Here is a 56,508-nt window from a genome sequence, read left to right as displayed (position 1 = left end):
TTGGTGTTGTTGGAATGGCAAGCAAAAGTACACTAAAAGATAATTTTCAAGCTCTTTTGCGCAAAGAAAACTACGCAAAAGGTGTTGTTGTGAGATCAACAGAAGAAGGCATTTCTGTCGATGTGTACACTGTTATGAGTTATGGTGTTAAAATTAGTGAAGTGTCTAAAAACATTCAAGAGCGTGTTAAATTTAATCTTGAAAACCAATTGGGAATTTCAGTGGATATGGTCAATGTCTATGTCCAAAATATCAAGGTGGTAGGAGAAGACTAGTGTCAAATATTACAACAAGTTTATTCCAAGGGATGGTACAAGCAGCAAGTACTCGTCTTAACAAACAAGCAGAATACGTCAATTCATTAAATGTTTTTCCAGTGCCCGATGGTGACACAGGAACTAACATGGGTATGACCGTAGAAAATGGTGCTAAAGAAGTTGCCGGAAAAACTGCTAAAACAGTTGGAGAGGTTGGAGAAATTCTCTCTAAAGGACTTTTAATGGGTGCTAGAGGGAACTCTGGAGTAATCACTTCACAACTATTTCGTGGTTTTGGTCAAAGCATCAAAGGAAAAGAAGAACTTGATGGCAAGGATTTGGCTCAAGCTCTTCAATCTGGAGTTGAGGTTGCCTATAATGCTGTTATGAAACCTGTTGAAGGGACTATTTTAACAGTCTCTCGAGGAGCAGCAAGAGCTGCCATTAAAAAAGCTGAAGAAACAGATGATGCTGTTGAAGTGATGCGCGCTGCACTTGATGGTGCAAAAGCCGCTTTAGCTAAGACTCCCGATTTACTGCCAGTTCTTAAAGAAGTTGGTGTTGTTGATTCTGGCGGTCAAGGTCTTGTCTACATCTATGAGGGCTTTTTATCTGCATTGACAGGTGATTATATGGTGTCAGAAGAGTTTGAAGCCACTCCAGCGATTATGAGTGAGATGATAAACGCTGAACACCATAAAGCTGTTGTGGGACACGTGGCAACTGAGGACATTACATACGGTTATTGTACAGAAATTATGGTAGGTCTTAAACAAGGACCAACCTATGTCAAAGAATTTGATTACAATGATTTTCAAAATTATCTCAGCAATCTCGGTGATTCTCTTTTAGTGGTTAATGATGATGAGATTGTAAAAGTCCATGTCCATACAGAAGATCCAGGTCTTGTCATTCAAGAAGGTCTCAAATATGGTGCTTTAATGAAAGTTAAAGTGGACAATATGAGAAACCAACATGATACACAAGTCCAAAAAGTAAACGACAATGAACCAAAAGAGCGTAAAGAATATGGTATTATTGCCGTTGTTGCAGGTGAAGGACTAGCAAATATCTTTAAATCGCAAGGTGTTGATCATGTGATTTCTGGAGGGCAAACAATGAACCCCTCTACAGAAGATATTGTTAAAGCAATTGAAGCAGTTAATGCTGATAATATTATTATCTTACCAAACAACAAAAATATTTTTATGGCTGCTCAAACAGCGGCTGAGGTTGTTGATGTACCTACTAAAGTCGTTGAAACAAGAACTATTCCGCAAGGATTTACTAGTCTTTTAGCCTTTAATCCTTCAAATTCTCTTGAAGAAAATTTTGAAGCTATGACTGAGAGTCTATCAGATGTAACCAGTGGTGGTGTGACATTAGCAGTAAGGGATACTACCATTGATGGATTAGCGATTAAAAAAGATGATATTTTAGGAATGGTTAATGGTAAAATTGTTGTCTCAAACCCTGATATGGAGAGTGCTCTTAAAGAAACCTTCAATCAGATGATTGATGAAGATAGTGAGATTATTAGCATCTACGTCGGTGAAGACGGTTCAAAAGGAATATCAGACAAGATTGTTAGTTATCTTGAGGAAACTTATGATGATTTAGACATTGAAGTTCACCAAGGGGATCAACCTGTTTATCCATACTTGATGAGTGTTGAATAATTAGCAAATGATAAAAAAGTCGTTAGAATACTCTAACGACTTTTCTCTTAGTTGTAAATCTTTTTAATATCTTTTTTAAACCACTTATCGCGAAAAATGAACCACTTACCTTGATTCTTGTGTCAAGGTTTTTTCTTTTTGCTATGATAAGACTGTAAGGAGGGCTATCATGCTTATCAAAACAAAGAATCTTAGTAAATCCTATGGCAGTAAACTGGCTCTGAAAGATCTTACCATTGAATTGCTTGAAGGAGAATTGGTTGCCTACTTAGGAACAAATGGTGCTGGCAAATCAACAACAATGAAATTATTAACAGGTCTCTTGGAAGCTAGTTCGGGTCAAATCAGCAAAAAATTAGGTTTATCTGTGGGTGTTGTTTTTCAAGAGAGTGTCTTAGACAGTGATTTGACAGTAGCACAAAATTTAAAAAGTCGCATCGCCTTATATCACCACAAAAATCAAGAGTGGTATGAGAAGTTACTTGACCTGTTAGAAATAAAACCACTGTTGACGAAACGCTATGGTTTATTATCTGGAGGACAAAGACGTCGTGTTGATATTGCAAGGGCACTCGTTCACCAACCAGATATTTTATTCTTAGATGAGCCGACAACAGGATTAGATGTGCAAACGAGAACACTTTTGTGGCAATTTTTAAATCGCTTGAAAGAACAAGGGCTAACCATATTTTTAACGACTCATTACCTGGAAGAAGCTGAGCAGGCAGACAAGATTTATATCTTAGAAGAAGGAAGACTCCTTGCTCAAGGAAAAGTGTCAGAATTGATTGCCACTCATGCTAAAAATCGTCTTTTCATCACTTGTAACCCCGCATCGTCTCGTCATTTTGAAGGTGCTAGACGGATAGATAGTCAGACTCTTGTTTTTGAAGCCATCACTACAAAGGACAGTATTGCTATTTTAAGTCGCTACGCACCTGACATTCTTGATTTTAACTATCAAAAAGCGACCTTAAGTGATGCCTTTATGGCACTAACTGGAAAGGAAATCAAATGATATCTACATTAATCAAACGTCATATTCGTCTTTATTTTAGTAATAAAATGAGAGTGATCTTTTCGATGCTTGGCGCTCTTATTGGTTATGGTTTATATTTCTTGTTTTTGCGAGATAATTTATTAGAAGCTTTCGACTCACTACCTGATGCTAATCAGATTTTAGATTTGTGGATGATGGGCGGGGTTTTAGCCACAGCTGCTATTAGTACGACTTTATCTGCTGTATCGCGCTTTGTCTATGATAGAGAACGTCAAGTGATGGCTGATTTATTGCTAACAGAAGTAGGTTTATGGCGTTTACAACTCTCTTACTTTTTAAGTGCCACTCTAGTTGGTATCGTGATGCAAATAGTTGTTTCTTTTTTGAGTTTAACAACTCTTTATCTCCAGTATCAATTATTGTTGTCTTTACCACAACTGTTAGTTCTCTTTTTCGCCATTTGTTTGACATCTCTGGTTTGTTCGTTAATGGCGATGTTACTGCTCTACTTTATTAAAAAGAGTAGTACCTTAGAAGTCTTGGGCAATATTGTTGGCACTCTGGCTGGTTTTTTAACAGGTTCCTACATTAGTATAGGAGTCTTACCACTAGTGGCTCAAAAAGTTTTAACCTACACACCTGCCATTTACCTATCCTCTTTATATCGCCAGATTCTTCTGGATAATCGGTTTGATGGTCTCACACAATCGATGAGAGAATTCTTAGGTATCGGGGTGAATTGGCAGCACTTGACAACGATAAGAGAAGATGCCATAGTATTAGTGATTATTGTTATCCTTATAAGCATCATATTGATTCTCATAAACAAATTTGTAAAAAAAGGGGTGATGGCAGATGGATTGTCGCTTTGAAGAAGACCGTTCAAAAGAACAGTTAGAAATCATTATCAAAAAAGCTAGCTATGATAAAGAAGTGGCTGATTTGTTACATTATTTAGAGCTTTTTTCGGAAATCACACCAAATGTCATTCCGGTTAAAACAGAAGATCGCATTGTCCTCCTAAAAGTGGAAGACTTGATTTTGGTTGATGTCGATGGCACTCAACTCATTTTAGAAACAATGACAGGGACACTTCGCACAAATGACCGTCTTTATAAGTTTAAGGAACGTCTAAAAAATCCTAATTTTGTCCAAGTGTCAAAACAAAGTCTTATCAACATCAACCATTTAAATTATCTAGAAGCAAGCTTTTCAGGTAATATGACAGCTAGATTAGATAAGAATATTAGAACTATTGTTAGTCGCAGGTATTTGAAAGAGTTAGAAGCGCGTTTAGGTTTATAAGGAGAAGTATCATGAAAAAATATTGGAACCATTTTATTTTTGGCATAGGAATTGGGATGATTATCTACATTTTATTCCTTTTAGTGTTTAAAACACCCGTACAAACTGTTCAACAAATTATAATAACAGTTGTTTTAAGTGGCTTTATCGGCTTGGCATCACTATTTTATGAGATAGAACGCTGGTCCTTTTTACAAAAATCTCTTAGTCATTTGACGGTTGTTTTTCTTATCGTTTTTGCAATGAACTATTTTAATCATTGGGTTGATTTTGGTGCTAATTTGGGCGTTTACTTGGGCTTCATTATCCAGTTTTTCATCATTTATTTTGCCATTTCCTTTATCATGTTTTTAATTTCTAAAAAGCAGGTACAAGAAATCAATGACAAACTCAAAAAAAAGAAAGGCTAGCTTGACAAGTCCTCTCATTTATTATAGAATGGTTTAGTATGTTTAGTAACTGATCAAAGAAATAGCCGGCTAAACGAATACAAAAATCTAATGAGGAGGTATTCAAAGTGAAACGTACTTTTCAACCAAGTAAAATCCGTCGTCAACGTAAACATGGTTTCCGTCATCGTATGGCAACAAAAAACGGACGTCGCGTATTAGCAAGCCGTCGTCGTAAAGGACGCAAAGTATTGTCTGCATAATAACAGAAGATAATAAAACAAAAATCAGCGGGAACTCGAGCCTGTTGATTTTTTTGTTGAAAAATTCTTATTTAATAGGTGAGCTAAAGAAAATAGAAAGTATGATATAATAAATAAAACCTACCCTTAGATAAATGTTAAAGTAAACGTTAGAAAGGAAGAAAATAGGTGCTCTAGCATCACTAGAAAATCACTTATTTTATAATAATGATGAAGATTTTTGATACCCATACCCATTTAAATGTTTCTCATTTTTTTGATCGTGAAGAAGAAGAGATAGCCATTGCCAAAGAATTTGGTGTGGTTAAGATGAATATCGTTGGTTTTGATCAAGAAACGATTGAAAGAAGTCTTGAACTTTCTCAAAAATACCCCAATTTATACTCAACCATTGGGTGGCATCCCACAGAAGCAGGCACTTACACAGATGAGGTGGAAGCTTTTATCAAGTCTCATTTGTCAGATGAAAAAGTGGTCGCTGTTGGTGAAATCGGTCTTGATTATCACTGGATGACAGCACCAAAAGAAGTCCAAAAAACCGTTTTTAAGCGCCAAATTAAACTGGCGAAAGACCACGAGCTACCTTTTGTGATTCACACAAGAGATGCTCTAGAAGATACCTATCAAGTGTTAAAAGAAGAGGGTGTTGGTCCTTATGGTGGCATTATGCACTCTTATTCAGGTTCATTAGAGATGGCTGAAAAATTGATTGCCCTTGGGATGATGATTTCCTTTTCTGGTGTTGTTACCTTTAAAAAAGCCTTAGAGGTTCAAGAAACAGCTAAAAATATTCCCTTAGATAAATTATTGGTTGAGACAGATGCTCCTTATCTAGCACCTGTTCCAAAAAGAGGTCGTGAAAACAAGCCAGCCTATACGCGCTATATTGTTGAAAAAATTGCTGAATTAAGAGGTATACCAGTGGAAGAAGTGGCAGATGCCTCTTATCAAAATGCTAAAAGGATATTTAAACTTGACTAAGAAAATTAAGATACAAGAAGTTGTTGTGGTTGAAGGTAAGGATGATACGACCAATCTGAGACGTTTTTATGACGTGGATACCTATGAAACGAAAGGGTCTGCCCTAACAGAAGACGATATTGAAAGGATTGAACGCTTGCATCAGTTGCGAGGAGTGATTGTGTTTACCGATCCAGATTATAGCGGTGAGCGAATTAGAAAAAGGCTTATGACTGCTATACCAACTCTTAAGCATGCCTTTTTAAATCAAAATGAAGCAAGACCCAAATCTAAAACCAAAGGGCGTTCGCTTGGTGTGGAGCACGCTAGCTTTGAAGACCTTGAAAAAGCATTAAAAGGTGTGACACAGTCATTTGATGATGACAATCAGTTTGATATTAAAAGGTCAGACCTTGTTCGTCTTCGATTAATCTTATCTGAGGATAGTCGTAGACGTAGAGAATTTCTAGGGCAAGAGTTACGTATTGGCTATAGTAACGGCAAACAACTATTAAATCGATTAGAACTTTTCGGCATTTTATTAAAAGATGTGGAAGAGTCGATGACAAAGTATGAGAAGGAAGAACATGAGAATAGCAGATTATAGTGTGACAAGAGCCATTTTAGAGAGATATGGTTTTACTTTTAAGAAATCATTTGGTCAAAATTTTTTAACCGATACTAATATTCTTCAAAAAATTGTTGCAACAGCAGAGATTGATGAAGGGGTCAATGTCATTGAAATTGGTCCAGGAATTGGAGCGCTAACTGAGTTTTTAGCTGAAAGTGCGGCAGAAGTGATGGCTTTTGAGATTGATGAGCGTCTAGTTCCCATCCTATCAGATACGCTAAGAGATTTTGACAATGTGACTATTATTAATGAAGATATTTTAAAAACAGATTTAGCCACTCATATCAGACAATTTAAAAATCCCAATCTTCCCATTAAAGTTGTAGCTAATTTACCCTACTACATCACAACCCCAATTCTCATGCATTTGATTGCTAGTAAAATCCCTTTTAGCGAGTTTGTCGTCATGATGCAAAAAGAAGTGGCTGATCGGATTTCAGCTCAACCAAACACCAAGGCTTATGGGAGTTTATCTATAGCAGTCCAATATTATATGACAGCCAAAGTTGCTTTTATTGTCCCGAGAACAGTTTTTGTTCCTGCACCAAACGTTGACTCTGCCATTTTAAAAATGGTTAGACGTCCAGAACCGTTGGTGTCTGTTTTAGATGAGGACTTCTTTTTCAAGGTGACCAAAGCTAGCTTTGTGCATCGTAGGAAAACCCTTTGGAATAATTTAACTAACTATTTTGGTAAAAGTGAAGCTGTTAAAGACGCACTAGAAAAGGCACTGACTGATGCTGACATTTCTCCAAAGATTAGAGGAGAAGCATTGAGTATCAGTGAATTTGCTAGCTTAGCTGATCAGCTAAAACATCACGGACTTTAAATTCAAGACGATTACGAATAATAAGAAAAGTAAAGCATTTGTCTATTGGATGTTTATTTAATAGGCTATGCTTTTTGATTTTTTAAAGAGATATTCCTTATTGAGAATGGCTACAAATTGAGTTTTTTGATATAATGAAGGTATTACTTTTAAAGGAGTTCACTTGGAAGGAAAAATTATAAAAGCTCTTGCAGGTTTTTACTATGTTGAGTCAGATGGACAAGTGTATCAAACGAGAGCACGTGGTAATTTTCGCAAGAAAGGTCAAACGCCCTATGTTGGGGACAGAGTGGTTTTTTCAGCCGAAGAAAATTCTGAAGGCTATATCTTAGAGATTTTGGAACGAAAAAATGCTCTTGTTAGACCACCCATTGTTAACATTGATCAAGCAGTTGTTATCATGAGCGCCAAAGAACCAGATTTCAATCATAATCTCTTAGATCGTTTTTTGGTTTTACTAGAACACAAAAAAATCAAACCAATCATTTATATCACAAAACTTGATTTACTATCAGACATGTCTGAAATGGCTATTGTGCGTGCTGAGTATCAAAAAATCGGTTATCCTTTTTTATATACGTTAGAGGAATTGTTGCCTCTACTAAAAGATAAAATCACTGTTTTTATGGGACAAACAGGAGTGGGTAAATCAACACTTCTTAATAAAATGGCTCCCGACTTGGCACTTGAAACGGGTGAAATTTCTGACAGCTTAGGAAGAGGTAAACACACCACAAGATCGGTTAGTTTTTATGACCTTAATGGTGGTAAAATTGCTGACACACCAGGATTTAGCTCACTTGATTATGAAATTACAACCAGTGAAAACCTCAATAAAGCCTTCCCAGAAATCTATCAACTCAGTCAAACCTGTAAATTTAGAAGTTGCACCCATACTCACGAACCAAGTTGTTCAGTAAAAGATGCTTTAGCAAGCGGAGAGTTATGGCAAAAACGTTATGACACTTATCTGCAACTGCTAAGTGAAATTCAAAATCGTCGCGAAACATATAAAAAAACCATAAAAAGAAAGTAGGTCACCCATCGTGAAATATAAAATTGCCCCATCAATCTTATCTGCTGATTATGCAAATTTTGCTTCTGAATTAAGACGAATTGAAGAAACTGATGTAGAGTATGTCCATATTGATATCATGGATGGCCAATTCGTTCCTAATATCACCTTTGGAGCAGGTGTTGTCGCAAGCATGCGTCAACATAGCAAACTATTTTTTGATTGTCATTTGATGATTGTTAATCCTGAACGTTACGTTGAAGAGTTTGCCCAAGCAGGAGCAGACATGATGACGATTCATGTAGAAAGTACCCCACATATCCACGGTGCGCTACAAAAAATTAAAGCAGCTGGCATGAAAGCAGGTGTCGTGATAAACCCAGGAACACCTGTTGAGATGGTTGAATCAGTTTTAGAACTCGTTGATCAAGTACTTGTCATGACCGTTAATCCTGGTTTTGGTGGTCAAGCCTTTATTCCTGAAATGATGAGTAAGGTTGAAAAAGTGGCTGCACTAAGAGAAGCAAAAGGTTTGGCCTTTGATATTGAAGTGGATGGTGGTATTGACCATGAGACCATTAAGTTAGCAAAAAAAGCTGGTGCCAATGTTTTCGTTGCAGGTTCTTATCTTTTTAAAGATGATTTCAAGGCACGTGTTGCAGCTTTACGTGAGGCTTTAAATGATTAATATTGCTTTATTTACAGGAGGAGTTCTTGATACCTGGCAAGGGAACTTTGATTTCTATGTTGGTGTTGACCGTGGCAGTTTGTTTCTACTAGAACAAAACCTTCCTTTGACCATGGCAATCGGAGACTTTGATTCTGTCAGTGAGACAGAATTTGAGCGCATTAAAAAGCAAGCTCAAAAACTTTATCTTGCTAAACCAGAAAAAAACGATACCGATACAGAAATGGCTTTGAAAATCATTTTCAAAACCTATCCCAAGGCTCATGTGACCGTTTTTGGTGCTCTTGGTGGTCGGATTGACCATGAGATGAGTAATCTATTTTTACCAAGTGATCCTGATCTTTATCCTTTAATGACGCAAATCACTCTATGTGATGCCCAAAACAATATCCGTTTTTATCCCAAGGGTGAGCATCTTGTTGAAAAAAATCCTAATATGACTTATGTCTCATTTATGACAAATGACGATAGCGAGCTCACGATTACAGGGGCAAAATACGAATTAACCAAGCAAACTTTTTTTAAAAAACAAATTTACACCAGTAATGAATTTATTAATCAACCGATTACAATTGATGTCTCATCAGGCTATGCTATTGTGATTCAGTCTAAAGATAGGAGTTAGTATGCTAATCATTAGTATCGTTCTGATTTTTTTAAGTCTAATTGTTATTCTGTTAAGCTATCTCAAGATTAGCCGGTTGGAAAAACAGTTGACAAAAACAGTCAATCAGCAACTTGAACACTTTTCTGAGCAGTTGTCCTATCAGGTGGAGATGACCAATAAAAATCAATTGATTGACCATCAAGCACAACTCAATCACTTACAGACAAATTTGTACCAGCAATTAAATGAGATGCGAGATGTTCTTCACCAAAATCTAACAGCCAATCGAGATAGTTCAGATAAACGTTTAGAACAAATCACGTTGTCTCTTGGTCAATCTGTAAAAGACATGCAAATATCCAACGAAAAACGTTTGGAAGAGATGCGACAAACGGTTGAAGAAAAATTAGAAAAAACCCTACATAGTCGCCTTAAAACGTCATTTGAGTCTGTTTCTAGACAACTTGAAAGTGTTAATAAAGGTTTAGGAGAAATGAAGACGGTGGCGCGTGATGTCGGCACTCTCAATAAGGTCTTATCTAATACCAAAACAAGAGGTATTTTAGGAGAACTGCAACTCGGTCAAATCATTGAAGATATTATGACAGAAAATCAATATGAAAGAGAATTTTCGACCGTTAAAGGCTCTAATGACCGCGTTGAGTATGCTATCAAACTGCCGGGTAATCAGCAAGGAGAATATGTCTATCTGCCTGTTGACTCAAAGTTCCCTCTAGAAGATTATTATCGTCTTGAAGATGCCTACGAATCAGGAGACAAAGAGCTCATTGAACGTTATAGAAAATCACTCTTGGTGAGTATCAAACGTTTTGCCAAGGATATCAAACAAAAATACCTTAATCCACCACAAACAACTAATTTTGCTATCATGTTTTTACCAACTGAAGGCCTCTACTCAGAAGTGGTGCGTCATGCCAGCTTTTTTGATAGCTTAAGAAGAGACGAAAATATCGTTGTTGCTGGGCCATCAACCTTATCAGCCATTTTGAATTCACTGTCTGTTGGCTTTAAAACGCTCAACATTCAAAAAAATGCTGATGATATTAGTAAGGTCTTAGGCAACGTCAAATCTGAATTTGGTAAATTTGGTGGTCTCTTACAGACAGCCCAAAAACAATTGAACCAAGCGAGCAATAATATTGATAAATTATTAACCACAAGAAGTCATGCGATTGACCGTGCACTTAGAAATATTGAACTCTATGAAGATGATTACACACGATCACTTCTCCAAACGCCGTTCTTAGAAAATGAGGAAGACAATGAAAATTAATCAGATGAAAAAAGATGAGTTATTTGAAGGCTTTTACTTGATTAAATCAGCAGAACTTCGAAAAACCCGTGCAGGTAAAGACTTTATTGCTATGACTTTTCAAGATGATACTGGTGAAATTAATGGTAATCTTTGGGACGCTCAACCCTATAATGTTGATGAGTTTGTTGCAGGAAAGGTTATCCACATGACTGGACGCCGTGAAGTTTATAACGGTTCACCTCAAGTGAATCAAATTACCCTTAGAAATGTCCGTCACGGAGAACCAAATAACCCAAGTGACTTTAAACCAAAATCAGATATTGATCTAGAAGATGTTAAGGATTATTTAGAACAGATGATGTTCAAGATTGAAAATGCAACTTGGCAAAGGATTGTTCGTGCTCTTTATCGTAAATTTGATAAGGAATTTTTCACTTTTCCAGCAGCAAAAACGAATCATCATGCTTTTGAGTCTGGTCTTTCTTATCATACGGCAACGATGGTTCGTTTAGCAGATGCGATTGGTGATATTTACCCAGCACTTAATAAAAGTTTACTCTTTGCAGGTATTATGCTACACGACTTAGCAAAAGTCATCGAGTTAACCGGTTCAGAAAATACGCAATACACCATAAGAGGAAATCTTATCGGCCATATTGCTCTTATTGATGAGGAAATCACAAAAGTCATTAATGAATTAGGGATTGATGATAGTAAAGAAGAGGTTACCGTTTTAAGACATCTTATTTTAAGTCATCACGGACAACTAGAATACGGTAGCCCTGTTCGTCCAAAAATCATGGAAGCTGAAATCCTTCACTTTATTGATAATATCGATGCAGAAATGATGATGATGACAACCGCTCTAAAAAGTGTGGGACCTGGTGAGATGACCAATAAAATCTTCGCCATGGATAATCGTTCCTTCTATAAACCTCGTTTTGAATCATAAATCACGAAAAATGAACCTTTTTTTAGAGAAAAGGTTCGTTTTTTCTTAATCCTATGATATAATATAACAAATAAACACTTGAGGTTGAAAAGATGAAGTTACGTCGTAGTGAACGCATGGTAGTTATTTCTAACTACTTAATTAATAATCCTTATAAGATAACGAGTTTGAGTACTTTTTCTGAGAAATACGAATCTGCCAAGTCATCCATTTCTGAAGATATTGCTATCATTAAAAAAGCCTTTGAAGAAAGTGCTATTGGTAAGATCGATACCATTACGGGTGCTAACGGCGGTGTTATTTTCACACCAACTATTTCAGAAAAAGAAGCGCGTTTAATCACTGAAGAATTATCGACTAGTCTTTCAAATAGTGATCGTATCCTTCCGGGTGGTTATATTTACTTATCGGATTTACTTAGTACCCCAGAAATTCTAAGAAACATTGGACGTATCATTGCTGATGCGTTTAAAGAAGAAAAGATAGACGTGGTAATGACAGTAGCAACCAAAGGAGTTCCTTTAGCAAATGCCGTTGCCAATGTTTTAAATGTACCATTTGTCATTGTTAGACGCGATTTAAAAATTACTGAAGGTTCTACGGTGAGTGTCAACTATGCGAGTGGGTCAAGTGATCGTATTGAAAAAATGTTTCTTTCAAAACGGAGTTTAAAACCAAATAGTAAAGTATTAATCGTTGATGACTTTTTAAAGGGTGGTGGGACCATTTCTGGAATGATTAGTCTACTAAAAGAGTTTGAAAGCACTCTGGTTGGCGTGGGCGTCTTTGCAGATAATAATCAACAAAAGCACTACCAATTTGATTACAAATCTCTCTTACACATTTCTAAAATTGATATTGACAATCAGATAATAGATGTGGAATTGGGTAATCTATTTGATAACTAATAGGATTTCCTTTGGGAATCCTTTTTCTTTATAAAATCATTGACAAAATAGCTATTCTTGTGTTACCATATAAGACGGTACTTTTTACTTTTGGTCTCTCAAAAGTGTACAGAGACGTGCTGACAAATGTTGCAAAAGTACACCAAGATTAAGGATGTCACCAATCGCTTAATCAACCAAAAATAAAAAAATACAGGAGAATGTAGATGCCTACAATTAATCAGTTGGTACGTAAACCACGTAAATCTAAAGTAGAAAAATCTGACTCACCAGCTTTGAACATTGGTTATAATAGTCATAAAAAAGTTCAAACCAAATTGTCATCACCTCAAAAACGTGGTGTTGCAACTCGTGTTGGAACAATGACACCTAAAAAACCTAACTCAGCTCTTCGTAAATTTGCTCGTGTACGTTTAAGTAACCTTATCGAAGTAACTGCATATATTCCAGGAATCGGTCACAACTTACAAGAACACAGTGTTGTGCTTATTCGTGGTGGACGTGTAAAAGACCTTCCAGGGGTACGTTACCATATCGTTCGTGGTGCACTTGATACTGCAGGTGTTACTGATCGTAAACAAGGCCGTTCTAAATACGGTACTAAACGTCCAAAAGGCTAAGAAGGGAGAATAAGAAATGAGTCGTAAAAACCAAGCGCCTAAGCGCGAAGTATTACCAGATCCATTGTACAATTCAAAACTTGTAACACGTCTTATCAACCGCGTTATGCTTGATGGAAAACGTGGAACAGCTTCAAGTATTGTTTATGGTGCATTTGATCAAATTAAAGAAGCTACTGGAACAGATGCTAATGAAGTATTTGAAACAGCAATGGAAAATATTATGCCTGTACTTGAAGTACGTGCACGTCGTGTTGGTGGTTCTAACTACCAAGTACCTGTTGAAGTGCGTCCAGAACGTCGTACAACATTAGGTCTTCGTTGGTTAGTTAATGCATCACGTTTACGTGGTGAACACACTATGCAAGACCGTCTTGCTAAAGAAATTATGGATGCAGCAAATAACACTGGTGCCTCAGTTAAAAAACGTGAAGATACTCACAAAATGGCTGAAGCAAACCGTGCATTCGCTCACTTCCGTTGGTAATCTTAGCTGGCATATCACCATATATCCATTAAGACTAAAAAACGGGTAGGTCCTGCCTATCCGTCTTTTCTAAATAATGATATAATAAGAATAGAAAAAAATAAAATAGGAGACTAAATTAATGGCTCGCGAATTTTCATTAGAAAAAACACGTAATATCGGTATCATGGCTCACGTTGATGCTGGTAAAACAACAACAACAGAGCGTATCCTTTACTACACTGGTAAAATCCATAAAATCGGTGAAACTCATGAAGGTGCCTCACAAATGGACTGGATGGAACAAGAGCAAGAGCGTGGAATCACAATCACTTCTGCGGCAACAACTGCTCAATGGAAAAACCACCGTGTTAACATTATCGACACACCAGGACACGTGGACTTCACCATTGAAGTACAACGTTCTCTTCGTGTTCTTGACGGTGCGGTAACCGTTCTTGACTCACAATCAGGTGTAGAACCTCAAACAGAAACAGTTTGGCGTCAAGCAACTGAATATAAAGTTCCTCGTATTGTATTTGCTAACAAAATGGATAAAGTGGGAGCTGACTTCCTTTACTCAGTAAGTACACTTCATGATCGCTTACAAGCTAATGCACACCCAATTCAATTACCAATTGGTTCAGAAGATGACTTTGTTGGTATTATCGACCTTGTTACGATGAAAGCTGAAATCTACACTAATGACTTGGGTACTGATATTCGTGAAGAAGAAATTCCAGAAGAGTATCTTGAATTAGCACAAGAATGGCGTGAAAAATTAGTTGAAGCGGTTGCTGAAACTGATGAAGAATTAACCATGAAATACCTTGAAGGTGAAGAAATCACTGAAGCTGAATTAAAAGCTGGTATCCGTAAAGCAACAATCAATGTTGAGTTTTACCCAGTACTTTGTGGTTCTGCCTTCAAAAACAAAGGTGTTCAATTGATGCTTGATGCGGTTATTGATTACCTTCCAAGTCCAGTTGATATTCCTGCGATTAAAGGGATTGATCCTGATACTGAAGAAGAAACAACTCGTCCAGCTTCAGATGACGCACCATTTGCTGCACTTGCCTTCAAGATCATGACAGACCCATTTGTTGGACGTCTATCATTCTTCCGTGTGTATTCTGGTGTCCTTAACAGTGGTTCATATGTTATGAATACAACTAAAGGAAAACGTGAACGTATTGGTCGTATCCTTCAAATGCATGCGAACAGTCGTCAAGAAATTGAAACAGTTTACGCTGGTGATATCGCTGCTGCTGTTGGTCTTAAAGACACAACAACAGGAGACTCATTAACAGATGAAAAATCAAAAGTTATCCTTGAGTCTATTGAAGTACCAGAACCAGTTATCCAATTGATGGTTGAACCTAAGTCTAAAGCTGACCAAGATAAGATGGGTATTGCCCTTCAAAAATTAGCAGAAGAAGACCCAACTTTCCGTGTTGAAACAAATGCTGAAACAGGTGAAACTGTTATCTCTGGTATGGGTGAGCTTCACTTGGATGTCCTTGTTGACCGTATGCGTCGTGAATTCAAAGTAGAAGCTAACGTTGGTGCTCCTCAAGTATCATATCGTGAAACATTCCGTGCTTCAACACAAGCACGTGGATTCTTCAAACGCCAATCTGGTGGTAAAGGACAATTCGGTGATGTTTGGATTGAATTTACACCAAATGAAGAAGGTAAAGGCTTCGAATTTGAAAATGCTATCGTCGGTGGTGTGGTTCCTCGTGAATTTGTTCCTGCCGTTGAAAAAGGATTGATTGAATCTATGGCTAACGGTGTTCTTGCGGGTTACCCTATGGTTGACGTTAAAGCAAAACTTTATGACGGTTCTTACCATGATGTCGACTCATCTGAAACAGCCTTCAAGATTGCAGCATCACTTGCTTTAAGAGAAGCAGCTAAATCAGCTCAACCAGTTATTCTTGAGCCAATGATGTTAGTAACTATTACAGCTCCAGAAGAAAATCTTGGGGATGTTATGGGACACGTGACTGCTCGTCGTGGACGTGTTGATGGTATGGAAGCACATGGAACAAGCCAAATTGTTCGTGCTTATGTCCCACTTGCTGAGATGTTTGGATATGCAACTATCCTTCGTTCTGCAACTCAAGGACGTGGAACATTCATGATGGTATTTGACCACTATGAAGATGTTCCTAAATCAGTTCAAGAAGAAATTATTAAGAAAAATGGTGGCAATGCTTAATAGCATTCACTAAAAGGTTTACTCTAGTAAACCTTTTTTTGATATAGGTAGGATTAAAGACTCAGATAAAAGACATCATAGAGATTGCTAAGAGACTGATGAGAGTGAGAGCATTTTTTATGACAAGCGATAAAAAAAGGAATATAATGCCTCTATAATAAAAGTTAAAGGAGGATTTTCCTATGACACATAGTTTAATTTTTGGTGCTAGTGGCTTTTTAGGACAATCAGTGGTAAAAGAATTATTAAAAAAAGATATTAAAGTAACAGCTGTAACAAGAGCTGTTGATCTTAATAATACAGAGCGTTTTAACCCACAGGTTAACTGGGTAGAAGCAGATTTGTATAATAGCAAAGAATGGCAACACCTATTAAAAGATGTTGATGTGGTGATTGATTTAGTTGGTATCTATGTCGAAGAGCCTGAAAAAGGAATCACTTTTGATCGTGTCATCTATCAGTCAGCAAAAGCTATTGCTGATGAAGTAGCTAAAAGTGATGTTTCTCGCTTTATCTATGTTTCGGTTGATTTATCTAATGAAAACAATCCAAAAGACTATCTCAAAGCTAAGAGAGAGTCAGAAAATTATTTGACGCAACAATCATTTGAAACTACCATTTTCCGTCCAGGATTAATGTATGGTCCCTTAAAACCAAGCACAGTTAAATTGGCTGAAAAAATCTTAAAAAATCTTGATGAAACTAGTCCTTCATGGTCAAGCAGACCACTTTCAGTGGTAACAGTTGCAAAAGCTATTGCTTTAGTGGTTAGTGAAGGTAGCAAGCTTTCTATTTATGAGATTGATGATATGGATAATTTGGTTTCATAATTTTGAAAAATGATTTTCAATCTTTTGTAAAATGACAACTGTTTTCACCAAATTGACACTTTCCATCTAACATTTCCATTATAAAAATCATTAAAAAAATATTATTCTAACAGAAAATATCAACCTTACATCCATACTAAAAAAATCAAAACACTTGTTAATACTGCTTTTTCTGGCAATATCTTGGATGATTATGTCTAACGGATTGGATTTTAATTAGTTGCATTTTCTCTCAATTAGTTATATAATAAGTAAGTCGAAAGTTATTTGTGTAGTTACACAAGTTATTCTTTTCACAAATTAGAGATACTGTTCTCTAAAATAATAATTTGATTTTCATAAGGAGGAAATCTTTAATGGTAGTTAAAGTTGGTATTAACGGATTTGGACGTATCGGACGTCTTGCATTTCGTCGTATTCAAAATGTAGAAGGTATTGAAGTAGCTCGTATTAACGACCTTACTGACCCTAAAATGCTTGCTCATTTATTAAAATATGACACAACTCAAGGTCGTTTCGATGGTGACGTTGAAGTTAAAGAAGATGGCTTTACAGTTAATGGAAAATTTGTAAAAGTTTCTGCTGAAAAAGATCCAGAACAAATTGACTGGGCTAACGATGGTGTAGAAATCGTTCTTGAAGCAACAGGATTCTTTGCAAGCAAAGCTGGCGCTGAAAAACATTTACATGAAAATGGAGCTAAAAAAGTTGTTATCACTGCTCCTGGTGGAAACGATGTTAAAACAATCGTATTTAACACAAACCATGACACATTAGATGGTAGCGAAACAGTTATTTCTGGTGCTTCATGTACGACTAACTGCTTGGCACCAATGGCAGCAGCCTTAAATGATACATTTGGTGTTAAAGTTGGTACTATGACAACAATTCATGCTTACACTAGTGACCAAATGACTCTTGATGGACCACATCGTAAAGGTGATTTCCGTCGTGCACGTGCTGCAGCAGAAAACATTGTTCCTAACTCAACAGGTGCTGCTAAAGCTATCGGTCTAGTTATTCCTGAATTGAATGGTAAACTTCAAGGTCATGCGCAACGTGTTCCTGTACCAGTTGGTTCATTAACTGAACTTGTTACAATCTTAGATAAAAAAGTAACTGCTGAAGAAGTTAATGAAGCTATGAAAGCTGCAGCAAATGAAAGCTACGGTTATACAGAAGATGAAATTGTTTCATCAGATATCGTTGGTATGACTTATGGTTCATTGTTTGATGCTACTCAAACTGAAGTAACTGAGTCTGCTGATGGACAACAATTAGTTAAAACAGTGTCATGGTATGACAATGAAATGTCATACACTGCACAACTTGTTCGTACTCTTGAGTACTTTGCAAAATTGTCTAAATAAGCTTAAATAAGAGAGATGCGTAAGGCATCTCTTTTTTGCTGAAAAAAATCAGAAAATCCTTGCTATCTTTACTTTTTATATCGCTTTTAATGAATTTGTGATATAATTATCTTATTAAAAAATAAGGAGTTTTAATGAAATGGCTAAACTAACTGTTAAAGATGTTGATTTAAAAGGAAAAAAAGTTCTCGTTCGTGTTGACTTTAATGTTCCTTTAAAAGACGGTGTTATTACTAATGATAATCGTATTTCTGCTGCACTGCCTACTATCAAATATATTATTGAAAATGGTGGTCGTGCAATTTTATTCTCACACTTAGGTCGTGTGAAAGAAGAAGCAGATAAAGAAGGTAAATCACTTGCTCCGGTAGCTCTTGATCTTGGTAAGAAATTAGGACAAGATGTTGTCTTTCCTGGTGCCACTCGTGGTGAAAAATTAGAAGCGGCTATTGCTGAATTAAAAGACGGTGATGTGCTTCTTGTTGAAAACACTCGTTTTGAAGATGTTGATGGTAAAAAAGAATCTAAAAATGATCCAGAATTAGGGAAATACTGGGCAAGTCTTGGTGATGGTATCTTTGTTAATGATGCCTTTGGTACAGCTCACCGTGCCCATGCTTCAAACGTTGGTATTTCTGCTAACGTTGAAAAAGCTGTTGCAGGCTTCTTATTAGAAAATGAAATTGCTTATATTAAAGAAGCCGTTGAAACACCTGAGCGTCCTTTTGTTGCTATTTTAGGTGGCTCAAAAGTATCTGATAAGATTGGTGTTATCGAAAATCTTCTAGAGAAAGCTGATAAAGTACTTATCGGTGGTGGAATGACTTATACTTTCTACAAAGCACAAGGTATTGAGATTGGTAATTCATTAGTCGAAGAAGATAAACTAGCTATTGCTAAAGCACTTCTTGAAAAAGCTAATGGTAAATTAATCTTGCCAGTTGATTCAAAAGAAGCTAATGCTTTTGCTGACTATACTGAAGTTCGTGATACTGAAGGGGAAGCTGTTTCTGAAGGATTCCTTGGACTTGACATTGGACCAAAATCTATTGCTCAATTTGAAGAAGCATTGACTGGTGCTAAAACAGTTGTCTGGAATGGTCCTATGGGCGTCTTTGAAAACCCTGATTTCCAAGCCGGAACAATTGGTGTTATGGATGCCATCGTGAAACAACCTGGTGTCAAATCAATTATTGGTGGCGGAGATTCTGCAGCGGCAGCTATCAATCTTGGTCGTGCAGATAAGTTCTCATGGATTTCAACAGGTGGTGGTGCTTCAATGGAACTCCTTGAAGGAAAAGAATTACCAGGTCTTTCAGCATTAACTGAAAAATAAAAAATCATCCTATTAAAACAGTGGGCTTTGCCTGCTGTTTTTGTTTTGTATGGCCTTTAAAAAATTAAAATCTTGACAAACAAATGAGATTATCTTAGAATTTAAGTGCTTGGTACCAAAAATAAGGCGGAGATAATGAAGTATAGATTTAATCGACAAGAAATGAAAATAGGCATGCGAACGGCAAAAACAGGTTTATCAGTTTTTACGGTTTTACTACTCTTTCATTTGCTAGGGTGGGAAGGAACACAGATTGCTGCACTAACAACAGTTTTTAGTCTTAGACAAGATTTTGATAAAAGCTTATCATTTGGTTGGTCTCGTATTATAGGCAACAGTATAGGAGGTTTATTAGCTCTTGTTTTTTATATGGTAGAAGGCCTCTTTCATCATTCTTTTTTAGTCACTTTATTTCTTGTACCGATTTTAACGATGCTAACCATTGTTTTAAATGTCGCTATTAATAATAAATCTGGTATTATTGGAGCCACCGCAGCTCTCTTGATTATTACATTAGCGGTGCCATCAGGCGATACCATTATTTATGTTTTTGCCAGAATTTTTGAAACCTTTGTTGGTGTTTTTATTGCCATTATTATTAATAGTGATATCGATAAATTACGTCAATTTTTAACAAAAAAATAAAAACAACTATTCATGTTATATTTTATAACATGAATAGTTGACTTTTTTTTGTTTTCTTTATATAATGGACGAGAAGAAGGGGGGTAATCAGCATGAGAGAAAAAGAATTAAGACGTTCCTTAGCTGTTTTTCCTATGGGAACTGTTATGAAGTTAACAGATTTGACAGCAAGACAAATTCGCTATTATGAAGACCAGGGTCTGATTAAACCAGAAAGATCGACTGGAAATAGAAGACTATACTCACTCAATGATATGGATTTGTTATTAGAAATCAAAGATTTTATTAATGATGGTCTGATGATTGCCGACATAAAAAAACAGTATCAACAGCGTGATGAGGGTCAATTTAGAGAAGATAAATCACTTTCTGATGCAGAGGTTCGACGCATTCTACATGATGAATTTGCCAAACAAAGTGGTTTTTCCAACCCTTCAACTGCAATTAGTGATCTTAACCGTTTGTAACCGTAAAAAGGAGATATGATGACAATTACTGAAAAAACCATTCGCCGTGAGATTGAGGAAAAAAATGTAACCTTCTTACGCCTTATGTTTACCGATATATTAGGAACTATGAAAAATGTTGAAATTCCTGCAACAAAAGAACAATTAGATAAGGTATTGTCTAATAAGGTTATGTTTGATGGGTCTTCCATTGAAGGATTTGTCCGTATTAATGAGTCTGATATGTACCTTTATCCTGATTTATCAACATGGACCGTTTTTCCTTGGGGAGATGAAAATGGTGCAGTAGGTGGACTTATTTGTGATGTCTATACTGCTGAAGGTCAGCCTTTTGCTGGTGACCCAAGAGGTAATTTAAAACGGAATATTAAGCGAATGGAAGAACTGGGCTTTAAGTCTTTTAATCTTGGACCTGAGCCAGAATTTTTCCTCTTTAAAATGGATGAGAATGGTAAACCCACTTTAGAAGTGAACGATCGTGGTGGTTATTTTGATCTTGCGCCTACTGACTTGGCTGATAACACCCGTCGCGAAATTGTACGTGTGTTAACTGAAATGGGTTTTGAAGTTGAAGCAAGTCATCATGAGTGTGCTGTTGGTCAGCATGAAATTGATTTTAAATATGCCGATGTCTTGGCAGCGTGTGATAACATTCAATTGTTTAAGTTGGTTGTTAAAACGATTGCTAGAAAACATGGCATGTATGCTACTTTTATGGCTAAACCTAAGTTTGGTATAGCTGGTTCTGGTATGCACTGTAATATGTCATTGTTTACCGATGAAGGAAATGCCTTTTTCGACGAAGATGATAAAAGAGGCATGCAACTGTCTAAAACAGCCTATCATTTCCTTGGTGGTTTAATGGCGCATGCTTATAGTTATACGGCAATTACTAATCCAACCGTTAATTCTTATAAACGTTTAGTGCCAGGCTATGAAGCCCCAGTTTATATTGCTTGGGCTGGTCGTAATCGCTCTCCTTTAATCCGTGTGCCAGCATCAAGAGGGGCTAGCACGCGTTTAGAATTACGTTCGGTTGATCCAACAGCAAATCCTTATTTAGCGATGGCAGTTTTATTGGCTTCTGGTTTAGATGGTATTGTGAATAAAATAGAAGCCCCAAAACCAATTGAGACTAATATTTATGCTATGACAGCTGAAGAACGTAAGAAAGCAGGTATTATCGATCTTCCATCAACCCTTCATAATGCTTTAAAAGCCTTGAAAAAATCAACAGTTGTTAGAGAAGCACTTGGAGATCATATCTATACTAATTTTTATGATGCTAAGCGTATTGAATGGGCTAGCTATGCTTCTTATGTGTCTCAGTGGGAAATTGATAACTATCTTGAATTGTATTAAAAAAATGTTGAAAGACAGGTTTATCGAGCCTGTCTTTTTTTTGTTAACGATTTTCTTTACAACTGTTATCTGACTTTAAACTATTTGTCACATTGATAGCTTATGATAGGTATAAAACAACGTTAAAAGGAGAACAATGTGAGAAAAGTAAAGCAAACATCAAAATTATGGTTACACCAACTAATGCTAGTTGGTGCTGTGTCAGCAACAACTCTATTAGCTAACGAGGTAGCTCTAGCAGATGAATATGTGATTCAAAATGGTGATTCTTTTTATAGTATTGCTCAGCAATATGGTATGGATATGTATGAATTGGCAGCAATGAATAATCTTGATGTTTCAAGTCTCATTCTCCCTGGCCAAGTATTGACAGTAGCAAATCCAACACCTGCAGTTGTGGCAGTTGATGAAGACAATGAAGAATATACTGGTAGTTATCCGATTGGTCAATGTACTTGGGGTGTTCAACAATTAGCACCTTGGGTTGGTGAATGGTGGGGTAATGGTGGCGACTGGGCTGGTACAGCTTCTTGGTTAGGTTACCAGATTGGTACAACACCAATGGTTGGCTCTATCATTTGCTGGACAGATGGTGGCTATGGTCATGTGGCCTATGTTATTGACGTTCAAAGTGAAACAAGCATTCAAGTATTAGAGGCAAACTTTAATGGTCAACAATGGATTGACAATTATAGAGGCTGGTTTAATCCTTATGATGGGGTAACACCAGGTGAAGTGACTTATATCTATCCTTATTAAATGGTACCGTAAAAACGCTCATTCAAAAGATGAGCGTTTTTATGATGCTTTGGAAGATAAAAACTATCAAAAAGAGGCTGGTACAAAGTACGCAACCTCTATATGTCAGGTTTATTTATCAGGTGTTAGAATCATCGGAATGATGATTGGTTCACGTTCCGTTTTTTCGTATAAGAAGGGTCTTAACGCATTCACAATGGAACCATTTAAGGATTGAATGCTAGCATCTTTATTTTTAAGTGCTATACGAATGGTGTTAAAGAGAAGACGCTGTGTTTCTCTGATTAAGTCACCCGATTCTCTCATATAGATAAAGCCACGACTCAAAATATCTGGTCCAGCTAAAATCATTTGAGAATCAAAATCAACAGTGGCAACAGCTAATACAACACCATCTTCTGATAAATCACGACGGTCTTTTAAGACGGCAGCACCGATATCACCAATCCCTTTACCATCAACGTAGATGTCTTGGGCATTGAATTTTCCAGCCATTCTAGCTGAATCTCTTGTAACCGCTAAGACATCACCATTTTCCATGATAAAGATGTTTTCTTTTGGAATCCCCGTATCATTAGCTAGTCCTGCATGCACTTTTTGCATACGGTATTCACCATGGACAGGCATAAAGAATTTTGGTTTGATAAGGCTAAGCATGAGTTTTTGCTCTTGTTGGCCACCATGTCCAGAGGTATGAACGGTATTGACTTTACTGTGGATAACTTCAACACCAGCTTCTTGAATGGTATTAATCAGTTTATTAACACTGGTTGTATTACCAGGGATTGGACTAGATGAGAAGATAACAGTATCACCGTGTTGAAGGGAAACTTGTCTATGGGTACCATTTGCGATACGAGATAGAGCAGCCATTGACTCTCCTTGACTTCCCGTACAAAGAATCATGATGTCACTAGCATTGTAGTTTTTAATGTCTTTTGGTTCAATAAAGGTTCCTTTTGGTACCTTGATGTAGCCAAGTTCTGTCCCATTGACCATGGCTTTTTCCATTGATCGACCAAAGACCACAATTTTTCGTCCGGTTTTAACCGCTGCTTGAGCTGCTTGTTGCAAGCGGAAAATGTTTGAGGCAAAAGAGGCAAAGATAATCCGTCCATGAATGCCTTCGATGATTTTTGTGATGGATTGTCCAACGACTTTTTCAGAATTGGTAAAGGTTGGAATCTCAGCGTTGGTTGAATCTGACAAGAGAAGTAAAACACCTTCTTCTCCTAAAGCAGCCATTTTGTGAAGATCAGCCGGCTTACCAACTGGTGTAAAGTCAAACTTGAAGTCTCCGGTGGCTACAATTTTTCCTTCAGGTGTATGGATAACAATACCAAGAGGTTCTGGGATTGAATGGGTGGTATCAAAGAAGGTCACACTTAGATTTTTGAAGGTTAATTTAGTCTTGCCATTGATTTCAAATAATTTAGCATCACGAAGAAGACCATGTTCTTCTAATTTACCACGAATAAGGGCTAAGGCAAGAGGAGATGCATAGATAGGGATATTGACTTGTTTAAACAAGAAAGGAATCCCACCAATATGATCCTCGTGACCGTGGGTAATAACAAGGGCTTTGACACGGTCAATGTTTTCAACGATGTAAGAATAGTCTGGAATTACATAGTCGATACCAAGGAGGTCATCTTCTGGGAATTTAATCCCGGCATCAACAATGATAATCTCATCTTGGTATTCAATACCGTAGGTGTTTTTCCCGATTTCTCCTAGTCCACCAATGGCATAAACCCCGACTTCATTAGGTTTTAAATTGATTTTTGACATATTATTATAACTCCGTTAATTCAAAAGCACCAGTCTCTTTTTCATAAGCAAGATGCTTTTCTGAGAGGGCTTCGATATATTCTACATTAAAATTGGTTTTTTCTTCTACAAGCTGACGTGCGATAATGCGTCCTTTTAATTCATTGTCAGCAGTGATATCTAAATAGAGTGATTTGGTTTGTTCACGACGAGGACTATTGTCCTTGCTGTCTTGATAAAAAACTTTATAAATCATGTGTTGTTTTTCCTTTCCTAAGTAACGATGGCTTTTTAAACTACAAAAAAACGCGTCAAATTGTTGGCAAATTTGACAAAAAAACTATTCCATTTCTATTGTGTAGTATATTTTATCCTGATTCGTTGCATTTGAAGTCATTATATCATACAATATTAGGTATAATCAAGTAAGGGAATTCAAATAATGAAAGTTTTAGCATTTGATACATCAAACAAAGCCATGTCAATCGCTTTATTAGAAGATGACGTTTTATTGGCTGACATCACTTTAAATATCAAGAAAAATCATAGTATTAGTCTTATGCCATCAATTGATTTTTTGATGTCTCAGGTAGGTTTAACACCTAAGGATTTAGACAGAATTGTTGTGGCTAAGGGCCCTGGTTCCTACACCGGTCTTAGAGTCGCTGTTGCAACGGCCAAAACACTAGCCTATACCTTAAAAATCGATGTCGTTGGCGTTTCTAGTTTAGCTGCTATTGCGTTAAATGCTAAAACATCTAGTCTTGTAGTACCGATTATTGATGCTAGACGTCAAAATGTTTATGCTGGTTTCTATCGTCATGGTCAGTCTGTTAAATCAGATCAGCACATGAGTTTTAGTGATGTTTTAGCGAGTCTTACCGATGAAGACGATGTTAGTATTGTCGGTGAAGTTGATGCTTTTTATGAAACAATCAAAGAAAACTTACCAAAAGCTAAGATTTTAGAGGTTTTGCCAAGTGCTTATGAGATTGGTAAGTTAGGTTTGACGTTACCTCCGGAAAATGTCGATCTGTTTGTTCCTGAGTATTTAAAACGTGTTGAAGCTGAAGAAAATTGGTTGAAAACGCATGAACCAGCCAATGAAGATGATTTTATCAAGCGAGTTTAAGATGTTATCAACAATGGAAAAAGTAGATGTGATTCACGCCATTTTAGAGGATGTTTATACTAAATCACCATGGAGTAAACGACAGATTCAAGCAGACCTTGAAAAAGAAAACACCGACTATTTTTTCGTCTATCATGAAAAAGAAGCAGTGGGTTTTTTAGCAATTGAATACCTCTATGGTGAATTAGAAATCACAAATATCGCCGTCAAAAGTGCCTTTCAAAATAAAGGTTTTGGGGCGGCATTATTACAACAGTTGCTCAACAAACCAGAAGCCGTTTTTTTAGAAGTAAGAGCCTCTAATCATAAGGGGCAAGCTTTTTACCAAAAAAATGGGTTTCAGGTCGTGGGCGAGAGAAAAAACTATTATCACGATCCGATTGAGGATGCTGTGATTATGAAGCGAGAAGAAAATAATGAAAGATAGATATATTTTAGCAATTGAGTCCTCTTGTGATGAGACAAGTGTGGCCGTATTAAGAAATGAAGCAGAACTTTTATCAAACGTTATCGCTAGTCAAGTAGAGAGCCATAAACGCTTTGGTGGCGTCGTTCCTGAGGTGGCAAGCCGTCATCATGTCGAAGTCATCACGGTTTGTATTGATGAAGCTCTTAAAGAAGCAGGTGTTGAGACAAGTGACCTAGATGCTGTTGCGGTTACTTATGGTCCAGGTCTCGTTGGTGCTCTTTTAGTGGGAATGGCAGCTGCCAAGGCCTTTGCTTGGGCTAACAACCTGCCTTTGATTCCAGTTAATCATATGGCGGGGCATTTGATGGCAGCTAGAGACGAAGGGGAGTTGACTTATCCTTTACTAGCTTTACTAGTCTCTGGTGGGCATACTGAGTTGGTTTATGTTCCAAAACCAGGAGAATACCACATCGTTGGTGAAACACGTGATGATGCTGTCGGTGAAGCTTATGACAAGGTAGGGCGCGTGATGGGTCTTTCCTATCCAGCTGGTCGTGAAATTGATGAATTGGCCCATAAAGGTCAAGACAGATATGATTTTCCTCGTGCCATGATTAAAGAAGATCACTTGGAATTCTCTTTTTCAGGTTTGAAATCAGCTTTTATCAACCTTCACCATAATGCTGAGCAAAAAGGTGAAAAGTTGGTTTTAGAAGACTTGTGTGCCTCTTTTCAGGCGGCCGTTTTAGATGTTTTACTCGCTAAAACCAAAAAAGCATTAGAACAATACCCAGTCAAAACACTAGTTGTTGCTGGTGGTGTTGCTGCTAATAAGGGGCTAAGAGAACGTCTAGCTAAAGAAATCACAGAAGTACCTGTTGTCATTCCAAAACTACGTCTTTGTGGTGACAATGCTGGGATGATTGCTTTTGCAGCGTCGGTTGAATATGACCATAATCATTTTGCAACGCTTGACTTAAATGCTAAACCAAGCCTTGCTTTTGATACCTTATCTTAATCCTTTAAAAAAAGAGTTGTGAGGATTGATAAATGATTAGAATAGCACAAACGTCAGATGCACAAGAACTCAGAGATATCTGTGACATTAGTCTAGGATATAGTGTTTCAACGGAGTTGGTACAAGAACAAATCACTCGCTTAACCAAAGATCCTGATCAGTATTTGGTGGTTTTTGAAGAAGAGGCAAGTCAAACAGTGACTGGTTTTCTTCATGCGAGTCGCTATGAAAGTATTTATAGTGAAGCAGGTTTTAATATTATGGGACTTGCTGTTCATCCTGACTATCAACATCAGGGAATAGGAAAGAAACTCTTACTTTCTTTGGAGGATGAAGCAAAGAAAAGACATTATCTATATATTCGCTTTAATTCAGCTGAGCACAGAACTGCTGCTCACGCCTTTTATGAGCGATGTGGCTATGTGTCTGATAAGACGCAAAAACGTTTTTTAAAACAATTTGAAGATTAAAAAGGACGGGTAGTCATACCTGTCCTTTCTTACTTATTTTTAGCTTATTTCTTTAATCGTAGTGCGGCATGCCTGCCACCCAACCGGTACAAAGAGCAGAAGTGATGTTAAAACCACCTGTGTGGGCATTGATGTCTAACACTTCACCGGCAAAATGAAGGCCTGTCACTTTTTTACTCTCCAAGGTTTTCGGATTGATTTCTTTTAAGTCAACACCACCTTTTGTCACAAAGGACTTAGGCAGAGACATTTTTCCTGTGACAGCAATAGGATAGTTTTTAATGGACTCTAATAGTTTTTCTTCCTCTTTCACCGTCAGCTGTTTGACTTTTTCTGGATAAGGTGTCGCTAAAAAGTCAGCAAGACGTTCTGGGAAAAACTGTTTTAAGGCATTCTTCAAAGACTTTTCACGGTTTTCTTTCAAGTAGCTACTGAGGCTGTCTTTTGTTTCCAGTGGGAGAAAGTCGATGAAAATTGTTTCCCCTCCACGAACAAAACTGGAAATTCTCAGTGCTGCTGGACCAGATAAGCCAAAGTGGGTAAAGAGCAAATCGTGAGTGATGATGTGTTTTTGATACGTTATCGTAATATCATCGAGAGAGATGCCTTGAAGGGTTTTATGTGGGAAATCAGTCAAAAGTGGACTTTCTGCAGCTTCAAGGTCTGTGACGGCAAGTTTGAAATGCCTAGCAATCTCGTAGCCAAAGCCAGTTGAACCGGTTGAGGGATAAGTTTTACCACCTGTCGTCACCACGAGTTTATCACAAGTAAACTCTTCATCGTGTGATTTAACGTGAAAGCTCTGATTGCTTTTTTTAACAGAAACCACTTCAAAACCTGTTTTAATCTGCCCACCAAGTTCGGTAATCTTATTTTCAAGACAGGAGATGATGGTTTTAGATTTATCAGTTGTCGGAAAAACACGACCATGGTCTTCCACTTTTAAGGCAACACCATTATCTGTGAAAAATTGGATAATATCATGGTTGTCAAATTGGGAAAACACACTGTAAAGAAAGCGACCATTGCCTGGAATACCTTCTAGCAAGTCTTCTAGTGTGCCATTGTTGGTGACATTACACCTACCGCCACCAGTACCAGCTAGTTTTTTACCCAATCGTCGATTTTTTTCTAAGAGGAGAGTGGTTTGTCCATAAAAGCTTGAGGAAATGGCAGCCATCATTCCTGCAGGGCCACCGCCAATAATGATTGTATTATAATGTTTCATACTGCCATTATAACATAGCTTGGTTAAAAGTCTGAATAGTGAAAAAATATTTTTTCTTGAGAGAAAATATTCTATTTAAAAAGGCTTGAAATTCCTTGTTTTTAAGGAAAAAATCAAGTTTTTTAAGTCCTGTCCAAAATTGACATTATCCTAAGGTTATGATACTATTTTTATAAGTATTATGTCAGGATAAAGAGGGAATTATGGCAATTGAGAAGACAGTCAGCGAACTAGCTGAAATTTTAGGAGTCAGCCGTCAGGCAGTCAATAACCGTGTCAAGACACTTTCTGAGGAAGATGTCGATAAAAATGACAAAGGGGTTACTGTCGTCACTCGCAGTGGTCTGATTAAACTAGAAGAAATTTATAAGAAAACTATTTTTGAAGATGAGCCGATTAGTGAGGAAGAAAAACAACGTGAACTCCTTGAGATTTTAGTGGACGAAAAAAATACGGAAATCACTCGTCTTTATGAACAGATTAAAGCCAAGGATATTCAAATTGCTGAAAAAGATAAACAATTGAGTGTTAAGGATGTCCAAATTGCTGAAAAAGATAAACAACTCGATCAACAACAACAATTGACCCTGACTGCCATGAAAGAAAAAGAGACTCTTCTCTTAGAGTTGGAAGAGGCTAAAAATGAGGTAGAAGAAACAAAACATAAGGTTGAGCGGACGCAGGCACAACAAGACGCTAGAAAAAAAGGGTTTTTTGCCCGTTTATTTGGAAAATAAAGTCTCTGATGGGAGGCTTTTTCTTTAGATGAGGTTATGTTATGGAACACTTAGACACCTATATTGCTTTTGACTTGGAGTTTAATACGGTTGATCATGTTAGCCATATTATCCAAGTGTCAGCGGTGAAATATCATAAACACCAAGAGATTGCGACGTTTGATACCTATGTCTATACGGACGTCCCTCTACAAAGTTTTATCAATGGTTTGACGGGGATTACTGCTGACAAGATAAAAAAAGCACCCGTTATTGAAACGGTAATGGCTGATTTTAAAGCCTTTGTTGCTTCAACGCCTTTGATTGGCTACAATGCTAAAAAAAGTGATTTACCGCTTTTGTTGGCACATGAGTTGGACCTGAGAGAAAACTACATGGTTGACGTTTATGAGGAAGCTAAAAAAAGACGCAGTAAAGACTTAAATGGGATTAGTAATCTCCAGCTCCACACCGTTGCCAAGTTTTTAGAGATTAGTGGGAAAAGCCATAATAGCCTTGAAGATGCACGCATGACAGCCCTTGTCTATGAAAAGTTTTGCGAGTTTGATGACAATATCGCACTTTTAGACAAGCAAGAAGAAGTGACCCATAATCCTTTTGCAAACCTCAACTTATCTGATATCCTATCCGAATAAAAAAGCCGAACTCAGTTCGGCTTTTTCGTTTTAGAAGGGTAATTTACCAGCAAAGGCACCCATGGTTTTTTGTGTTTCGTCCTCGATTTGTTTCAAGGCATCATTGACCGCTTGGATGGTCATGTCTTGAAGCGTTTCAACATCCTCTGGATCAACCACATCACTCTTGAAATCGATTGACACCAGTTGTTTATCACCAGTAAAGGTTGCAACCACTAGGTCTTGTGCTGATTTACCGGTAAAAGTAGCAGCAGCTAGCTCAGCTTGTTTCTTTTCCATTTGCTTTTGTAATTTTTGTGCCTGTCTCATCACATTTTGCATATTCATCATGATGTTTAGTGTCTCCTTTGTTTATCCTTAAAATCATATTTAGACTGTTCTTTAGGAACGGTCTTTTTAGCTAATGCCTATTATACCATGTTTGAGAGAGAAGACAAAATGGATACTATTCATAAATTATTATTAAAATGCTGTTTGGCGTGATATAATAATGACAGTGGGAATAGTTCAAAGAATAAAGAGGCATAGAAAGTCAATCAATCTTTATACGATATCGTTTCAAATGTCCATAGTAAATTCAACTGATAGCAAGAATTAAAGCATTTAAAAACAATATTGAGTTATAGCGTGAAGAAGGAGGTAATACTATGCCAAGACCAAGAACAAAAGAAGATTTAATGATTGCTGCGAAAGAAAACTATGAGAAGTTAAACGTATTGATTACTAAGCTGTCTGACGAAGAATTAAGCACACCTTTTGACTTTTCAACTGATGAAAAAAAGAAAGAGGCACATTGGAAAAGAGACAAAAATCTAAGAGATATTTTGATTCATTTATATGAATGGCACCAACTTCTTTTAAATTGGGTAGATACAAATTTAAAAAGAGTGGAAAAACCTTTTATTCCAGCGCCATATAACTGGAAAACTTATGGAGATATGAATGTAGAGTTTTGGAAAAAACATCAAAATACTTCTCTTGAGGATGCAAAAGAAATGTTTCATAAATCCCATAAAGACATTTTAGCATTAGCTGAAAGGTTTACAAATGAAGAATTGTTTTCAAAAGATGTCTATAAGTGGGTAGGAGGAAGTGTACTTGGTTCGTATTTTGTAAGCACTACTTCAAGCCATTATGATTGGGCGATGAAGAAATTAAAAGCACACCAAAAAAATTGTAAGAAAAAATAAGCAGATATAAAGATGAGAATCTTTATTTAAGTTTTGGAGAAAAGCTTTCTGTAGGAGTAATCTTAGCGAATCAGAGTGTTGATATTCATTCAAATAAGTAAAACTGGTAAAAACAATTAAGAATAGTGATGTCAAAATTAAAAAGCGCTCAGAAAATCTGAACGCTTTTTGTGTTTAGAAAGATACTGTCAATCTTTCATTTTTCGTTGCGCTTATTTCCCTTTTGTTTTATACTAGGGTTGAACATGTGAAAAGGTTAGCAAATCAATTGTTAATGGATGATAGAGAGGGTGAGAAGGATGCGTCAAAAACGGTCTCCTATAACATTAATCATCATTGTAGTAGTGTTTCTTTTGGTTGGAGGGTATGCTACTTATCAGGTCTTGGGGAAAACGGGTGCTGGTAAAGAGGCGGGGAAACCTACTGTGACTGTTGCCAAAAAGACGTCGACTGAGGACAAAGAAGTGTCTAGTTCTGTGGCGTCAACGACTAGTGTAGAAGCCACTCAGGAAGAGACACCGCTGACAGAACAGGTGGCGGACACGGCTTCAGTAGCTACTGATGCACCTAGGCAGGAAGAGTCTTTTTACCCTGACCTTGCTCAGTACAATGATTTATCGATTAAGGTTTCTATTGCTGAACAAAAAATGTCCATTTTATCGGGTAATCAGGTGATTTTTTCAACGGTGGTTTCAACAGGTGCCCCAGATAGTCCAACACCGACTGGTCAATTCATCATTGAGCCTGAAAGAGGCGATTTCTTCTTTAATGAAGCTTCTGGTGAAGGTGCGTATTACTGGGTCTCTTTTAAGGATCACGGCCTTTATCTGTTTCATAGTTTGCCTACTGATCGTTATGGTAATGAAATTCCTGAAGAAGCAGCCAGACTTGGCATGCCAAGTTCTCATGGGTGTGTCAGGATGCCAAGAGAAACAGCTAAATGGTTTTATGAAAATATTCCAAGTGCTATTCCTGTGCAAATCAATTAAGAAAAAACTAACCTTATCACTCTGTGATAAGGTTAGTTTTATTTATGGCTAAGGTTACCCTCAATACATGGTATTGCCATTCATACTTCCTTCAGGGATTTCTTGAATAGCATCCCAGTGTTCAATGATTTTTCCATGAGGATCAAAGCGGAAAAAATCCATGGTAACAAATTCGTGAGCTTCTTCTTTCGTGTAGTGCCACACTTGGTGTGTGTGAAGAGAAACAAGGTCGCCCTCTGCGATGGCGCGTACAAAGGAAATGGTTTTGTTGGGATAATCTTCATTCATTTTTTCAAAGTAGGCGATAAAGGCTTCTTTACCATCGCCGACTAGTGGATTATGTTGTTTGTAGTCATCGCCGACATATTTTGAAACAGCCTCTCTTGGATTACCTTCATAGGCTGTTTGATAAAAGGCGATAGCGTTTTTCTTGTTGTCTTCTAAAGTCATTCTAGCTTTCCTTTCTTTTTATTAATCTCATAGAAATCTTGTTGTTAATGATTTCATAGTATCATATTTTAAGGTAGAAATGCTGGTGAATGTTTTGGAAACTAAAACCATGATGGTCTTTGTTATTTAAGACTGGTCATGGTTTTTTGATAGGTGTATTTTCTAATGAGTGTATTATCTGGTGGGGTCTCTATGCTAAAGAAGAAGTAGTGGTCAAGTCCATCTTTGGCATTTTCTTTGTTGAGTTTAAAGTAGGATTTTTGGGCGTTTGCCATGCTTCGCATCAGATCGTCCGTGAGAAAGGTGAGTGGAATGTCTAGTGCAGAATACTTGTAGAAATCTTTTTCAAATTGTCTATAATGCTCACTGAAATAATCCATTTGTAAAGCATTTTTTTCATAATCAAATAGACTCATCATCGTCCTCCTTAGCCTGTTTTATTGTTATGATGTCGTCTAAGTTTAGTCTGAGATAGGTTTTGTTGGTTTTAAGGATAAGGTGATTTTTATCGATGCTTGAGATGCTACCGTAATAGTCATCTCTTTTTTTCTTGTTTTTGACACTAATGTTAATGCTTGTTTGGTTAGCATAGACGCGTCCAAGAAGACTTGCTTTTTCTTTGAGTGGCATTTCTGAAAAGAAGATGTCGGAAGTGAAGGCGTCTGATAGGGCAGTGGTGTGTTCAGAAAGGAAAAAGCCCATCCATTTTGCCATTTTTCTATCCTGATATTCTCTTGCTGACTGAAAAGGCAGATAGGAGCGGTCAATCATTTGAGTCCCTCCAATCCTCCAGCAGAATGCCCTCCTATCAATTTGCTGCGTGCGATATTACGAGAATTGTCTAGGAGAACAGTGCCTTTTTGTAATGCTAAAAAGCCAAATTGGTCACGGATGGTATCGATAGTGCTTTGTAGTTTTTCTTCTTTTTCAAGGCTTGCAACATCATCAAAGAGAGAGATTAAGGCATAACGCTCATCCACTAACCCAGCATACCTAACGCCAATTTGACGAACGGCACCGGAAGTATACTTTTGTCGAAAAATCCGAATAACTGTCCTTTGTAGCACTTGTGTGTTATTGGTTGGTTCGATCTTGGTATGAGTGTGGATTCCTTTTCTCATCTCTGTTTTTGAATAGGAGACATCGATGGCAACAGTGGTTGTTTTTTTATGAGCTCTTCTAAGGCGAATGGCGACTTGTTCTGCCATCTCACTAAGGACGAGCTCGATATCTCGTTGCTTGGTGTAGTCTTTGGGGAGAATTTGCGAATTTCCAAGCCCCTTTGCTTTCACGCGATAAGGCGTGTGAACGTTACTTTCATCAACGCCATTGGCATGGAACCATAGCTGGACGCCGATAACGCCAAATTCTTTTTTGAGTTGATCGGGGTTGGTATTGGCTAGTTCTCTAATCGATGTGATACCCAATTTTTCTAGCCGCTTAGCGATACGATGACCAATGCCCCAGAAATCAGTGAGCTGAGGGATGTTCCAGACCTTGCTTTCGACATCCTGATAGGACCAGTTGGCTCGCATGGTTTTGGTTTTCTTGGCTTCATTATCAAGTGCTAATTTGGCAAGGAGTGGATTGGCATTACTCATGCCGACAGTTGAGAAAATACCCGTTTTCTGCCAGATATCATGCTGAATTTTAGCAGAGAGAATATCAAGTTTACTCTTTTTTGAAAGAGTTTTATCAGGGATGAAATAATCAAGTGAAGAAGTAAGATCAATTAATTCTTCATCAATCGAGTAGGGAAGGATATCCTGTGGACTAGCATACTGTTGAAAGATTTTCTGGATTTGACTATTAATCTTGATATAGCTATCCATCCTAGGAGGAACGATGAGTGTTCGCTTTGCCCAATTTTCAACAAAAGCAATCTCTTTTGGTGTTGGCGTAAGTCCTTTTTGTTTTGCCCGATAATAATTGAAACGTCGGGTTTTAAGATGAAAGGGTAAATCGTAGGAGCGACCAACATTATGTTGGCCAAATATTTTTTTAAAGGTAGGTGACGCCGCTAAGATGAGCCCATCAGCATTGTCGGCACGACTCATCACACAAAGAGATGTTGTCAGTGGGTTTAGCCCACGCGCCACACACTCAACGGATGCGTAGAAGGATTTCATATCGACAAAAGCAATATCAGATTGAGGCTCTCTCGTATAATCAATGTAGCCCATAGTGCTTCTCCGTATTATTAAATTTGGGATGAGTAGTGAGAACGGTTGTTTTTGACTTCTTGTTGGTCACAATGCTTCTTTAATGACTGGCATAAAGTGACTGACAACCAGTCCCACAATTTTAGGCTCATCTTCGTAGGGAATAAATTGGTCGGGAAACTCTTTATTAAGAGAAACCATGCGAAAACCTTCTTTTTCACGATAGAGTTTTTTAATGTAGAGAGTATCATTCCAAGATAAGGCATAAACGGCTCCATCATAGTCAAAACCGTTGGCCTTGATGAGGGCGACTTCACCATTTTGATAAATAGGTTCCATCGAGTTTCCTTTAATCCAAGTCGCAATATCATAGCCATATTGTTCGACATCAGAGTAGACGGTCTCTGTCTCGTATTCGTCAAAGAGTGATTCTCCCAAACCAGCTGAGAGTGCAACATCTGCTAGGACAGAGACAGCAAACAGTGGTCTGATTTTTTGTTCTTGTTGTTGCTGTATTTCTAATAAATCAGCCACATACTCTTTGGCATTTTGTTGGTTTGATGGGGAGAGTCTGAGATAGTCTCTGACAATCTGATATTCTGATTCAAAATAGGTGGTCTCCACTTCCAAAATAAGGGCAAGTGTTGCCAAATGTTTTTGGTTGGGAATGGTCTTACCACTCTCCCAGTGATGATAAGCCACCCGACTAATCTCTAATTCTTTTGCCATCCTCGCTTGAGAATACCCTTTTTCGACTCTTTTTTGTTTTAAACGTTCTTTTGAAAACATAAGACACCTCTTGTTAATTTATAACTTAACAAAATTATATCACTTTTGAGAGAATTTGCAAGAGAGAGGAAATGTTTTTAATATAAGGAATTGATTTTAAAATATCAAAATAAAAAAGACACTAGTTTACTTCTCAAATGAGACAGTAAACTAGTGCTATGAATTGATGTTATTGAGTAATATTTTTTAAAACAAAATTTTGTATATTATTTCTATATTCTCTAAAAATTGCTATAATAATAGTAATAAAAAAGCACCGAGACGGTGCCAGAATGTGTACGTTTAAAACTTATTTTAACGCGCTGTGTTGTTTCGAATATTTCCATTAAGAAAGAAAAGAGATTTAAAATGAAATATGACAAATTAGATATATTTTTTATCCTTTTATTACTCATAGAGATAGTTTCTGCAGTGATTATCCTATCACAAGAAATAACAATTACTAGAGTGATTGTTTTTGTCTGTGCTTTTTTAGGAACCTTTTTGAATTGGAAAATTTTTTATAATAATGATAAAGAAAATTAACTGTTAGAAAGTTTTAAAGCTATGTTCTTTAGTAAATATTCCTCACACTTTTGTGTGGGGATTTTTGTTTTATGACACCGTTTACATTTTTGTTTTTGCCTGTTATAATGACAGTGTCGTTAAGGAATGAGGAGAAACACTTTTTTGTTTGCGAGGAAATGGATATGGCCTTACCAGTAGAGAAAAAAGAAATTGTGCCTTTCAGAGATAAATTACGTGCTGAAATGGGACATAGTTTTAAGAAAATTGCCCTTGTTATTGGGCTCTCCTACCTCTTTATACTGACTTTTTTTATTTTACTCTTACAATATAGTCAGTTAATGCAGGGCAAAAGGATGGTTCAATCTTATTTTGAAGAGATAGATGCTACGACCAGTCAGGTTTTTAAGGATTTAGAAGCGGGAAGTCTTGATTCTTTTATTTCTGGTAATATTAGTGAGCGTGAGATGTTTCGTCAGATTTATGAAGAAACCAATCAGCTACCTTTTCGTTCAACACTTGCCGTCTATAGTGCTGATAAGGAGCTCTTGTTGACCACACGTCTCCCCAATCGTGATGGTCTAAAAGATGATGCCTATGTCAAAATCGCTCTCAACAATCTTGGAAGAGAGAGTTTGTTTAAAATCATGAAAGATCATCAATCAAACAACTATCTCATCAAGCTAAAAGCCATCTATCAAGAAAACGAAGTTGAAGGCTATCTGGTTCTTTATATTGATAGTAATGATTTTGAATCTTCTGTTGAATCAGAAGCTATCCAGTATGTTATCACCGATTATTTTGATAATCTCTTTGCCTCTAATAGCTCTAGGTATGATGCTGAGTCTCTTGAAAAGATAGATGGGGCCTCCTTATCACGGCTTTTAAGTTTGAGAGAAGGCAATCTCTACCTAGCTAATAAAACATTTTTAAATAAAGATCTTTATCTCTACACTTATATTTTGGTAGTACCACTCTCCTATCTTTTTGCCTTCACGGGTCTTTTTGCAACAGTTATCATTTTTATTCTTTTTGCGGCGTCTAATCGTTTGTCACGAAAAATAACTCTTCATAGTAGTGATAGTATTGATATTTTAGTTTCCGATTTGGACCTCATGATGAAAGGCTTTAAAGAATCTGTTGCAGTGAGTACCGATGATGAGTTTGGTTATCTCGCGGATAAAATTAATAAAATGGTCGAAACCATGCAACTTTTATTTGAACAAACCTTGCAGTCAGAACAAGAAAAAGCGCGTTGTGAACGAAAATTGCTGGAGGCACAATTTAATCCGCATTTTCTCTATAACGCCTTAGAAGCGATTAAAATTTTGATGTATTTTGATGTGAAAAAAGCAGAGCAGATGATTCTCTCACTCAATCGTGTGCTACGCTATAGTGTGACTTCAATATCTGATTATGGCTTTTTAGCAGATGATTTGACGATTATTGAAGACTATCTTTTAGTTAATCAGGTGCGGTTTGAAGAATTAACCTACACTATCGACTATCCTAATCATCTAAGTGAGTTAACCATCCCCAGATTGTTTCTTCTTCCCTTGGTGGATAATGCTTTAAAATATGGTATGAAAGATCGTCATGCTCTAGATATCGGGTTGACGGTTAAAGAGGAGAACAAAAAAATTCTTTTTACTGTGTCTGATAATGGGTCAGGTTTTTCTGAAGATTTTCTAGCCGTTTTTGCTGATTACATCCATACGGATGATACACATCATGGTTTGATTAATTCTTACAAGCGTTTGGTCATGCTTTATCCAAGCACCAAGATTATGATTGCTAAACAAGAAGATAAAAATCTGGTGACTCTATCTATAGAAAGGAGAGGCGATGTACCGATTAATCATCGTTGAAGATGAAACACTCATTAGACAATGGCTAACACAGGCACTTGATTATCATCAACTAGGTTTAGAGGTAGTAGCGGTCGCAAAAGATGGCTTAGAAGGAGCCAGTCTCATTAAAACTTTAAAACCGCATGTGGTGTTGACCGATATCAAAATGCCTCATAAAACAGCTTTTGAAATGTTTGAAGCAACAAAAGAGGTGACCTATGAAAAAGTGATTTTGTCTTCCTATAGTGACTTTCAACATGCCAAGAAAGCGATGCAATATGGTGTTTATAATTTCATCGAAAAACCGATTGACCTAGAAGAATTAAGAGATTGTCTCTGGCAAATTCAGTTGGACTTAAAAAAGAAAGACGATAGTAGTAGTGCCGAGGAGAAGGAGCCTATCTGGTCTGATTTCTCATCACTTAATCTGCCTCAGGTCATGTCTGAGGATTGGGCAAAAGAACTGGTTGAGTGGCTGCATCTTAACTACGATAAACCAATCGCCACAGAAGATTTGGCCAAGCATTTTGGTTACAGTGAAAGTTATCTCTATAAAAAAATCAAGGAGGAGTTAGGAATTACCCTCACAGACTACCTCAATCGTTACCGGATTAAGCGAGCTATTCAGCTGATGATGAGTTTGCCTGATGTCAAGGCTTATGAAGTGTCTGAGGCTGTTGGTTTTTCCGATTACAACTATTTTGGTAAGGTTTTTCGTCGTTATACCGGTTTGAGTTTTACCGAATTTAAAGAGAATTTTACCCATAAAGGATAGAATTTTCCTATCAATAAAGCGCTTTCTTTTATACAATGAGGGTGAATAAATGAAAGGAGCATTCTTATGCGTAACAAATTTTTGTCACTAATTGTTGGTTTTATTGCTCTTATTGGTTTGACAGCCTGTGGTTCAAGCCAGACGTCAGAAAATAACTCAGGAGAAAGCGATAAACTGGTCGTTTACTCACCTAACTCTGAAGGGTTAATCAATGCGATTATTCCAGCTTTTGAAGAAAAATATGGCATTAAGGTGGAATTAATTCAAGCAGGTACTGGTGAACTCTTTAAAAAATTAGAAAGCGAAGCTAGTCAACCTGTTGCTGATATCATTTTTGGTGGGTCTTACACACAATACGAACAACATCCAGAACTTTTTGAGGAGTATGTGTCTCCTGAAAATGAGAATGTTGTTGAAGCATATCAAAATACGACTGGCTATTCTACACCTTACGCACTGGATGGTTCAGTCTTGATAGTTAATAATGATTTAACCAAAGGTATGGATATTAAAGGTTATAAGGATTTACTTAACCCAGAATTAAAAGGTAAAATTGCGACAGCTGACCCATCCAACTCTTCTAGTGCTTTTGCTCAATTAACCAACATGCTTCAAGCTAATGGTGGTTATGATAATGATGAGGCGTGGCAATATGTTGAAGATCTCTTCACTTTGATTGATGGTAAAATCAATTCAAGTTCTTCTGCTGTCTATAAGGCGGTAGCAGACGGTGAAATGGCTGTTGGTTTGTCTTATGAAGATCCTACCGTGAAACTGCTTAATGATGGTGCTAATATTGAAGTCATTTACCCAGAAGAAGGGTCTGTTTTCCTTCCAGCTAGTACTGCTATTATTAAAAATGCCCCTAATAAATCAAATGCAGAAAAATTTATCGACTTTGTGATTTCAAAAGAAGCACAAGACACTCTTGGGACTGAAACCACTAATCGCCCTGTTCGTAAAAATGTAGCAGTTAGTGATAATATGAAGCCACTTGAAGATATCAAAACACTTGTAGAAGATTATGATTACGTTATTGAACATCAAGAAGATATTGTTAATCATTACAATCAGATTTTTGTTGACCTACAATCAAAATAGGAGTGGCTAAATGAGTGAAATTATCATTAAAAATGCCAAAAAAATCTATGGAGATACAACCGTCATTGAAGATTTGAATGTTGTCATTCCAGATGGCAGTCTGTTTACTCTTTTAGGGCCATCAGGCTGTGGAAAGACAACGCTACTTCGAATGATTGCAGGGTTTAACTCGATTGAGGGTGGAGATTTCTATTTCGGAAATGAACGCATCAATCAAATGGAGCCAAGTAAACGCAATATTGGGATGGTTTTTCAAAACTATGCGATTTTCCCTCATCTTTCTGTCAAAGACAATGTTGCTTTTGGGCTCAAACAACGTAAACTCAGTAAAGAGGAAATGGCTGAAAGAATTGATCGCTATCTAAAACTGATGCAGATTGATCAATTTAGAGACCGCAAGCCAGAAAATCTCAGTGGTGGTCAACAACAACGTGTGGCTCTAGCAAGAGCTCTAGCTATCAGCCCAGATGTACTCTTAATGGATGAACCCTTGAGTAACTTGGATGCCAAATTAAGAATAGAGATGCGACAAGCCATCAAAGAAATTCAAAAAGAAGTTGGTATTACGACGGTTTATGTGACGCATGACCAGGAAGAAGCCATGGCTATTTCCGATCAGATTGCTGTCATGTATCTAGGAGAAATCCAGCAAATTGGTAAACCAAAAGAACTCTATCATCGCCCTAAAAATGAATTTGTAGCCACCTTTATTGGACGAACCAATATGATTTCAGCGCAATTGGTGAAACAAGAAGAACAAGCTCATCTTCAATTTGCCGATGGTTCAAGTATTCCTTACCCTCTTTTAAATCATTTGGACAACCAAGAGGTAAGAGTTAGTGTGCGTCCAGAAGAGTTTGTTAGAGACCTTGATGGTCCGATTAAAGCAACGATTAAAGATAGTACTTATCTGGGGTTAAACACAGAATATATTCTAGAAACACCTTTTTCTGATCGCATTCAAGTGACAGAGGAGTCAACGCTTGATGAAGACTTTGGTCCTGGAGATGAGATCCGTCTAAGAATTAACACTTCCAAAATCAATGTCTTTTCAGCAGATGGTCAGGTGAATTTATTGGAGGTGACGTGATGAAAAAAGGCCTTGAGCGGATGAATATTTGGCTCATATCTTCTATTATCATATTTGTCACTTATCTCATCTTTTTAATCTATCCGATTGTCACTATTTTAAAACAAGCTCTTTTTGTAGATGGGCAGTTGTCACTTGGTAATTTTTTAACTTTCTTTTCAAGAGATTACTATTTTGATACCTTATTTAATAGTTTTAAAGTATCGGTGATGGCAACCTTGTTGGCACTTGTTGTTGGGACCTTGCTGGCTTATTGTTTTGCCATGTTTCAGTTTAAGGGGAAAAAGGTCTTACAAATTTTAATCATTATTGCCTCTATGTCAGCTCCTTTTGTTGGTGCCTATTCATGGATTCTCCTCCTAGGGAGAAATGGTGTGATTACTAAATTTTTGATTAATACACTAGGCTTTCCAAACATTGATATTTATGGTTTCTTTGGCATTGTTCTTGTGTTTACCCTTCAACTTTTTCCTTTAGTCTTTTTATATGTGAGTGGCGCTTTAAAGAGTATGGATAATTCTCTTTTAGAAGCAGCTGAAAGTATGGGAGTGAAGGGAATTAGTCGGCTTACGAAAATTGTGTTACCTCTTTTGGTACCAACGCTTTTAGCGGCAGCTCTTTTAGTCTTTATGAGAGCTTTCTCAGACTTTGGGACACCGATGTTAATCGGTGAGGGTTATCGTACCTTCCCTGTGCTCGTGTACACGCAGTTTATCAGTGAAGTGGGTGGCAACTCTGCCTTTGCTTCAGCTCTTGCGATTATCGCGATTATCATTGCTTTAACCATCTTCTTGGTGCAAAAATACATTGCCCATAAAAACAGTTTTAGCATGAATTCTCTTCACCCGATTGAAGCAAAACCTGTTCAAGGACTCCAGAAGTTTATGATTTACTTGTGGGTTTATGGCGTTATTGGTTTATCTGTCATGCCACAAACCTACCTAATTTACACTTCATTTTTAAAAACCTCAGGCATGATTTTTGTGCCAGGCTATTCTTTAAATAGTTATCAACAGGCCTTTGATCGCATGGGCTCAAGTATTTTAAACACCTTACGTATTCCTTTTATGGCTCTCGTTGTGGTTGTTATTTTTGCTACTTTTATTTCTTACTTGAGTGTTCGTAAACGCAATGCCTTTACTTCCTTGATTGATAGTATGAGCATGGTGCCTTATATTGTTCCTGGAACGGTTCTTGGGATTGCCTTTATCACAGCTTTTAATACTGGTATTGGTGGGACTGGTTTTCTTGCCATTATCGGGACATCGCTGATTATGGTGATTTCGTTTTCGGTAAGGCGTTTACCTTATACCATCCGTTCATCAGTAGCGGCCTTGCAACAGATATCACCTAGTATTGAAGAAGCCGCAGCTAGTCTTGGTTCTTCACGCTTAAATACCTTTGTTAAGGTCACAATTCCTATGATGATGCCAGGGATTATTGCAGGCGCTATCTTATCTTGGATTACGATGATTTCTGAGTTATCAACCTCTATCTTACTTTATAATGTGCGAACAAAGACTATGACAGTAGCCATCTATACGGAAGTTCTTAGAGGAAATTATGGTATTGCTGCTGCTTTATCAACCTTACTAACTATTTTCACTGTCCTCTCACTTCTTTTATTTATGAAAGTTTCTAAGAGTGATAGTATTAGCATGTCATAAAGAGTTTCGTGCCATGATATCAAACCAATTCTTGTCTTTGTGCGAGAATTGGTTTTTGTTTAGAGTCCTCAAAATAGTTAGAGAATAAACAGCATTGAGTCTTTTATTTTCTTGTGATATGATGATGTTAAAGGAGTGGGTATCGTGAAAAAAGTTATTTTTATGGATTTGGATGGTGTGATTTTTGATTCCTATCCTATCTGGGATCAAGTGGTTGAAATGTTACTTGCTCAAAATGAGCTCAGCTTAACAACGACTATTCGTCAAAAACTATGGCATAGTACCATGACTCAAGCAGAAGACTATTTGCTATCTCTTTTGGGCAACGATTGGACTTTAGAGGATTTGAGACGAGAAAAAGACAGGCTACTTGTTAAGGCTTATGAGAAAGTAACCTTGATGCCAGATGTTTTCTCAACACTTGAAACGTTGGTAGAAGACGGTTACGAGTTGGTTGCTGTGACTAGTAATGAGAGTCACTTAGCCTTAAAAGGATTGGAGAGCAATTCCCTTTTACCATTTTTTGAGGCCGTCTATAGCATTTTTGATTTTAACTTTCAAGATAAAACAAGTGATTTCTTGCAAAGAGTAGCGTGTGATATTGGTGTCTCACCTCATCATCTTGTGATGGTTGAGGATTCTTGGCAAAATTTGAAAGAAGCAAAAACGCTCGGCATCACAACACTATATTTTGAAAATGCTGTCTATCCTTTAGAAGAACAAAAAGATTTTATTGATTTTCGCTTTTCTCAATTTAGTGATTTACCCAAATTAATCAGCACTATTTTTACTCATTAATTTCACAAACTCTTGAGAATTTTTTAAAATTGTGTTATTATCAAGTTGTAAAATTAAATAGGACATTTGGGGTGCTTAACAGCTGAGATTATACCCATTGAACCTGATACAGTTAGTACTGTCGCAGGGAAATGTGTGCCGTCATGAGAGTTTTTTGTGACGGGAAAGTACTTTTTTTCTTTGTGAAATATAAAGCGCTTTCATTATCTAATTGATGATTCAAACCCCGTTTGCTTGCAAATGGGGTTTTTATATTTCAATAGGTTTGTTTTAGCTTGTTACCATTTCAAGTCCATGAAAGGGGAAGTGATGGTTAATCATAAAACGACAAAACTATCAGTGCTAGCGATTATGATTGCACTTGATGTGTTTTTAAGTCCGATTTTTCGGATCGAAGGGATGGCTTTTATGTCCAGTGTGGTTAATGTGATAGCAGGGATTCTCATGGGGCCTGTCTATGCTTTAATCATGGCTTTAATAACAGCAGTTATTAGAATTTTAACCCAATCAGGTGTCGCTGCAGTAGCTCCTTTAGCTATTTTAGGAGCAGGGCCAGGGGCATTCTTAGCTGGAGTGTGTTACCGATTGTGGAAAAAAGATTGGGCATCATGGTTGGGAGAATTTATAGGGACTGGTTTAATAGGTTCCATTTTATCAGCACCTGTTATGGTGTGGTACTGGACTTTTAGTGCCCAAGGAGATAGTGAACTTTTAGCCAAAGCAGCAGCCGCTCAGTCTCTTTTCTTGTTTACTCCAAGATTTGTTGGGGCAACGATTATCGGTGGTATCATTGGGATGTTCTTGATTCAAGGGTTGAAACGACTCCCTTTATTTACACGTCTACAAACTATTTTTATATCTTAAGGAGAATGATGAAATGAAAAAAATAACATTGAAAGATGTTTTACTAATTGCTTTATTATCAGTTGTATTAGGCCTTATTTATTTGGGGGCCGCCTATTTTGCCGGTATTTTTGTTCCTTTTATTGGTCCTGTGGCTTATGAAATTATTTATGGTGTTTGGTTTGTTGCGGCACCTATGGCTATCTATATTTTAAGAAAACCTGGAACAGCCTTGATTACTGAAATCTTGGCAGCTTTAGTGGAAGTATTGGCGGGATCAATGTTTGGTCCTAGTGTATTGATTATCGGAACCCTTCAAGGATTAGGATCAGAACTTGGTTTTACCTTTTTTGGTTATAAAAACTACAAGTGGCCAGCATTTGTTTTGTCAGCGATTTTAACATCATTATTCAGTTATGCATGGTCTTATTATGCTAATAGTTATGGCGCTTTTGGATTTACTTATAATCTAGTGATGATTACTGTTAGAACTTTGTCATCTATCGTCTTTTTCCTTGTGACTAAAGGGATTTGTGATCAGCTTAAAAACAGTGGTGTTCTTAATTCCTATGCTATTAGTCAGAAAGGCTAAGCTATGCTATTAGTAGAGAATCTAAGCTATGCTTATCAAGATCATTCTCCTTTGTTTGAGGGCTTGCATTTTTCAATCAATTCAGGAGAAAAAATCCTTATTGGTGGTTATTCAGGTTGTGGTAAAAGTAGTCTTGCCTTTTTGTTGGCAGGTTTAAAAAAGCCTACAAGTGGTCAAGTGTTATTAGATGATAAGGCTATTTCGCCAAAAGACGTTGGCTTTATTTTTCAAAATCCAGATTTACAGTTTTGTATGGATACCGTTGCTTTGGAATTGCTTTTTGTCTTAGAAAATTTGCAGGAAAATCCAGAAACCATGGCTGAAAAAGTCACTCAAGTCTTACAAAAAGTTGGCTTAGCCAATTATCATGATCGTCAGATTAACACTCTTTCTCAAGGAGAAAAACAACGGCTATCTCTGGCAGCTATCTTTTTAAAAAATCCCAAGGTCATGATCTTAGATGAAGCTTTTGCCAATCTTGATAAAAAAAGTGCCTTAAAGCTGTTAGGTGATGTTTTGGCCTATCAAGAACAAACCAATGCTATTTTGATTGTGATTGATCATTTGATTGATTATTACGAAGGCAAGATGACGACTTATTATTGGTTTGAAAAGGGTTTATCAGCTGTTAACTATGACGTTTTAAAACAATATTTTCCACCTTTACTATTAAAAGACAAAAAGATTGCTCTAGGAGACACCTTACTAGAAACCAAGCAGTTTCAGGTACAGTTGGCAAAGGATAAGACGATTTTTTATCCAGATATCACTTTAAAAAGAGGTGAGAGGCTTTGTTTAGATGGACCAAGTGGCATTGGGAAATCCAGCTTTTTCCTGGGCCTTTTAGGGATTTATAAGAACAAAGGAGCAGTCAAAGGGATTAAAAAAGATATGTCTGCCATCACTTTCTTGTTTCAAAACCCATTGGAGCAATTCATTTTTGCCAATGTCTATGAAGAGATTTATCAAACCTGTCAGGATGAGAAAAAAACACAAAGCATTTTAGAAACACTGCAATTATGGGAGAAAAAAGATTTATCCCCTTTTCAACTAAGTCAAGGGCAACAACGGCGTTTAGCGGTTGGCATTATTCTGGCTAGTCAGGCTTCTCTTGTTTTGATTGATGAGCCAACCTATGGTCAAGATGCCTACCATGCACAAGCGATTATGGATTTGATTTTAAACTATTGTCAAGAAAATCATTGTGGATTAATCTTCACCAGTCATGACCAAGCACTGAAAGAGACCTTAGCGACACGATTTGTGGAGGTGACAAATGCTATACCTTAAAAATTATCACCCAGCGATGACCTTTGTCAGCTTACTCATTTTAACCTTTGCTTTTAGTATTAGTTTTAACCTTTGGCTGACCTTGTTTTTACTTGGGATTATTGTTCTTGCCCACCTCTTTTATGGTGGATCTAAGCGTGCCTTCTTATGGCTTAATGCTGTTGGTCTTTTAATGGGTGTTTCTATTTTCATAGGAACCTTTATTTGGGGGAAAAATCCTCATGATGTCATCTTATCTTTAACAGTTGCTTGTCGACCACTCGTCTTCATGAATATTGGGTTGCTTTTTCATATCTCCCATTCTAATTATGACTTTATTGAATCTTTGCATCAGAGTTTTAGACTTCCCAGCAAATTTGCTTATGGTTTATTTGCGGTTTTCAACCTCTTACCACTTATTAAATTACAGTATCAGAGAAATCGTCTGGCTTTCAGATTAAGAGGACAGCATGTTGGTCCATTATCAACCAAGTTAGTCTTATCTTTACTGTTTAAAACTATTTACTGGGTAGATCATTTAGAGATGGCAATGATTTCAAAGGGGTTTGATTCAGAAAGTAGGAGAACACATGCTCATCGTTATCCCATTGTCATGAAAGATTATTTCCTGTTAGCAACAGCTGTTGTCTCAGCTATCCTCATATTATTTCTATAAAGGATGAAAAAAATATTTCTCATCTATGGTGAGATGTTATCAAACAATAAAAAAAGGAGTTTACAATGTTAAAAGAACAAATGATTGCAAAAGGTGAAAAATATATTGACCTTATCTACAACGATCCTTTCATTCAAGGAATTGTTAATGGTAATTTAGACCCAAAAGCAGTCTGTCATTATTTACAAGCTGACTATGCCTATCTTAATAAATTTGCTGATATTTATGCTTTATGTATGGCAAAAGCCGATAATGTCACTGACAAGCGCTTCTTTATAGGTCAATTGTCAATGATTTTAAATGAAGAATTAGAAGGGCAAGAAGGCCCTCACCAAGTGTTGGCAGCCTATACTGGTAAATCTTATAGTAGTATTGTTGCTGGTAGTAAGTGGTATCCTTCCGCAGACCATTATATTAAACACATGTACTACAATATTCATGAACATGGGATTTCAGGTGCTCTATCAGCCATGGGTCCATGTCCTTGGATCTATTACAAGGTGGCTAAGAAAATAAATGCTGAAAATGATTTGGCAGATGATCATCCTTTCAAAAAATGGGTTGATTTCTATGCTGATGATTGGATTGAAGAATTGATGGATAACTATTTTAGAATGATTGAGCACTATTCGCAAAGCATTTCTGAAGAAAATAAGGCCATTTTTGTTGATAATTTTGTCAAATCTTGTCAACATGAAAGACGTTTTTTCCAAATGGCAGTGACACAAGAAGATTGGGAGGATTAAAATGGCTAAATTAGATGCAGTTTTAACGATTGCAGGTACTGACCCTAGTGGTGGGGCAGGTATTATGGCTGATTTGAAGAGTTTTCAAGCCAGAGAAACCTATGGTATGGCTGTGGTAACTAGTGTTGTTGCTCAAAATACACAAGGGGTTAGAGCAGTGCAACACATCACACCTGATATGGTAGATCAACAACTTTCCTGTGTGTTTGAAGACATTGAACCACAAGCGATTAAAACAGGCATGCTTGCTCAAGTTGAGATAATAAACATTGTCGCTTCATACTTGAAAGATTATTCCAAACCTTACGTCCTAGATCCAGTTATGGTGGCAACAAGTGGTGATCGCTTGATTGAAGAAGAAGCTATTTTGGCCTTAAAAAGCAAACTATTACCTTTAGCAACTCTTATAACACCAAATTTACCAGAAGCAGAAGTTTTAGTGGGGCGTTCTTTACCTGATGAGGCTAGTATCATCCAAGCAGGTTATGAGATTCAAGATAAATATCACGTTAAAAATGTCATTATTAAAGGAGGTCATGCGACAGGTCTTGCTAAAGATTATCTCTTTTTAGAAAATGAGGGATTGATGACGCTCAGTAGTGAGCGAATTGATACTGTTCATACTCATGGAACGGGTTGTACATTTGCTGCTGTAGCCACAGCTGAACTTGGTAAAGGCAAAACGATTGTTGAAGCTGTTAAAACAGCTAAAGCATTTATCACTTCAGCCATTAAAAATGCACCGGAATTGGGTAAGGGCCATGGTCCTGTCAATCATCTGAGCTATAAAGGATAGAAAATGTATTTAGAAAAACTAAAGAAAAGTAATCCCCTCGTTATTTGTATTACCAATGATGTGGTCAAGAATTTTACAGCCAATGGCTTATTGGCTTTAGGAGCATCTCCTGCCATGAGTGAATATGAGGAGGATTTAGAGGATTTGTTAAAAGTCGCTAGTGCTCTATTGATTAATATTGGTACCTTGACACCGGCTAAATGGCAACTCTATCAAAATGCGATTACCATTGCCAAAAAAAATCATGTACCAGTCGTTTTAGACCCTGTTGCTGCAGGAGCTAGTCGTTTTCGATTAAAAGTATCTCTTGATCTGCTAAATCATTATCCCATCACTCTCTTACGGGGGAATGCCAGTGAAATCGCGGCTTTAATCGGGGAAAAACAAACATCAAAAGGAGCTGATAGTGGTTTTGTTGAAGATATTGGTGCTTTGGCTCGAAAAGCTAGCACTATTTTTAGCATACCTGTTGTAGTCACGGGCCCAGTTGATGCGATTGCTGTCAATAATCAGGTGCGACTCATTCAAAATGGTAGTCCTCTAATGCCTCTTGTGACAGGAACAGGTTGTCTACTGGGGGCTGTATTAGCTGCTTTTATCGGTCTTTCTGAAGAAAAGGATTATCTAGATTGTTTATCTGAGGCCATGTTAGCCTATAATATCGCTGGTGAATTGGCACAAGAAAAAACCAGTACAACTGGGCCTGGTAGTTTTAAGGTTGCTTTTTTAGATAGCCTTTATCAGATAAGATCTCATCAAATGAAAGAAAGGCAGAGAATCATTAATGATTAAAGATAATTTAAAACTTTACTTTGTCTGTGGCACGGCTGATTGCCCACAAAATAATCTTCTGTCAGTTGTTGAAGAAGCCTTAAAAGGAGGCATTACTCTTTTTCAATTTCGCGAAAAAGGATCAAATGCTTTAATAAAAGAGGATAAGAAAAAAATGGCGCAGCAATTACAAACCTTGTGTCATCGTTATCATGTTCCTTTTATCATTGATGATGATATTGATTTGGTGGAAGCAATTGATGCTGACGGCCTTCATATCGGTCAAGGGGATATTGCTGTTAAAGAAGCAAGAAAACGACTTCCCCATAAAATCATTGGTTTATCAGTCAGTACCATGGCAGAATATCAACAATCAGCGATTGAACTTGTCGATTATATTGGTGTAGGACCTTTTCAAGCAACACAATCTAAAGCAGATGCTAAACCACCTATTGGTAATCGCACAACGAAAGCCATCAGAGAAATCAATCCAGATCTTCCCATTGTTGCTATTGGTGGTATCAACCAATCTGTCATTTCTTCTATCATAGAAGCAAAAGCAGATGGTGTTGCGATTATTTCAGCCATTTCCAAAAGTCCAGATGTCTATCAAACCACAAAAAGGTTAAGACAAACACTTGATTTGGCACTTTCTAACTAGCAGTTCCTTTCGTTATGTCTAGTGTCCGTCGTGTTTAAAAGGATTTTTAGGAAAAATAGTAAAGATACTCATCTTTTTAAGAGATGAGTATTTTTATTAGCTTACTATTGGTAAAAAAGAAGCTAGGTTGTTCTCCTGGTTTTTACTATCTTTAGGCTTAGATTAACTCATTTGTCACTTAGATTTTCTATTAGGTCTAATTTTGAACATAGAAATGTACAATACTTGGTCTTTATAAAAGCGCTTACAAAAATTATAATAAAGCTAGAAAGAAAATAAAAACTTTGAAAAGAGGTAGTTCCTATGGATATATTTCTAGCGCCCCTAAATTGGTTCTCTCAAAACATTTTGCAGAACCCGGCATTTTTTGTAGGTCTCTTGGTTTTAATCGGGTATTTACTACTCAAAAAACCTTTGCATGAGGTGTTTGCAGGTTTTGTGAAAGCAACCGTTGGCTATCTCATTTTAAATGTAGGTGCAGGAGGACTGGTTGTCACTTTCCGACCGATTTTAGTTGCCTTGGCTCAAAAATTTAATTTAAATGCAGCAGTTATTGACCCTTACTTTGGTTTAGCTGCTGCCAACGCAAAACTTGATACAATGGGTTTCATTAGTGTAGCGACAACAGCTCTCTTAATCGGATTTGGTGTCAATATTTTATTAGTTGCCCTTCGTAAAATCACAAAAATTAGAACCTTGTTTATCACAGGGCACATCATGGTACAACAGGCAGCAACGATTTCCGTTTTCGTTCTTTTGTTAATCCCTCAACTTCAAAACACTTGGGGCATGTGGGCAGTTGGTATTATCTGTGGTCTTTACTGGGCGGTTAGCTCCAATATGACTGTGGAAGCGACACAACGTTTAACTGGTGGTGCAGGTTTTGCTATTGGGCATCAACAACAATTTGCGATTTGGTTTGTTGATAAGGTTGCACCTTACTTTGGTAAAAAAGAAGAAAATCTTGACAACTTAAAATTACCATCATTCTTAAGTATTTTCCATGATACTGTTGTTGCCTCAGCAACACTAATGCTAGTTTTCTTTGGTGTTATCTTAAGTGTTCTTGGCCCAGAAATTATGTCAAATACAGAACTCATCACAACAGGTGCTTATAGCCCTGATAAACAAGCTTTCTTCATGTATGTTCTTCAAACATCTCTCACCTTCTCTGTTTATCTCTTTATCTTGATGCAAGGTGTTCGGATGTTCGTTTCTGAGTTGACCAATGCCTTCCAAGGTATCTCAAATAAACTTCTTCCAGGTTCATTTCCTGCGGTTGACGTTGCCGCATCTTATGGTTTTGGTTCAGCCAATGCCGTTCTTTCAGGATTTACCTTTGGTTTAATCGGACAATTAGTCACTATCGCACTTTTAGTTATCTTTAAGAGTCCAATCCTTATCATCACTGGTTTTGTTCCAGTATTCTTTGATAATGCCGCATTAGCAGTGTATGCTGATAAACGTGGTGGTTGGAAAGCTGCAGCTATTTTATCGTTTTGCTCAGGTATCCTTCAAGTGGCACTTGGTGCGGTAGCTGTTGGCTTACTACAACTATCAGGCGGTTATCATGGTAACATTGACCTTGTTATCCCTTGGTTACCATTTGGTTATCTCTTCAAATACCTTGGTATTGCTGGTTTCGTTCTTGTTTGTCTCTTCTTATTAGTCATTCCACAATTACAATATAGAAAAGCAAAAGATAAAGAAGCTTACTACAAAGGTGAAGTTCAAGAATAACAATATTATTTCATCATTCATTTTGCCCTGTTGCTCTTAGCAATCAAGTGGCTAGACATATCATTAGGAGGAAAGATAATGCTTAAAATATTGACAGCATGCGGAAACGGCATGGGATCATCAATGGTTATTAAAATGAAAGTGGAAAATGCCCTTCGCCAACTAGGGATTACAGATTTCCAATCGGCGTCTTGTTCAGTAGGTGAAGCAAAGAGTTTGGCAGCTAATTATGATATTGTCATTGCCTCAAATCATTTAATCCATGAATTAGATGGTCGTACAAAAGGACATCTCGTTGGTTTAGATAATCTAATGGATGATAATGAAATCAAAGAAAAATTACAAGCAGTTTTGTAATCAAGTGATTATTTTTGGATAGTAGAGAAAGGTATTGTTAATCCATTTACAATACTTTCTCTTTATGCCAAGAAATAATTTGATAATGCTCATTGTTAATCAATGAGATAGGCAAAAGGAGAGGTTATGAATTTAAAACAAGCATTTATTGACAATCAATCGATTCGCTTGGGACTTAGCGCGAAGACATGGCAAGAAGCTGTTCAATTATCGGTTCAACCCTTAATTGAAAGTGGTGCTGTAAAAGAAGAATACTATCAAGCGATTATTGACTCTACTGAAGAATATGGTCCTTATTATGTCTTGATGCCTGGAATGGCCATGCCTCACGCTCGTCCAGAAGCAGGTGTTTTGCGAGATGCCTTTTCATTAGTCACGCTAAAAGAACCAGTTGTCTTTTCAGATGGCAAGTCTGTTCAAGTCCTTATTGCTTTAGCAGCAACCAGCTCAGACATTCATACCTCAGTTGCGATTCCTCAAATTATTGCTTTGATGGAGTTAGACAATGCGATTGAGCGTCTAGTAGCTTGCCAAAGTGCTGAGGAAGTTCTTGCTATGGTAGAAGAATCAAAGAATAGTCCATACCTTGAAGGATTGGATTTAAACAGTTAATTATATTAGAAGAATCAGGCAATATTTTCTAAAGATAAGAAAGACTGTCTATAAGAAAGGAAACCTATGAAAAATCAAATTCCAAATTTACAAGTAGCTCTAGACCACTCAGATTTACAAGGAGCCGTTAAAGCAGCTGTTTCAGTTGGTCAAGAAGTTGATATTATTGAAGCAGGAACTGTTTGTCTCCTACAAGTTGGTAGTGAATTAGTAGAGGTGCTACATAATCTCTTCCCAGACAAAATTATTGTGGCTGACACTAAGTGTGCTGATGCTGGAGGGACTGTTGCAAAAAATAATGCCCTAAGAGGAGCAGATTGGATGACTTGTATTTGTTGTGCCACTGTTCCAACCATGAAAGCAGCGCTTAAAGCCATTAAGGAAGTTAAAGGAGATCGTGGGGAAATTCAAATTGAACTCTATGGGAACTGGACCTTTGAAGAAGCTCAAACTTGGCTGGATGCAGGTATTTCACAAGCCATTTACCATCAATCAAGAGATGCTCTTTTAGCCGGTCAAACATGGGGTGAAAAAGATTTAAGTAAAATTAAAAAATTAGTTGACATGGGCTTTCGTGTTTCAGTGACGGGTGGCCTTAATGTTGACACATTAAAGCTATTTGAAGGTATTGATGTTTATACTTTTATAGCTGGTCGTGGTATTACTGAAGCCAAAAACCCAGCAGAAGCAGCGCGTGCATTTAAAGATGAAATCAAACGAATTTGGGGGTCATGATATGGTTCGTCCCATTGGTATTTATGAAAAAGCCACACCAAAGCAGTTGACTTGGCTAGATCGTTTGTATTTTGCCAAAGAACTCGGTTTTGATTTTGTTGAGATGTCTATTGATGAGTCAGATGCGAGATTAGAACGTCTTGATTGGACAAAAGAAGAGCGTTTAACCATTGTTAAGAACATTTTTGAAACAGGTGTTCGTATACCAACTATTTGTTTTTCTGGGCATCGTCGTTACCCACTTGGGTCAAACGATCCCGAGATAGAAGCAAAATCATTAGAATTGATGAAAAAATGTATTGAGTTGGCACAAGATTTAGGTGTCAGAACGATTCAATTAGCCGGATATGATGTCTATTATGAAGAAAAATCACCAGAGACACATGTTCGCTTCATGAAAAATCTCCGTCAAGCTTGTGATTGGGCAGAAGAAGCACAAGTTATTTTGGCCATTGAAATCATGGATGATCCTTTTATCAATTCCATTGAAAAGTATTTGGCAGTGGCAAAAGAAATTAATTCGCCTTATCTATTTGTCTATCCTGATACAGGCAATGTCTCGGCTTGGCATAATGATTTATGGAGTGAATTTTACTTAGGACATCATGCCATAGCTGCCATTCATTTAAAAGATACTTACCCAGTCACAGAAAACTCAAAAGGACAATTTAGAGATGTGCCTTTTGGTCAAGGCTGTGTGGACTGGGAAGCACTATTTGATGTGTTAAAAAGAACCAACTATAATGGACCATTTCTCATTGAAATGTGGTCTGAAAACTGTGAAACAGTGGAAGAGACAAAAGCTGCGATAAAAGAAGCGCAAGATTTTCTTTATCCATTGATTGAGAAAGCAGGGTTGAAAACATGGTAAAAGATTTAAACGAGATTAAAAAAAGAGTTTGTGAAGCCAATAAAACACTTCCTAGTCATGGCCTAGTCAAATTCACATGGGGCAATGTTTCAGAAGTTTCTCGCGAACTAGGTTGTATTGTCATTAAACCATCAGGTGTAGATTACGATAAATTAAAACCTGAGGATATGGTTGTGACAGACCTTGATGGTAATATCATTGAAGGAGATTTGAATCCTTCTTCAGATTTGCCGACCCATGTCGCTTTATATAAAGCTTGGCCAGAAATTGGAGGCATTGTTCATACCCACTCGACCGAGGCTGTTGGTTGGGCGCAAGCAGGCAGAGATATCCCGATTTATGGAACAACTCATGCAGACTGTTTTTTTGGACCAATTCCTTGTGCGCGTTCTTTGACGGAAGAAGAAGTTAATACAGCTTATGAAAAAGAAACAGGGACTGTCATTTTAGAAGAATTTACCAATCGTAAGCTTGATCCTTTAGCTGTTCCAGGAATTGTTGTCCGTAATCATGGACCATTTACTTGGGGGAAAACGCCTGAACAGGCTGTCTATAACTCAGCTGTCTTAGAAGAAGTGGCTAAAATGAGCCGTTTGACAGAACAAATCAATCCAAGAGTTCAACCCGTTCCAAAACATGTTATGGATAAACATTATTACAGAAAACATGGTGCTAATGCTTACTACGGGCAAAAATCATAAAGACTTTGCCAAAATAAGTTTAAATAATCAATTAATGAGTCGTTGCAAGCAGTGTTCATAAACACTGCTTTTTTAATAGAACTATTGGCAGAAGGGATATGATATTATAAAAATAAAAAAGAAGACTTTGGTTGTTGGGATTTTAAACATTTTTCTTATTAAGAAGTATGGAATTATGTTAGAATGTAAGTAGGATGAATCGTGAAAGTGAGGGACCTAGAGATGATGTTGTTAGATAAAAAAAGCTATGACCTTCTTTCTTATTTAATCAATTTAGATGAGGCAGAGACGGTAATGACCATTTCTCATACTTTGGGCCAATCAAGGCGAAAAATTTATTATCATTTGGAGAAAATTAATGATGCACTGCCTCAGCACATTGACCAGATAGAGTCTTATCCAAGAATTGGTATTTTACTAACCACCGAGCAAAAAGAAGCTTGTCAAAAACTTTTAGATGAGGTAAGTGACTACCATTATGTCATGAAAAGTGATGAGCGAATAAAACTATCTGCTGTTTACATTGCTATCTCTCCTGAGCGTGTCATTATCGACAAACTAATGCAGATTAATGATGTTTCTCGAAATACCGTTTTAAATGATTTAAATGAATTAAGAGAAAAATTAGCACAAAAAGAGTATAGTATCAAATTGCATGCTAGCAAGTCTCGAGGCTATTATTTTGAGTGTCATCCCTTATCCTTGATTCAATTTCTGTACAAAGTTTTAGATGGGATTTATCACGGTGAAAATACTAGCTTTATTGATTATTTTGACCACAGATTAGAAGAAACGTTAGGATTAACCACTTACTTCTCAAAAGAAGTGCATGATTATATTGAACAATTTCTCATCTCCTCTCAAACTAGTCTGGGCAAGACCATCAATCGTCAAGATAGTCAGTTTATGGTTAAGATTTTACCCTTTATTCTCCTTAGCTACCGTAATATGCAGTTTAGCAATCACATTAAAAGTGGTTTAGACCAAGATTTTGATTTAATTTGGAAACGCAAAGAATACGTGATTGCCAAAGAATTTGCTCAGCAATTACGACAAAAATTTGATATTCATCTTGATAATATTGAAACAGGACTTGTGGCTATGCTGATGCTTTCTTTCCGAAAGGACAAAGATAGTCACGTTGAAAGTCGTGATTATGAAGAGATGCGTCACACACTACAAACCTTTATTGAAGAAATAGAAAATTGTTGTCACATCGAATTTCTTCATAAAGATGATTTGCTCAAGCAGTTGATGATTCATTGTAAGGCACTTATTTATCGAAAAACCTATGGTATCTTTGCAGCTAACTCTTTGACAGCTCATATCAAAGAAAAATACCATGACTTATTTACAATAACGAAAGCCCATATTCATATCTTAGAAGAAAAGTGGGATCTTGCCTTTGATGATGATGAGATTGCTTATATTACAATTCATCTAGGTGGTGCTTTTAAAAATAGTAAGCAAGAAATTCCCAAGACAGAAGTCATTCTTGTTTCTGATGATGGTATTGGCTTACAAAAATTACTCCTT

General features: G+C 37.1%; 65 protein-coding genes and 1 riboswitch (2 of these 66 cut by a window edge). Of the genes, 56 read left to right on the top strand and 9 right to left on the bottom strand.

Annotated features, from left to right (window positions below; genetic code table 11):
* The 26 genes from N7659_RS01090 to N7659_RS00965 form a co-directional block, all read left to right on the top strand.
* Nucleotides 1–275, top strand: the 3' portion of a protein-coding gene (locus N7659_RS01090) for an Asp23/Gls24 family envelope stress response protein (protein ID WP_263275397.1). 91 nt of this gene lie to the left of the window's left edge; the window shows 275 of its 366 coding nt (coding positions 92–366); the start codon falls outside the window, past its left edge; its stop codon occupies nt 273–275.
* Nucleotides 275–1,936 (top strand): DAK2 domain-containing protein, encoded by a 1,662-nt coding sequence (locus N7659_RS01085; protein ID WP_263275396.1) that lies wholly within the window; start codon nt 275–277, stop codon nt 1,934–1,936. The genes N7659_RS01090 and N7659_RS01085 overlap by 1 nt, the downstream gene beginning before the upstream one ends.
* Before the next feature lie 169 nt (nt 1,937–2,105).
* Nucleotides 2,106–2,954: an ABC transporter ATP-binding protein gene (locus N7659_RS01080; RefSeq protein WP_263275395.1), complete on the top strand. Its 849-nt coding sequence runs from the start codon at nt 2,106–2,108 to the stop codon at nt 2,952–2,954.
* Nucleotides 2,951–3,808, top strand: a complete 858-nt coding sequence (locus N7659_RS01075) for an ABC transporter permease (RefSeq protein WP_263275394.1) — start codon at nt 2,951–2,953, stop codon at nt 3,806–3,808. The genes N7659_RS01080 and N7659_RS01075 overlap by 4 nt, the downstream gene beginning before the upstream one ends.
* Nucleotides 3,792–4,241 (top strand): LytTR family DNA-binding domain-containing protein, encoded by a 450-nt coding sequence (locus N7659_RS01070; RefSeq protein ID WP_263275393.1) that lies wholly within the window; start codon nt 3,792–3,794, stop codon nt 4,239–4,241. The genes N7659_RS01075 and N7659_RS01070 overlap by 17 nt, the downstream gene beginning before the upstream one ends.
* 11 nt (nt 4,242–4,252) lie before the next feature.
* On the top strand, nt 4,253–4,651 hold the full coding sequence (locus tag N7659_RS01065) for a DUF3021 domain-containing protein (protein ID WP_199567881.1): 399 nt from the start codon (nt 4,253–4,255) through the stop codon (nt 4,649–4,651).
* 107 nt (nt 4,652–4,758) lie between these two features.
* On the top strand, nt 4,759–4,893 hold the full coding sequence (gene rpmH, locus N7659_RS01060) for a 50S ribosomal protein L34 (RefSeq protein ID WP_018370325.1): 135 nt from the start codon (nt 4,759–4,761) through the stop codon (nt 4,891–4,893).
* A gap of 207 nt (nt 4,894–5,100) precedes the next feature.
* Complete coding sequence (locus N7659_RS01055) at nt 5,101–5,874, top strand: TatD family hydrolase (RefSeq protein ID WP_263275392.1); 774 nt, start codon at nt 5,101–5,103, stop codon at nt 5,872–5,874.
* Nucleotides 5,846–6,460, top strand: coding sequence for a ribonuclease M5 (rnmV, locus tag N7659_RS01050; protein ID WP_263275437.1), 615 nt, complete (start codon nt 5,846–5,848; stop codon nt 6,458–6,460). The genes N7659_RS01055 and rnmV overlap by 29 nt, the downstream gene beginning before the upstream one ends.
* Nucleotides 6,441–7,313, top strand: coding sequence for a 16S rRNA (adenine(1518)-N(6)/adenine(1519)-N(6))-dimethyltransferase RsmA (rsmA, locus tag N7659_RS01045; RefSeq protein ID WP_263275391.1), 873 nt, complete (start codon nt 6,441–6,443; stop codon nt 7,311–7,313). Before rnmV ends, rsmA begins: the two co-directional genes overlap by 20 nt.
* A gap of 163 nt (nt 7,314–7,476) precedes the next feature.
* Complete coding sequence (gene rsgA, locus N7659_RS01040) at nt 7,477–8,349, top strand: ribosome small subunit-dependent GTPase A (RefSeq protein WP_263275390.1); 873 nt, start codon at nt 7,477–7,479, stop codon at nt 8,347–8,349.
* A 7-nt stretch (nt 8,350–8,356) separates the two neighbouring features.
* The gene (rpe, locus tag N7659_RS01035) at nt 8,357–9,016 is read left to right on the top strand and encodes a ribulose-phosphate 3-epimerase (RefSeq protein ID WP_199567963.1); all 660 of its coding nucleotides are present in this window, start codon (nt 8,357–8,359) and stop codon (nt 9,014–9,016) included.
* On the top strand, nt 9,009–9,641 hold the full coding sequence (locus N7659_RS01030; RefSeq protein WP_263275389.1) for a thiamine diphosphokinase: 633 nt from the start codon (nt 9,009–9,011) through the stop codon (nt 9,639–9,641). The genes rpe and N7659_RS01030 overlap by 8 nt, the downstream gene beginning before the upstream one ends.
* Nucleotide 9,642: 1 nt before the next feature.
* The gene (locus tag N7659_RS01025) at nt 9,643–10,917 is read left to right on the top strand and encodes a DNA recombination protein RmuC (RefSeq protein WP_263275388.1); all 1,275 of its coding nucleotides are present in this window, start codon (nt 9,643–9,645) and stop codon (nt 10,915–10,917) included.
* A complete protein-coding gene (locus tag N7659_RS01020; RefSeq protein ID WP_263275387.1) occupies nt 10,907–11,851 on the top strand; it encodes a 3'-5' exoribonuclease YhaM family protein in 945 nt (314 codons plus the stop codon). Before N7659_RS01025 ends, N7659_RS01020 begins: the two co-directional genes overlap by 11 nt.
* A 92-nt stretch (nt 11,852–11,943) precedes the next feature.
* Complete coding sequence (purR, locus tag N7659_RS01015; protein ID WP_199575820.1) at nt 11,944–12,759, top strand: pur operon repressor; 816 nt, start codon at nt 11,944–11,946, stop codon at nt 12,757–12,759.
* A 206-nt stretch (nt 12,760–12,965) separates the two neighbouring features.
* A complete protein-coding gene (gene rpsL, locus N7659_RS01010; RefSeq protein ID WP_018370315.1) occupies nt 12,966–13,379 on the top strand; it encodes a 30S ribosomal protein S12 in 414 nt (137 codons plus the stop codon).
* A gap of 16 nt (nt 13,380–13,395) precedes the next feature.
* Nucleotides 13,396–13,866 (top strand): 30S ribosomal protein S7, encoded by a 471-nt coding sequence (gene rpsG / locus N7659_RS01005; protein WP_263275386.1) that lies wholly within the window; start codon nt 13,396–13,398, stop codon nt 13,864–13,866.
* A 121-nt stretch (nt 13,867–13,987) separates the two neighbouring features.
* Nucleotides 13,988–16,069: an elongation factor G gene (fusA, locus tag N7659_RS01000; RefSeq protein ID WP_263275385.1), complete on the top strand. Its 2,082-nt coding sequence runs from the start codon at nt 13,988–13,990 to the stop codon at nt 16,067–16,069.
* Between the two features lie 182 nt (nt 16,070–16,251).
* Nucleotides 16,252–16,899, top strand: coding sequence for an NAD(P)H-binding protein (locus N7659_RS00995; protein ID WP_263275384.1), 648 nt, complete (start codon nt 16,252–16,254; stop codon nt 16,897–16,899).
* Between the two features lie 356 nt (nt 16,900–17,255).
* Nucleotides 17,256–18,269 (top strand): type I glyceraldehyde-3-phosphate dehydrogenase, encoded by a 1,014-nt coding sequence (gene gap / locus N7659_RS00990; RefSeq protein ID WP_263275383.1) that lies wholly within the window; start codon nt 17,256–17,258, stop codon nt 18,267–18,269.
* Nucleotides 18,270–18,408: 139 nt separating this feature from the next.
* A complete protein-coding gene (locus N7659_RS00985) occupies nt 18,409–19,605 on the top strand; it encodes a phosphoglycerate kinase (RefSeq protein WP_263275382.1) in 1,197 nt (398 codons plus the stop codon).
* Nucleotides 19,606–19,740: 135 nt separating this feature from the next.
* Nucleotides 19,741–20,250, top strand: a complete 510-nt coding sequence (locus N7659_RS00980; protein WP_263275381.1) for an FUSC family protein — start codon at nt 19,741–19,743, stop codon at nt 20,248–20,250.
* A gap of 92 nt (nt 20,251–20,342) precedes the next feature.
* Nucleotides 20,343–20,717, top strand: coding sequence for a MerR family transcriptional regulator (locus N7659_RS00975; RefSeq protein WP_263275380.1), 375 nt, complete (start codon nt 20,343–20,345; stop codon nt 20,715–20,717).
* An 18-nt stretch (nt 20,718–20,735) separates the two neighbouring features.
* Nucleotides 20,736–22,079 carry a type I glutamate--ammonia ligase gene (gene glnA / locus N7659_RS00970; RefSeq protein ID WP_263275379.1) on the top strand — a complete coding sequence of 448 codons (1,344 nt, stop codon included), beginning with the start codon at nt 20,736–20,738 and terminating at the stop codon, nt 22,077–22,079.
* 183 nt (nt 22,080–22,262) lie between these two features.
* Entirely contained in the window at nt 22,263–22,838 is a 576-nt protein-coding gene (locus tag N7659_RS00965; RefSeq protein WP_263275436.1) for a CHAP domain-containing protein, read from the top strand.
* A 111-nt stretch (nt 22,839–22,949) separates the two neighbouring features.
* Here the strand turns inward: N7659_RS00965 and rnjA are convergent, their stop codons facing one another.
* Together rnjA and N7659_RS00955 are read right to left on the bottom strand one after the other, a co-directional pair.
* A complete protein-coding gene (gene rnjA, locus N7659_RS00960) occupies nt 22,950–24,629 on the bottom strand; it encodes a ribonuclease J1 (RefSeq protein WP_263275378.1) in 1,680 nt (559 codons plus the stop codon).
* A 4-nt stretch (nt 24,630–24,633) separates the two neighbouring features.
* A complete protein-coding gene (locus tag N7659_RS00955; protein WP_263275377.1) occupies nt 24,634–24,864 on the bottom strand; it encodes a DNA-directed RNA polymerase subunit epsilon in 231 nt (76 codons plus the stop codon).
* Between the two features lie 186 nt (nt 24,865–25,050).
* Here N7659_RS00955 and tsaB point away from each other — a divergent pair, with 186 nt between their 5' ends.
* From tsaB to N7659_RS00935, 4 genes are read left to right on the top strand one after another with little or no spacing between them, the layout of a single operon-like run.
* Nucleotides 25,051–25,740 carry a tRNA (adenosine(37)-N6)-threonylcarbamoyltransferase complex dimerization subunit type 1 TsaB gene (gene tsaB / locus N7659_RS00950; protein WP_263275376.1) on the top strand — a complete coding sequence of 230 codons (690 nt, stop codon included), beginning with the start codon at nt 25,051–25,053 and terminating at the stop codon, nt 25,738–25,740.
* Nucleotides 25,718–26,167: a ribosomal protein S18-alanine N-acetyltransferase gene (gene rimI, locus N7659_RS00945; RefSeq protein WP_411575290.1), complete on the top strand. Its 450-nt coding sequence runs from the start codon at nt 25,718–25,720 to the stop codon at nt 26,165–26,167. Before tsaB ends, rimI begins: the two co-directional genes overlap by 23 nt.
* A complete protein-coding gene (gene tsaD / locus N7659_RS00940) occupies nt 26,157–27,167 on the top strand; it encodes a tRNA (adenosine(37)-N6)-threonylcarbamoyltransferase complex transferase subunit TsaD (RefSeq protein ID WP_263275374.1) in 1,011 nt (336 codons plus the stop codon). The genes rimI and tsaD overlap by 11 nt, the downstream gene beginning before the upstream one ends.
* Before the next feature lie 32 nt (nt 27,168–27,199).
* Nucleotides 27,200–27,637 carry a GNAT family N-acetyltransferase gene (locus N7659_RS00935; protein WP_263275373.1) on the top strand — a complete coding sequence of 146 codons (438 nt, stop codon included), beginning with the start codon at nt 27,200–27,202 and terminating at the stop codon, nt 27,635–27,637.
* A gap of 52 nt (nt 27,638–27,689) precedes the next feature.
* Here N7659_RS00935 and N7659_RS00930 read toward each other — a convergent pair whose 3' ends face one another.
* Nucleotides 27,690–28,865 carry an NAD(P)/FAD-dependent oxidoreductase gene (locus tag N7659_RS00930; RefSeq protein ID WP_263275372.1) on the bottom strand — a complete coding sequence of 392 codons (1,176 nt, stop codon included), beginning with the start codon at nt 28,863–28,865 and terminating at the stop codon, nt 27,690–27,692.
* 203 nt (nt 28,866–29,068) lie between these two features.
* Between N7659_RS00930 and N7659_RS00925 the strand changes: the two genes are divergently transcribed.
* Entirely contained in the window at nt 29,069–29,602 is a 534-nt protein-coding gene (locus N7659_RS00925; RefSeq protein ID WP_199567905.1) for a DUF536 domain-containing protein, read from the top strand.
* 41 nt (nt 29,603–29,643) lie between these two features.
* Nucleotides 29,644–30,237 carry a 3'-5' exonuclease gene (locus N7659_RS00920; RefSeq protein ID WP_263275371.1) on the top strand — a complete coding sequence of 198 codons (594 nt, stop codon included), beginning with the start codon at nt 29,644–29,646 and terminating at the stop codon, nt 30,235–30,237.
* Between the two features lie 30 nt (nt 30,238–30,267).
* Here N7659_RS00920 and N7659_RS00915 read toward each other — a convergent pair whose 3' ends face one another.
* On the bottom strand, nt 30,268–30,567 hold the full coding sequence (locus N7659_RS00915; RefSeq protein WP_199567907.1) for a YbaB/EbfC family nucleoid-associated protein: 300 nt from the start codon (nt 30,565–30,567) through the stop codon (nt 30,268–30,270).
* Between the two features lie 317 nt (nt 30,568–30,884).
* On the opposite strand from N7659_RS00915, the gene N7659_RS00910 reads away from it, so the two are divergent.
* Together N7659_RS00910 and N7659_RS00905 are read left to right on the top strand one after the other, a co-directional pair.
* Entirely contained in the window at nt 30,885–31,427 is a 543-nt protein-coding gene (locus N7659_RS00910) for a ClbS/DfsB family four-helix bundle protein (RefSeq protein ID WP_263275370.1), read from the top strand.
* Between the two features lie 299 nt (nt 31,428–31,726).
* Entirely contained in the window at nt 31,727–32,416 is a 690-nt protein-coding gene (locus tag N7659_RS00905) for a L,D-transpeptidase (RefSeq protein ID WP_263275369.1), read from the top strand.
* Nucleotides 32,417–32,476: 60 nt separating this feature from the next.
* Here the strand turns inward: N7659_RS00905 and N7659_RS00900 are convergent, their stop codons facing one another.
* The 5 genes from N7659_RS00900 to N7659_RS00880 all read right to left on the bottom strand — a co-directional run bounded on the left by N7659_RS00900 (nt 32,477) and on the right by N7659_RS00880 (nt 35,817).
* Complete coding sequence (locus N7659_RS00900) at nt 32,477–32,866, bottom strand: nuclear transport factor 2 family protein (RefSeq protein WP_263275368.1); 390 nt, start codon at nt 32,864–32,866, stop codon at nt 32,477–32,479.
* 122 nt (nt 32,867–32,988) lie between these two features.
* The gene (locus N7659_RS00895; protein WP_263275367.1) at nt 32,989–33,282 is read right to left on the bottom strand and encodes a DUF5960 family protein; all 294 of its coding nucleotides are present in this window, start codon (nt 33,280–33,282) and stop codon (nt 32,989–32,991) included.
* Nucleotides 33,269–33,637, bottom strand: a complete 369-nt coding sequence (locus N7659_RS00890; RefSeq protein WP_263275366.1) for a hypothetical protein — start codon at nt 33,635–33,637, stop codon at nt 33,269–33,271. Before N7659_RS00890 ends, N7659_RS00895 begins: the two co-directional genes overlap by 14 nt.
* Complete coding sequence (locus N7659_RS00885; protein WP_263275365.1) at nt 33,634–35,049, bottom strand: Y-family DNA polymerase; 1,416 nt, start codon at nt 35,047–35,049, stop codon at nt 33,634–33,636. The genes N7659_RS00890 and N7659_RS00885 overlap by 4 nt, the downstream gene beginning before the upstream one ends.
* Nucleotides 35,050–35,115: 66 nt before the next feature.
* Nucleotides 35,116–35,817, bottom strand: a complete 702-nt coding sequence (locus N7659_RS00880) for an XRE family transcriptional regulator (protein ID WP_263275364.1) — start codon at nt 35,815–35,817, stop codon at nt 35,116–35,118.
* A gap of 348 nt (nt 35,818–36,165) precedes the next feature.
* Here N7659_RS00880 and N7659_RS00875 point away from each other — a divergent pair, with 348 nt between their 5' ends.
* The 22 genes from N7659_RS00875 to N7659_RS00770 all read left to right on the top strand — a co-directional run.
* Nucleotides 36,166–36,342, top strand: coding sequence for a hypothetical protein (locus N7659_RS00875; RefSeq protein ID WP_263275363.1), 177 nt, complete (start codon nt 36,166–36,168; stop codon nt 36,340–36,342).
* A 164-nt stretch (nt 36,343–36,506) separates the two neighbouring features.
* Nucleotides 36,507–38,189, top strand: coding sequence for a sensor histidine kinase (locus N7659_RS00870; RefSeq protein ID WP_263275362.1), 1,683 nt, complete (start codon nt 36,507–36,509; stop codon nt 38,187–38,189).
* Nucleotides 38,167–38,946, top strand: a complete 780-nt coding sequence (locus N7659_RS00865; protein ID WP_263275361.1) for a helix-turn-helix domain-containing protein — start codon at nt 38,167–38,169, stop codon at nt 38,944–38,946. Before N7659_RS00870 ends, N7659_RS00865 begins: the two co-directional genes overlap by 23 nt.
* Before the next feature lie 66 nt (nt 38,947–39,012).
* Entirely contained in the window at nt 39,013–40,047 is a 1,035-nt protein-coding gene (locus N7659_RS00860) for an ABC transporter substrate-binding protein (RefSeq protein ID WP_263275360.1), read from the top strand.
* Between the two features lie 10 nt (nt 40,048–40,057).
* Nucleotides 40,058–41,137 (top strand): ABC transporter ATP-binding protein, encoded by a 1,080-nt coding sequence (locus N7659_RS00855; protein WP_263275359.1) that lies wholly within the window; start codon nt 40,058–40,060, stop codon nt 41,135–41,137.
* Complete coding sequence (locus tag N7659_RS00850) at nt 41,137–42,804, top strand: ABC transporter permease (protein WP_263275358.1); 1,668 nt, start codon at nt 41,137–41,139, stop codon at nt 42,802–42,804. Before N7659_RS00855 ends, N7659_RS00850 begins: the two co-directional genes overlap by 1 nt.
* A gap of 144 nt (nt 42,805–42,948) precedes the next feature.
* Complete coding sequence (locus N7659_RS00845; RefSeq protein WP_263275357.1) at nt 42,949–43,602, top strand: HAD family hydrolase; 654 nt, start codon at nt 42,949–42,951, stop codon at nt 43,600–43,602.
* Nucleotides 43,603–43,659: 57 nt separating this feature from the next.
* Nucleotides 43,660–43,749, top strand: a riboswitch (TPP riboswitch).
* A 162-nt stretch (nt 43,750–43,911) separates the two neighbouring features.
* Nucleotides 43,912–44,466, top strand: a complete 555-nt coding sequence (gene thiW, locus N7659_RS00840) for an energy coupling factor transporter S component ThiW (protein ID WP_263275356.1) — start codon at nt 43,912–43,914, stop codon at nt 44,464–44,466.
* A gap of 13 nt (nt 44,467–44,479) precedes the next feature.
* On the top strand, nt 44,480–45,037 hold the full coding sequence (locus tag N7659_RS00835) for an ECF transporter S component (protein WP_263275355.1): 558 nt from the start codon (nt 44,480–44,482) through the stop codon (nt 45,035–45,037).
* A gap of 3 nt (nt 45,038–45,040) precedes the next feature.
* Nucleotides 45,041–46,327: an ATP-binding cassette domain-containing protein gene (locus N7659_RS00830; RefSeq protein ID WP_263275354.1), complete on the top strand. Its 1,287-nt coding sequence runs from the start codon at nt 45,041–45,043 to the stop codon at nt 46,325–46,327.
* Entirely contained in the window at nt 46,314–46,982 is a 669-nt protein-coding gene (locus N7659_RS00825; RefSeq protein ID WP_263275353.1) for an energy-coupling factor transporter transmembrane component T family protein, read from the top strand. Before N7659_RS00830 ends, N7659_RS00825 begins: the two co-directional genes overlap by 14 nt.
* A gap of 65 nt (nt 46,983–47,047) precedes the next feature.
* Nucleotides 47,048–47,728, top strand: a complete 681-nt coding sequence (gene tenA, locus N7659_RS00820) for a thiaminase II (protein WP_263275352.1) — start codon at nt 47,048–47,050, stop codon at nt 47,726–47,728.
* 1 nt (nt 47,729) lies between these two features.
* Entirely contained in the window at nt 47,730–48,524 is a 795-nt protein-coding gene (gene thiD, locus N7659_RS00815; RefSeq protein ID WP_263275351.1) for a bifunctional hydroxymethylpyrimidine kinase/phosphomethylpyrimidine kinase, read from the top strand.
* Nucleotides 48,525–48,527: 3 nt separating this feature from the next.
* Nucleotides 48,528–49,316 (top strand): hydroxyethylthiazole kinase, encoded by a 789-nt coding sequence (gene thiM, locus N7659_RS00810; RefSeq protein ID WP_263275350.1) that lies wholly within the window; start codon nt 48,528–48,530, stop codon nt 49,314–49,316.
* Nucleotides 49,312–49,956 carry a thiamine phosphate synthase gene (gene thiE, locus N7659_RS00805; RefSeq protein ID WP_263275435.1) on the top strand — a complete coding sequence of 215 codons (645 nt, stop codon included), beginning with the start codon at nt 49,312–49,314 and terminating at the stop codon, nt 49,954–49,956. The genes thiM and thiE overlap by 5 nt, the downstream gene beginning before the upstream one ends.
* A 303-nt stretch (nt 49,957–50,259) precedes the next feature.
* Nucleotides 50,260–51,696, top strand: a complete 1,437-nt coding sequence (locus tag N7659_RS00800) for a PTS sugar transporter subunit IIC (protein WP_263275349.1) — start codon at nt 50,260–50,262, stop codon at nt 51,694–51,696.
* A 78-nt stretch (nt 51,697–51,774) separates the two neighbouring features.
* On the top strand, nt 51,775–52,053 hold the full coding sequence (locus N7659_RS00795; RefSeq protein ID WP_199567931.1) for a PTS sugar transporter subunit IIB: 279 nt from the start codon (nt 51,775–51,777) through the stop codon (nt 52,051–52,053).
* 126 nt (nt 52,054–52,179) lie between these two features.
* Entirely contained in the window at nt 52,180–52,665 is a 486-nt protein-coding gene (locus N7659_RS00790; protein WP_263275348.1) for a PTS sugar transporter subunit IIA, read from the top strand.
* A gap of 66 nt (nt 52,666–52,731) precedes the next feature.
* The gene (locus tag N7659_RS00785; protein ID WP_263275347.1) at nt 52,732–53,400 is read left to right on the top strand and encodes a 3-keto-L-gulonate-6-phosphate decarboxylase UlaD; all 669 of its coding nucleotides are present in this window, start codon (nt 52,732–52,734) and stop codon (nt 53,398–53,400) included.
* 1 nt (nt 53,401) lies between these two features.
* Nucleotides 53,402–54,271: an L-ribulose-5-phosphate 3-epimerase gene (locus N7659_RS00780; protein ID WP_263275346.1), complete on the top strand. Its 870-nt coding sequence runs from the start codon at nt 53,402–53,404 to the stop codon at nt 54,269–54,271.
* Nucleotides 54,265–54,972, top strand: coding sequence for an L-ribulose-5-phosphate 4-epimerase (locus N7659_RS00775; RefSeq protein ID WP_263275345.1), 708 nt, complete (start codon nt 54,265–54,267; stop codon nt 54,970–54,972). Before N7659_RS00780 ends, N7659_RS00775 begins: the two co-directional genes overlap by 7 nt.
* Before the next feature lie 222 nt (nt 54,973–55,194).
* On the top strand, nt 55,195–56,508 hold the 5' portion of the coding sequence (locus tag N7659_RS00770; protein WP_263275434.1) for a BglG family transcription antiterminator. It continues 357 nt past the right edge of the window; 1,314 of the gene's 1,671 nt are visible here — the first part of the coding sequence; the start codon lies at nt 55,195–55,197; its stop codon lies off the right edge, out of view.

Origin of the sequence: Streptococcus sp. CSL10205-OR2, from assembly GCF_025660655.1 — a bacterium.
In the GTDB taxonomy this organism is placed as follows: domain Bacteria; phylum Bacillota; class Bacilli; order Lactobacillales; family Streptococcaceae; genus Streptococcus.
This window is presented reverse-complemented; position numbering and strand designations above follow the sequence as displayed.

What these genes read in the sequence shown, in the direction of transcription:
- N7659_RS01080 (WP_263275395.1), top strand. Translation starts at nt 2,106, where the DNA reads ATGCTTATCAAAACAAAGAATCTTAGTAAATCCTATGGCAGTAAACTG.
- N7659_RS01075 (WP_263275394.1), top strand. Translation starts at nt 2,951, where the DNA reads ATGATATCTACATTAATCAAACGTCATATTCGTCTTTATTTTAGTAAT.
- N7659_RS01070 (WP_263275393.1), top strand. Translation starts at nt 3,792, where the DNA reads ATGGATTGTCGCTTTGAAGAAGACCGTTCAAAAGAACAGTTAGAAATC.
- N7659_RS01065 (WP_199567881.1), top strand. Translation starts at nt 4,253, where the DNA reads ATGAAAAAATATTGGAACCATTTTATTTTTGGCATAGGAATTGGGATG.
- N7659_RS01055 (WP_263275392.1), top strand. Translation starts at nt 5,101, where the DNA reads ATGATGAAGATTTTTGATACCCATACCCATTTAAATGTTTCTCATTTT.
- rnmV (WP_263275437.1), top strand. Translation starts at nt 5,846, where the DNA reads ATGCTAAAAGGATATTTAAACTTGACTAAGAAAATTAAGATACAAGAA.
- rsmA (WP_263275391.1), top strand. Translation starts at nt 6,441, where the DNA reads ATGAGAATAGCAGATTATAGTGTGACAAGAGCCATTTTAGAGAGATAT.
- N7659_RS01030 (WP_263275389.1), top strand. Translation starts at nt 9,009, where the DNA reads ATGATTAATATTGCTTTATTTACAGGAGGAGTTCTTGATACCTGGCAA.
- N7659_RS01025 (WP_263275388.1), top strand. Translation starts at nt 9,643, where the DNA reads ATGCTAATCATTAGTATCGTTCTGATTTTTTTAAGTCTAATTGTTATT.
- N7659_RS01020 (WP_263275387.1), top strand. Translation starts at nt 10,907, where the DNA reads ATGAAAATTAATCAGATGAAAAAAGATGAGTTATTTGAAGGCTTTTAC.
- purR (WP_199575820.1), top strand. Translation starts at nt 11,944, where the DNA reads ATGAAGTTACGTCGTAGTGAACGCATGGTAGTTATTTCTAACTACTTA.
- rpsL (WP_018370315.1), top strand. Translation starts at nt 12,966, where the DNA reads ATGCCTACAATTAATCAGTTGGTACGTAAACCACGTAAATCTAAAGTA.
- rpsG (WP_263275386.1), top strand. Translation starts at nt 13,396, where the DNA reads ATGAGTCGTAAAAACCAAGCGCCTAAGCGCGAAGTATTACCAGATCCA.
- fusA (WP_263275385.1), top strand. Translation starts at nt 13,988, where the DNA reads ATGGCTCGCGAATTTTCATTAGAAAAAACACGTAATATCGGTATCATG.
- N7659_RS00995 (WP_263275384.1), top strand. Translation starts at nt 16,252, where the DNA reads ATGACACATAGTTTAATTTTTGGTGCTAGTGGCTTTTTAGGACAATCA.
- gap (WP_263275383.1), top strand. Translation starts at nt 17,256, where the DNA reads ATGGTAGTTAAAGTTGGTATTAACGGATTTGGACGTATCGGACGTCTT.
- N7659_RS00985 (WP_263275382.1), top strand. Translation starts at nt 18,409, where the DNA reads ATGGCTAAACTAACTGTTAAAGATGTTGATTTAAAAGGAAAAAAAGTT.
- N7659_RS00980 (WP_263275381.1), top strand. Translation starts at nt 19,741, where the DNA reads ATGAAGTATAGATTTAATCGACAAGAAATGAAAATAGGCATGCGAACG.
- N7659_RS00975 (WP_263275380.1), top strand. Translation starts at nt 20,343, where the DNA reads ATGAGAGAAAAAGAATTAAGACGTTCCTTAGCTGTTTTTCCTATGGGA.
- glnA (WP_263275379.1), top strand. Translation starts at nt 20,736, where the DNA reads ATGACAATTACTGAAAAAACCATTCGCCGTGAGATTGAGGAAAAAAAT.
- N7659_RS00965 (WP_263275436.1), top strand. Translation starts at nt 22,263, where the DNA reads ATGCTAGTTGGTGCTGTGTCAGCAACAACTCTATTAGCTAACGAGGTA.
- rnjA (WP_263275378.1), bottom strand. Translation starts at nt 24,629, where the DNA reads ATGTCAAAAATCAATTTAAAACCTAATGAAGTCGGGGTTTATGCCATT.
- N7659_RS00955 (WP_263275377.1), bottom strand. Translation starts at nt 24,864, where the DNA reads ATGATTTATAAAGTTTTTTATCAAGACAGCAAGGACAATAGTCCTCGT.
- tsaB (WP_263275376.1), top strand. Translation starts at nt 25,051, where the DNA reads ATGAAAGTTTTAGCATTTGATACATCAAACAAAGCCATGTCAATCGCT.
- rimI (WP_411575290.1), top strand. Translation starts at nt 25,718, where the DNA reads ATGATTTTATCAAGCGAGTTTAAGATGTTATCAACAATGGAAAAAGTA.
- tsaD (WP_263275374.1), top strand. Translation starts at nt 26,157, where the DNA reads ATGAAAGATAGATATATTTTAGCAATTGAGTCCTCTTGTGATGAGACA.
- N7659_RS00935 (WP_263275373.1), top strand. Translation starts at nt 27,200, where the DNA reads ATGATTAGAATAGCACAAACGTCAGATGCACAAGAACTCAGAGATATC.
- N7659_RS00930 (WP_263275372.1), bottom strand. Translation starts at nt 28,865, where the DNA reads ATGAAACATTATAATACAATCATTATTGGCGGTGGCCCTGCAGGAATG.
- N7659_RS00925 (WP_199567905.1), top strand. Translation starts at nt 29,069, where the DNA reads ATGGCAATTGAGAAGACAGTCAGCGAACTAGCTGAAATTTTAGGAGTC.
- N7659_RS00920 (WP_263275371.1), top strand. Translation starts at nt 29,644, where the DNA reads ATGGAACACTTAGACACCTATATTGCTTTTGACTTGGAGTTTAATACG.
- N7659_RS00915 (WP_199567907.1), bottom strand. Translation starts at nt 30,567, where the DNA reads ATGATGAATATGCAAAATGTGATGAGACAGGCACAAAAATTACAAAAG.
- N7659_RS00910 (WP_263275370.1), top strand. Translation starts at nt 30,885, where the DNA reads ATGCCAAGACCAAGAACAAAAGAAGATTTAATGATTGCTGCGAAAGAA.
- N7659_RS00905 (WP_263275369.1), top strand. Translation starts at nt 31,727, where the DNA reads ATGCGTCAAAAACGGTCTCCTATAACATTAATCATCATTGTAGTAGTG.
- N7659_RS00900 (WP_263275368.1), bottom strand. Translation starts at nt 32,866, where the DNA reads ATGACTTTAGAAGACAACAAGAAAAACGCTATCGCCTTTTATCAAACA.
- N7659_RS00895 (WP_263275367.1), bottom strand. Translation starts at nt 33,282, where the DNA reads ATGAGTCTATTTGATTATGAAAAAAATGCTTTACAAATGGATTATTTC.
- N7659_RS00890 (WP_263275366.1), bottom strand. Translation starts at nt 33,637, where the DNA reads ATGATTGACCGCTCCTATCTGCCTTTTCAGTCAGCAAGAGAATATCAG.
- N7659_RS00885 (WP_263275365.1), bottom strand. Translation starts at nt 35,049, where the DNA reads ATGGGCTACATTGATTATACGAGAGAGCCTCAATCTGATATTGCTTTT.
- N7659_RS00880 (WP_263275364.1), bottom strand. Translation starts at nt 35,817, where the DNA reads ATGTTTTCAAAAGAACGTTTAAAACAAAAAAGAGTCGAAAAAGGGTAT.
- N7659_RS00875 (WP_263275363.1), top strand. Translation starts at nt 36,166, where the DNA reads ATGAAATATGACAAATTAGATATATTTTTTATCCTTTTATTACTCATA.
- N7659_RS00870 (WP_263275362.1), top strand. Translation starts at nt 36,507, where the DNA reads ATGGCCTTACCAGTAGAGAAAAAAGAAATTGTGCCTTTCAGAGATAAA.
- N7659_RS00865 (WP_263275361.1), top strand. Translation starts at nt 38,167, where the DNA reads ATGTACCGATTAATCATCGTTGAAGATGAAACACTCATTAGACAATGG.
- N7659_RS00860 (WP_263275360.1), top strand. Translation starts at nt 39,013, where the DNA reads ATGCGTAACAAATTTTTGTCACTAATTGTTGGTTTTATTGCTCTTATT.
- N7659_RS00855 (WP_263275359.1), top strand. Translation starts at nt 40,058, where the DNA reads ATGAGTGAAATTATCATTAAAAATGCCAAAAAAATCTATGGAGATACA.
- N7659_RS00850 (WP_263275358.1), top strand. Translation starts at nt 41,137, where the DNA reads ATGAAAAAAGGCCTTGAGCGGATGAATATTTGGCTCATATCTTCTATT.
- thiW (WP_263275356.1), top strand. Translation starts at nt 43,912, where the DNA reads ATGGTTAATCATAAAACGACAAAACTATCAGTGCTAGCGATTATGATT.
- N7659_RS00835 (WP_263275355.1), top strand. Translation starts at nt 44,480, where the DNA reads ATGAAAAAAATAACATTGAAAGATGTTTTACTAATTGCTTTATTATCA.
- N7659_RS00830 (WP_263275354.1), top strand. Translation starts at nt 45,041, where the DNA reads ATGCTATTAGTAGAGAATCTAAGCTATGCTTATCAAGATCATTCTCCT.
- N7659_RS00825 (WP_263275353.1), top strand. Translation starts at nt 46,314, where the DNA reads ATGCTATACCTTAAAAATTATCACCCAGCGATGACCTTTGTCAGCTTA.
- tenA (WP_263275352.1), top strand. Translation starts at nt 47,048, where the DNA reads ATGTTAAAAGAACAAATGATTGCAAAAGGTGAAAAATATATTGACCTT.
- thiD (WP_263275351.1), top strand. Translation starts at nt 47,730, where the DNA reads ATGGCTAAATTAGATGCAGTTTTAACGATTGCAGGTACTGACCCTAGT.
- thiM (WP_263275350.1), top strand. Translation starts at nt 48,528, where the DNA reads ATGTATTTAGAAAAACTAAAGAAAAGTAATCCCCTCGTTATTTGTATT.
- N7659_RS00800 (WP_263275349.1), top strand. Translation starts at nt 50,260, where the DNA reads ATGGATATATTTCTAGCGCCCCTAAATTGGTTCTCTCAAAACATTTTG.
- N7659_RS00795 (WP_199567931.1), top strand. Translation starts at nt 51,775, where the DNA reads ATGCTTAAAATATTGACAGCATGCGGAAACGGCATGGGATCATCAATG.
- N7659_RS00790 (WP_263275348.1), top strand. Translation starts at nt 52,180, where the DNA reads ATGAATTTAAAACAAGCATTTATTGACAATCAATCGATTCGCTTGGGA.
- N7659_RS00785 (WP_263275347.1), top strand. Translation starts at nt 52,732, where the DNA reads ATGAAAAATCAAATTCCAAATTTACAAGTAGCTCTAGACCACTCAGAT.
- N7659_RS00780 (WP_263275346.1), top strand. Translation starts at nt 53,402, where the DNA reads ATGGTTCGTCCCATTGGTATTTATGAAAAAGCCACACCAAAGCAGTTG.
- N7659_RS00775 (WP_263275345.1), top strand. Translation starts at nt 54,265, where the DNA reads ATGGTAAAAGATTTAAACGAGATTAAAAAAAGAGTTTGTGAAGCCAAT.